Source organism: Levilactobacillus koreensis JCM 16448 (assembly GCF_001435525.1).
GTDB classification, from domain to species: domain Bacteria; phylum Bacillota; class Bacilli; order Lactobacillales; family Lactobacillaceae; genus Levilactobacillus; species Levilactobacillus koreensis.
Genome location: NZ_AZDP01000123.1, coordinates 74,322 through 131,842 on the forward strand (window position 1 = coordinate 74,322; position 57,521 = coordinate 131,842).

The window sequence follows — 57,521 nt, forward strand, 5'->3', positions numbered from 1 at the left end:
AGAATCCTTGCCGATACTGAGGCGAGACAGGTATTTCATCTTTCAACCTTTAGTTGCTGAAACGTGGGACAAAAGACAGCTGACTCCGCTTAAAACTGACAACCAAATACTCTCAAGTCGGGAGTGTTTGGTTATCAGCCTTAACGCTTGCCTTTTCTCCCACGCTCCAATTATTTGAGTGGCTAATCAGCTAAAGGATGGGGAATCAAATCGTAATCCACACTTTCCATGATCAACGTGGCGGTCTCTTCAATCGACTTGTTTGAAACATCGATGACTAAACAACCGATTTTTTTATAAAGTTTAGCAGCGTAATCGAGTTCTTCCGTAATTTTTTGGGTGTCGGAATAAGCGCTATCTGCGGGCAGCCCATAAGAGATCATCCGTTCCTGCCGAATTTTCCGTAAAATTTCTGGACGGTTGGTCAGGCCAAAGATGCGTTTGGGATCGACCTGCCACAATTCTTGTGGCAATTGGGTCTGGGGGGACAGCGGTAGGTTGGCAACGCGGAGATTCCGGTTGGCCAAGAACAAGGACAGGGGTGTTTTGGAGGTCCGTGAGACGCCCAAAATGACGATGTCAGCCTTTAGAAGGCCGGCGGGGTCCTTGCCATCATCGTAGGTCACAGCGAACTCCATGGCGGCGATGCGGTCGAAATACGTGTCGTTTAAATTGTGGACTAACCCGGGCACACCTTCGGGGTCTAATCCCGTAGCCGTGTGGAGGACAGCCATGGCCGGCTGGATGCAGTCGAACTGTTGTAATTGATTGGCAACCGAAAATTCGCGAACGTGTTGACTTAATTTTGCATTAACTAAAGTATGAAAAATCATGGCTCGTTGTTTCTTAGCCAGGTTTAGGATCCCTTCCAGGATGGAATCAGTTTGGATGAAGGGGAACCGTTGGTAGCTCGCCTTAACGCTAGGAAACTGGGAAACAGCAGTCTGGGCAACGGTTAACGCGGTCTCACCAGATGAATCAGATATGACGAAAATATTGATTTGCGGCATGTGGGCAACTCCTCTGACGTTTTCTTCTAGTTTAACCCGTAGACGAAAACGGTTCAAATTTTATTTGCTGGCATTATTGACGTACTTTGGGTGTTTATGTATAATAGTTAAGAACCGTTACGCCGGTGGACAAATTCCAACCGACGTTATTACTTGTGCTCGGAGGGAGGGAATTTTATATGGCAAAGACAGTCGTTCGCAAAAACGAGTCTTTTGACGACGCTCTTCGGCGCTTCAAACGTACGGTTTCCCGTAGCGGTACTTTACAAGAATACCGTAAACGTGAATTTTACGAAAAACCAAGTGTGAAGAAAAAGTTAAAATCAGAAGCTGCGCGTAAGCGTAAAGCTAAGAAGAAGCGTTTCTAAGCTCTTTTTGCAATTTAACTAAAGAAACTCAGGACATTTACGTGTCCTGAGTTTTTTTATACGTTTATTTTTCGTTGGTTAAGACGACTTTACCGATCATCCGGTTGGTCTCGACTAGAGCGTGGGCCGCCCGTAGATTGGCAGGATTGATGGGCGTGAAGGTCTTGGTCAACGTCGACTTCAGTTTGCCGGTATCCAGTAGCCCACGAACGCGTTCGAGAATATCGTGCTGGGTGATCATGTCCGGGGTTTCGAAGAAGGACTTGGTGTACATCCATTCCCAGGCGAAGGTCGCCCGCTTTTGTTTCAACGCGCGTAGGTCAATGGGGGTATCACTGCCGGTGACGGAAACAACGGTCCCACTTGGTGCGATTAACGAGACGATTTCGGCCCAATGTTGATTGAGATTGCTGAGCTCTAAAATGTAATCGACCGTGGGATAGCCAAGCGCTTGAACCTGGGGAACCAGGTCTTGGCGATGATTGACGACGGCATCCGCACCGTGGTCCTTTGTCCAAGCAATAGTCTCGGGTCGCGAAGCCGTGGCAATGACCGTCAAGCCGGCGAGGTGGGCCAGCTGAGTCGCCATGGAGCCGACACCACCAGCACCGTTGATGACAAGCAGGATCTTGCCAGCGTTAGCAGCGGGGGCATCAAATGACAGATGCATTTGCTCAAATAAGGCTTCCCAAGCCGTCAGTGAGGTTAGCGGGACCGCAGCGATTTCCGCGGCCGTTAATCTAGTCGGTGCGTGGCCGACGAGTCGCTCGTCGACTAGGTGATACTCGCTGTCCGTTCCCGGGCGTTTAAAGGAACCCGCGTAAAAGACCCGGTCGCCGGGGTGAAATAGCGTCACGGCTTCCCCAACGGTGTCCACGACGCCATAGGCATCCCAGCCAATTACCTTGGGTGTCGAGAGTGTCTGCACCGTACCCCGTCGTACACCGGTATCGACCGGATTGACTGAGGTCGCAATCACCTTGACGAGAATGTCGTGGCCGGTTGGCGTAGGCTTGGGTTCGAAAAATTCAATGAAGCTCTTTTCGTCTGCAATTGGTAAATTTTGAGTAAAGCCGATGGCCCGCATGTCGGTCATGGTAAGACTTCCTTTCTTGATTAGAGCGTAACCGATTCGGTCGAAAAAGACAATCATGGACTATTTGCTAGTCGCTAACCAGCTTGTTAGTCTGAGTTAAGAAGCGGATGGCTCGGAGATGAGGAGACACTGTTGACGAATCTTAGTACATGATGAACTTATAATTGAAGGGTGAGAGGGAGAATGTCTGTGATACGACAAATTTACGACTGTGCAGGAGGGATGTCTGGTTGAGAACCATGGCAGGCAGACTTTCTGACAACCGCAGTGCGGCCAATTTAGCCTAATCACAACCAACTTTACCTGACGACTGCGGAGATTAGGTGTAAACTAAATAGTAACCATGATTTTTTAGGAGGAAATGAAATGAGTTTAGAAACCCAACTCAACACTGATTTAAAGACGGCCATGAAGGCCCACGACAAGTTGTCATTGAACGTTATCCGGATGATGAAGGCGGCTTTGACCAACGAAAAGGTCAAGCAAGGCCATGATTTGACTCCTGACGAAGAATTGACGATCGTTTCTCGTGAATTGAAGCAACGTAAGGAATCCATGGAAGAATTTGCTAAGGGTAACCGTGATGACCTGGTTGAAGGCGTTAAGGCCGAAATCGCCATCGTTGAAAAGTATGCGCCTAAGCAAATGAGCGAAGACGACGTGGCTAAGATCGTCGCTGACAGCATTGCTAAGGTCTCCGCTAGCGGCATGGGGGACTTCGGTAAGGTCATGGGCGTTGTGATGCCTCAGGTTAAGGGCAAGGCCGATGGTGCCGTTGTCAACAAGACCGTTAAGGCTCAGTTGAGCAAATAAGCTGTCCTTTAGCGCACGCTTCGACAATATAAAATGAGAGACGCGAAAAGCCTGGGGGTGTCCCAGGCTTTTTTTGACCAGACAAGGAGAATACTAATGGCATTAACCTATCAAAAAGTGGCGACCCCGACGACCGAACAGCAACAGCTTCTGTTATTAGCAGACCCCAGTCAACGGCTGATTGCATCGTATTTACCGCACAGTGCGACTTATGTGGCCAGTGACCACAGCGGGTTGGCTGGTATCGTGGTGTTGTGTCCGCGGTCCAAACGAGTCGTCGAAATTATGAACATCGCCGTCGCCCCAGCAAAGCAACGGCACGGTTATGGCCGCCAACTCCTCGAGTTTTCCCGGCAGTGGGCGATCGAGCACGGTTACCGGACCGTACGCATCGCCACGGGGACGACCAGTCTGACCCAACTCTACTTGTACCAGCAAGCCGGCTTTCGTGTGGTGGCGGTCGACCCCGACTATTTCACGACCAACTATTCGCAGGTTATCATTGAAAATGGCCTGACGTTACGTGACCGACTCGTTTTGGAGTTGCCGATCACATTACCCGATTTACCTGCTGATTAAGCCGCAATTGTCAACTATCGGCAGAAAAAGGCGTCACTCACTGGCTTTTCGCGTCGAATCCTTTTACAATCCGCGGCAGTATGCTAAAATTTGACTATCAGTATACCTAAATAAAAATAAAGGAGCCACCGTATTTGACTGAAAACACAACGATTGAAAAAGAATATATCTTGGAACGACCAGAAGATGAAGTTGGTCTGCTGGGCGCGCAAGATCAATTTGTGACCATCCTCGAAGAGGGACAACAGGTGACCATCAAGCCTTTCGGCAATTCAATCAAAGTCTCTGGGGCCGCGGATGCGGTTGACCACACGTTGGCCATTTTACGGAACATGAGCGACTTACTTGCTAAGGGGATCAAACTGAACAGCGCCGACGTGATCAGTGCCATGAAGATGGCTGATAAGGGGACGTTGACGTACTTTAAGGACTTTTACACGGAGACCTTGATCAAGGACGCCAAGGGCCGCGCTGTGCGGGTCAAGAACTTTGGGCAACGCCAATACATTGATGCCATCAAGCACAACGACATTACCTTTGGTATCGGCCCGGCCGGTACGGGGAAAACGTACTTGGCCGTTGTCATGGCGGTTGCGGCGTTGAAACACGGGGATGTTGAAAAGTTGATCATTACCCGACCAGCCGTTGAAGCTGGGGAAAGTCTGGGGTTCTTGCCCGGGGACTTGAAGGAAAAGGTCGATCCTTACTTGCGACCGATCTATGACGCGTTGTACGCCATTCTAGGGGCGGAACACACGACCCGGTTGATGGACCGCGGCGTGATTGAAATTGCCCCGCTGGCCTACATGCGTGGCCGGACGTTGGAATCTGCCTTTGTCATTTTGGATGAAGCGCAAAACACAACGAACATGCAGATGAAGATGTTCCTGACGCGGCTGGGCTTTGGCTCAAAGATGATCGTTAACGGGGATATCTCGCAGATCGACTTGCCACACAACGCGAAGTCCGGGTTGATTCAGGCCCAACACATTTTGCAAAACGTTCAGCACATCAGCTTTGTGACCTTCAATTCTGATGACGTGGTCCGGCACCCAGTCGTGGCCAGCATCATCAATGCTTACGAAGCCAACGATACTACACCAAATGGAGCTAAAAAATAATGGATTTAGAGATTTACGATAAGACTAAAGATGGCGTGCCAGCGAAGCACGTTGACATGATCAAAGACGTTTTAGAATATGCCGGCAAGTACCTAAAGTTGGCCGAGAACACGGAAATGTCCGTCACCTTAATGAACAACGAAGATATTCACCAGATCAACAAGCAATATCGCGGAGTCGACCGGGCGACCGACGTCATCAGTTTTGCCATCGAAGACGATGAAGACGCTGACGATGACTTCCCATTGGTTATGGATGAAGAAATGGCGGCCGAGATTCCCGAAAACATCGGTGATATCTTCGTTTCCATGGATAAGGTTGAAGAACAAGCGGAATACTTGGGCCATTCCTACGAACGGGAATTAGGTTTTCTCGTGGTCCACGGCTTCCTGCATCTCAACGGCTATGACCACATGAAGCCTGAGGATGAAAAAGTCATGTTCAAACTTCAGGCCGACATTTTGGATGCCTATGGCCTTAAGCGATAAAGCAAAACAAACGGGGAAAAATCGCGCCTTTCGTCAGTCATTAGGTCACGCGTGGGATGGCCTGCGGGCGCTGTTTCGTTATGAACGTAATTTCCGTAAGCACTTGGTCGTAGGGACTTTGGCAGTCATTGCCGGGGCAATCCTGCGATTAACGTTAAATGAGTGGCTGTGGCTGGTGCTGGCCATATTCTTGGTGTTGATCGCCGAAACGTTGAATACCATCGTGGAAGCGGTCGTTGACCTTATCGTGGGCGAAACTTATCACGATTTAGCGAAGCGTGCCAAGGATATTGCGGCCGGTGGTGTCTTAATGGCGGCGATTTTTGCCGTAATCGTCGGGGCGTTGGTGATGTTGCCAGCCCTCGGCCGTTGGTTCTAGGAGGAAAAAATGGATAATCCAAATTATAAATCAGGGTTCGTGGCCATCGTTGGTCGTCCTAACGTGGGGAAATCAACGTTTTTAAACCGCGTGATCGGTCAAAAGATTGCCATCATGTCGGATACGGCACAGACGACCCGGAACAAGATTCAAGGCATTTACACGACGGATGAAGCACAGATCGTGTTCATTGACACCCCAGGGGTTCATAAGCCCAAGAGTAAGCTGGGCGACTACATGGTGCAGTCAGCGATGTCCGCACTAAACGAGGTCGACGCGGTCTTATTCATGATCAACGCGGCCGAAAAGCGCGGGGCCGGTGATAACTTTATCATTGACCGCTTGAAGGGGATCAAGGCACCGGTGTACCTGCTGATCAACAAGATCGACCAGGTCAAGCCAGATGACATGCTGCCAATCATGGAACAGTACAAGACGGCATTGCCATGGAAGGCCGTTTACCCAATTTCTGCGTTGGAGGGTAATAACGTCGACGAACTCCTTTCCGGGCTGATCGATGCGATGCCACATGGGCCACAGTACTATCCCGAAGACCAAGTGACCGATCATCCAGAACGATTCGTGGTCAGCGAGTTGATTCGGGAAAAAATCTTCATGTTGACGCGTGAGGAAGTGCCACATTCCGTTGCCGTCGAGATTGAAAGTATGAAGCAAAAGGACGAAGACCACGTCCACATCGAAGCGACAATCATTGTGGAACGGCCAACGCAAAAGGGAATCATGATCGGTAAGGGCGGTAGTATGCTCAAGAAGATCGGGACGATGGCTCGCCACGATATTGAACATTTGCTGGGGAGCAAGGTCTACCTGCAGTTGTGGGTCAAGGTCCAACCCAACTGGCGGGACAAGGCGACCTTGTTGAAGTCCTACGGGTATCGAAAAGACGATTTATAAACAACGGAAGGTGGGGATGAGCCGTGGCACGTAATGTGACTGATTTTCACGGCATCCTCCTTTTTCGGCGGGACTATGCCGAACGCGACTTTTTGATTAAATTTTTAACGGCGGAGTTCGGAAAAAAGATGTTTCTGGTGCGGGGTGCCAAGAAGCGCGGTTTTAAAATGGTGGCGGATATCTTGCCGTTTACCGTGGGAAGCTACGTGGGTGACATTGCGGATGATGGGTTGTCCTATATTCGTACGGCCAGAGAGACGACCCAATTTAAAAACATCAGCACCGATATTTTTAAAAATGCCTACGCGACGTACATCATGAGCCTGGTCGATCAGGCGTTTCCGGATAGTCAGCCGTTGCCAGATTGGTATCACCGGGTGCAGCGAGCGCTGACGTTGATCGATGATGGGGTCAATCCCGCCATCGTGACGAATATCATGGAGATTCAGCTGATGCCGGCTTTCGGGGTGGCCCCTCAGTTACAGGGGTGTGCTGTGTGCGGTCGAACGGATTTACCGTTTGATTATTCCGAGAGTTATGGGGGCCTGTTGTGCCAGCAGCATTGGCAGCTCGATCCCCGGCGGTTACATTTGAACCAACGGACGATTTATTATTTGCGGCAGTTCTCCGTGCTGGACTTGGACCGGTTACACACAATCAACGTCAAACCGCAGACGGAGCACGCGTTGCGCCAGCTGATGGATGAAATTTATACCAGCCAGATCGGTGTGCACCCGAAGAGCAAACGGTTCTTAGATCAGATGCAGTCTTGGTCGGCGCGACTGATGACACCACCAACGGGTGATTCGCCAGAAAAATAGGATTAACTGCTCACACGGCGACTGCCAGGGAGTTTTTGGTACTTTTGCGGGACGGACAGGCCACATAGTTTCGATTTCTAATCTTAGTAATTAAAGAAGCAGTTCAGATCTACTCGTTGAGAGTGGTCGGAACTGCTTTTTTTAGGGATGGCATAAATTGACTGTACAGCGACTCGGGGTGTTTTTACGGTAATTGTTGAAAATGCTATCATTTATGAGCAGTGTAAGCCGAGAGGTCGCCAGATATGGGCTCGGGCGCGTCGTTCTGCTTAGTTGGTGGCGGTTTCCCGCCGGCTTAGCAGAAGACCAACCTTGTAGACTCGTGTTTTTCGAGGCTTCAAGTTGTGTCCGCACCGTTCCAGCCCATATCTGGCGGCCGGTAAGGCGAAGAAACAATCAGTTTTGTTTTTTGATGTCGCCCCACCAATCAGGAAGGAGTGACCCAAGTGTGACCGTTTGTCTGGTAGCGTAGTCCGCCATGATTTGGGTGTTACGGTTGTTGGTTGAGAATTGGAGGAGCGTTTCGCGACAGACGCCGCAGGGCATGCCGGTGATACCGGTTGGCGGCGCGTCCCGAAAGGCAATGAGGCGCTTGACCTCAGTTTCACCGCTGGTCGTGTACATGTTAAGTAACGCGACCCGTTCGGCACAGAGATTGATGGTGCCGGAGAGGCCTTCGATGCAAAATCCCGTGTAGATTTCTCCAGACTTGCTTTGTAACGCGCAAACAACATTGTGGGCGTAGATGAAATCGTTGACTGCTTCCGGATGATAGAGCGGTTTTGCCGCTTGGTAGAGCTGTTCCCAAATATCCAAAAAGGTCACCTCCAAATAAAATTAAGGTTAAGTTTAGCACAAACCAATCGGTGTCGTAGAATAATTGGAGGATAAATGTTCAATTCATAAAATCAATACGAGAAGCAGTCCCTTGGTGGGTAGTTATGATTAAGGTAGGTTATTATCTTTCGGCGTGCTATTCTGGAGATACGATTTTCAGAAAATGACCGGCAAGAGTTTGCGGTCACTGGGGGAGAAAAATTTGGGGATTATTTGGCATCGTTTGAATCGCCGCAGTTTAGGCTAAAGTGAAGTTTGAAAGGAAAACAAAGAAACCTATGATACTGATTTGACCGAATAATTAGTCCACCCGTACTAGCTGTGGTAAACTAGTTTCATATCATTTTCTAATTGAAATCTTATTATTCTACAATGAATAGGAGCGACTACATATGAAATATCGGCAGCTAGGTCAATCGGGGGTAAAGGTTAGTGAATTAGCATTAGGCAGCTGGTTAACGGATGTCAGTGATGCCGCTAAACAGGAGTTGGCAGCACAGAGTGTCCAACTCGCCTATGAGAATGGCATCAATTATTTCGACTGTGCGGACGTTTATAGTGGGGGTGGTGCCGAACGGTTCCTGGGTAACGCCCTTCAGCAATTTCCGCGTAAGGAGTTGGTGGTCTCAAGCAAGGTCTACTTTCCGTCTGGCAAAGGGGTTAACGACCGCGGGCTTTCACGGAAGCATATCACCGAGTCCATCGATCAGTCGTTGACCAATCTCCAGACGGACTACTTGGACCTGTACTTCTGTCACCGGTTCGATACCCAGACACCCTTGGCGGAAACGCTAACGACTCTGAGTGGGCTGGTCGATCAGGGAAAGATTCTGTACTATGGGGTCAGTGAATGGACGCCGGTGCAGATTTTAAAGGCAGAGCTGATTATTCAGGAACGCGGTCTACACCCAATCACGGTAGTCCAACCGGAGTACAACATGTTCGACCGCTACATTGAACATGAACTGTTGGACTTGTGTGGCGAACTTGGTTTGGGTGTCGTGCCATTTTCACCGTTGGCCCAGGGCCTATTGACTGGGAAATACCGTCAGGGTCAGCCCGCACCGGCCGGGTCACGGGGAACCTTCCAACCGGACCTGCAGGCCCAATTGGTTCCAGAGAATCTCGCCAAGGTTGCAGAGTTAGCTAAGATGGCGGCAGAGTTGAATACGGACCTAGCGACCTTTGCATTGGCCTGGGATAAGCGTGATGTGCGTATTTCTAGCTTGATCATCGGGGCCAGCAAGCCGGAACAGTTGCAGAATAACTTAAAGGCCGTTGATTTAGAAATTCCGGCAGAATACGAAGCTCGAATTGATAAGCTGTTTGGATTTAAGAAGTTTTTCCGCGAAATTTAAAAAGTCAAAAAGAACGGGTCGGGGAGAAAAATCCCAGATCCGTTTTGTGCTCCGAACGTATGTGGTCGAAACGGGCGACAAAGGGCAGTTAGCTCCGCTTAACCCGCTGTCTCAATCTCGTTCTTTTTTAGGCGTTAGAAGGACCACTGAAGAACGGTCGTTGCAATCCACCAGGTGAGACCGCCACCGATAATTAAGCCGACGAGGGCACTCAACGTTAAAACTATGATCTGATGGGTCCGCGTTGGTTTGGCTTGGGGTGCGGGCTGGTGTTTGAGATAGGCGTTGATTTGGCGAAAAGTTTTGAGCTGAAGATGTTGGCTCAGGTAGATAAGATAACCGGCTAAGAACAAACCGGTCGTGGTCAACGCAGCAATTGCCATTACGGTCGGGATCATTGGTAGCCAACGGAGGCCAATGAACAGCCCATAAACTAAAATTAAACAAACAATAGTCGCAGTTACCAATAATTTTAAATGATATTTATTCGTCTGTGTTTGCATGGTCATCAAGTCCTCCTTAACGAGTTCATTAACAGTCACGTGGTAGAGATGGGCCAATAGAATCAGACTTTGAATGTCAGGATAAGTCCGACCATTTTCCCAATTTGAGATGGTCTGGCGCGAAAGAAATAAGCGTTCGGCCAAGTCAGCTTGGGTCCAATGTTGCTGCTTTCGGTGTGCAATGAGGGATGCCTGTAATTCTAAACGCTTCATGAAAAGATCTCACCTCCGATTGACTTTAGTATGTCATAAGTCGCGATGCTTGTCTGTCAAAAGTCTTTGACATTGCCGGTAAATCAGTATTTGTTAGCGGCTTTGACGAGAATTCAAGCGCCAACTACTCATGAAATCCAGCGCACCGTTTCCCCTAAATCCATTGACAACCCCACCCCAGACGACTATCATAAAACTCAGTTAAATAAGTCGATTATGATGAATGAAAAACGCAGTGGTTGTTCTCAGCGAGTCCGGGGTAGTGTTAGCCGGATAGCAAGTGCTGTGGGTTGGCACATTCGGAGTCGTTTCCAAGTAAGCTGCTAGTCAGTCCGTGACTAGAAGTAGGGTGGAACCGCGAAATTAAAACTTCGTCCCTACGTGAATTTGCCTCGGTGAATTCTCGTGGGGATTTTTTTGCGCTTATTTGTTTGAAATTTAAGGAGGAAACAGCACCCATGACAGAAAAACTGTCCATGCAAGCAATCATTTTAAAGTTACAACAGTACTGGTCCGCACAGGGCTGCATGCTGATGCAAGCTTACGATACTGAAAAAGGGGCCGGGACCATGAGTCCTTACACCTTTTTGCGGGCGATCGGGCCAGAACCTTGGAACGCCGCTTACGTTGAACCTTCTCGCCGACCAGCCGATGGTCGTTACGGGGAAAACCCTAACCGGTTATACCAACATCACCAGTTCCAAGTGGTCATGAAGCCTTCACCCGATAACATTCAGGAACTCTATCTGAACAGTTTGAAGGAACTCGGCATCAACCCACTCGAACACGATATTCGGTTCGTTGAAGACAACTGGGAAAACCCATCCATGGGTTGTGCCGGTGTTGGTTGGGAAGTTTGGCTGGACGGGATGGAAATCACCCAGTTCACCTACTTCCAAGTCGTTGGGGGGATGGAAGTTGATCCCGTCACTTCCGAAGTGACCTATGGGTTGGAACGGTTGGTGTCCTACGTTCAAGACGTCAACTCGGTCTTTGATCTGGAATGGGCCGATGGGGTCAAGTACGGTGACATCTTCAAGGAACCCGAATACGAACACTCCAAGTACAGTTTTGAAGAAAGTAACCAAGACATGTTACTGCGACACTTCGACGAATACGAAGCTGAAGCCAAGAAGCAGATCGCCAATGGTCTGGTTCACCCAGCCTACGACTACATCTTGAAGTGTAGCCATACCTTTAATCTGCTCGATGCGCGGGGCGCCGTTTCCGTGACTGAACGGGCCGGCTACCTGTCTCGCATCCGGAACATGGCACGGGCCGTGGCGCGGGCTTTCGTTGCTGAACGGAAGAAGCGTGGGTTCCCATTGATCAAGGATGACACCTTACGTGCAAAATTATTAGCAGACGATGAGGAGGCCAAAAAATAATGGCACACACATTTTTACTTGAAATTGGACTAGAAGAAATGCCAGCCCACGTGGTGACGCCAGCTATCAAGCAACTGGTCAAGCGCACGGCTGACTATTTAAAAGAACAACGGGTCGACTATGATGACATCAAGCCATTCTCAACGCCCCGGCGCTTAGCCATCCAAATCAGTGGCTTAGCCGACAAACAAGAGAACATTAGCGAGTCCGTCAAGGGTCCCGCTAAGAAGATCGCCCAAGATGCCGACGGTAACTGGACCAAGGCCGCTATTGGGTTTACCCGGGGCCAAGGCCTGACACCAGATGACATTACCTTTAAGGAGATTAAGGGGACCGAATACGTTTACGTCGATAAGTTTATTGCCGGCGAACCCGTTGCCGCCGTCCTGGCTGGCTTAAAGGACGTTATCACGGCGATGACCTTCCCAACCATGATGAAATGGAGCACGCATCACTTCGAATACATCCGGCCAATTCGTTGGATCGTGGCGTTGTTAGATGCCGACGTGATTCCATTTAGCATCCTGGACGTCACGACTGGCCGCAACACGCGTGGTCACCGTTTCTTAGGCTCCGACATCGATATTGCCACGGCGGCCGACTATGAAGCCGACTTGACCGCTCAATTCGTGATTGCCGATGCCGACAAGCGCAAGGCCTTGATTAAACAACAGATTGAAAAAATTGCTGCCGACCACAGCTGGACGGTCAACATCGACGCCGGCTTGCTGGAAGAAGTCAATAACCTGGTTGAATGGCCAACTGCCTTTGAGGGTAGCTTTGACGAGAAATACCTGACCATCCCCGAAGAGGTTCTGATCACCTCCATGCGGGACCACCAACGGTTCTTCTACGCACGGGATGCTAGCGGTAAGCTCTTGCCTAACTTCATCTCCGTTCGTAACGGAAACGACCATGACCTCCAAAACGTGGTTGCCGGGAACGAGAAAGTCCTGACGGCGCGGTTGGAAGACGCCATGTTCTTCTACACGGAAGACCAAAAGAAGACCATCGCCGACTACGTGGAACGGCTCAAGTCCGTTAGTTTCCACGATAAGATCAGTACGATGGCCGAAAAGATGGACCGCGTTAAGGCCATCGTGAGCGTCTTGGCTAAGCATTTTGACTTGAACGATGCCCAAACCAAGGCTGCTTTACGGGCCAGCGAAATCTACAAGTTTGACCTGGTTACCGGGATGGTCGGTGAATTCGCCGAACTTCAAGGGGTCATGGGTGAAAAGTACGCCTTGCTTCAGGGTGAAGACCCAGCCGTTGCCCAAGCCGTTCGCGAACACTACGAACCAATCTCGGCCGATGGTGCCTTACCAGAATCCGTCCCGGGTGCGGTCTTGGCCTTGGCTGACAAATTTGATAGCATCTTGACGTTCTTCGCTGCTGGGATGATTCCTAGTGGGTCCAATGACCCTTACGCTTTGCGGCGCCAGGCAACCGGGATCGTGCGGATCGCGCGTGATCAGAAATGGTCCTTGCCAGTCGCTGAATTAGCCAGTGACTTTATCGCCGCTGAAGGGGCTGCTAGCGTGGCACCAGACCTTGACCAAACTAGCCAGATCGACGCGATGGTGACCTTCATCAAGGATCGGATCCGGAAAATCTTGCGTTCTGCTAAGCAACGGCATGACATCATCGATGCCGTGACCGCTGGTTCAAGCAGTGACGTCTTGCAGATCTTCACGGCCGCAGATATCTTGGCGAACCATGCTGCTGACGACAACTTCAAGGCTGTCATTGAATCCTTGACCCGGGTGATCCGCTTAGCCCAGAAGGCCCCAGCCAAATTGGCAACGGCCACGGTGGATGCTAAGCTGTTTGAAAATGACAGTGAAGGCGAATTGGACAAGGGTGTTGCGACAGTCGTTGCCGCCGCTGACAAGGGCTTAGACGCACTGTACGCTAGCCTGGCTGACATTCAACCAACGATTGCGGCTTACTTTGAAGCCACGATGGTCATGGACAAGAATGATGCCGTTCGGAATAACCGGTTAACTGAATTGAGTCACTTGGCCACCTTAGCGTTGACGTTGGGTGACTTGGACCAATTGATCGTTAAATAGGTCGGTTGTAACTAGTAATGATATGAAGGAATCGCTCTGCGGAGTGGTTCCTTTTTTGATGAGCGGGGATGCTTTGGTCGAAGAGCATTAGGGTGATCGCTGTCATTTTGGCTAGCGGGAATTAGGCAGCTTAACTGCTCAGGGGGCTTTAGTTGTTGCGCTGGCTGGATACTGATACCATAGGAAGAAAATTCTGAGGAGGCGATGGTCGGCATGCTACTCATGACGTTTACACCGCAACGGCTTCGATTTCTTCAAGCATTAGGCTGGTTTTTACTCGTATTAGCATGGGTCGCGCAAATCTTAGGACTCTCGTGGCGTGCGCTGCAACCGGTGCGATCATTGCGGCTACTGATTATTTTTACGGGACTTGCTTTATTATTGCTCGTCATAACGATATTATTGAAACAGAAGAGTTGGCGGCAACGACAGGCATTTTTGCTGGACTTAAATCTCATGTTTAATTTGCTCACTGGCATTCTGTTAGTCTTCCCCCAGGCATTGGGAGCAACCGCGCTGGTTGGTCCAGTTGGTCGGGGTGGGCTGATCTGCTTTGGGTTGACCTTGCCAGTTGCCTATTGGCCACCGGACGGGGTGCATGTGCCACCAGTCTTAAGGGAAAACTATCCGCTCATTCAGCGGGGGTTAGTCGCGGGTGCCAGAATTTTACTGATTACCAGTCTCGTGCTCCTCTTGTTAGGCGGCGCTTACTAGCGAGGTATAAAAGTTGACACCGGCCGTAATAGGAGTAATATGTATAGTGTATTTTTGCGCACGAATTCCAATTAAAGAGTCGCACTTTTCGGGTTTCCGGGGTGCGACTTTTCAAGGCTACGGGCGCGCAGGTGAGGGAGTGATGGCTTGGCAAAGATACCCGAAGAAGTGATTGAAACTGTTCGGACGGCAACTAACATTGCGGATGTGGTTGGTCAGTACGTACAACTCAAGAAATCCGGGAAAAACCTGTTTGGCCTATGTCCATTCCATGAGGAAAAGACCCCGTCATTTTCCGTGACGGAAGACAAGCAGATTTTCCATTGCTTCAGTTGTGGTCGTGGGGGGAACGTGTTCAAATTCCTAATGGAACTCGAACACATCAGCTTTCCCGAGGCCGTGGTGAAGGTGGCTGACTTTAGCCACGTCGATCTGGCCAGTGAATACCGACAGGATGCTGCGGCACCGGCCGTGGACTCCAAGACGGGGCAGCTGATTGCCTTACACGAACAAGCAGCGAAGCTTTATCATCACATTTTAGTCAACACCGAGGTGGGGCAGCCCGCTTTGGATTACCTGCATGACCGGGGACTCACTGACGACACGATTGAGACTTACCAGTTGGGGTTCGCACCGAGTCAGCGGCTGTTGAAGCCATTTTTCGACCAGCGCCAGAGCGATTACCAACTGTTACGCCAGTCGGGATTGTTCATTGAAAATGCGGACGGGGAGCTACGTGATCGGTTTACCGAACGGGTCATGTTTCCCCTACGCAATGCCAGTGGACACGTGGCGGCGTTCTCTGGGCGACTGTTGAAGAAAGCAGACGACCAACCGAAGTACCTGAATAGTCCGGAAACGGCGCTATTCACCAAGAGTCGGTTGTTGTTTAACTTCGATCTCGCTCGGCCCGCGATTCGACAAGCCGGTGAGGTGACGTTGTTTGAAGGGTACATGGACGTGATTTCGGCCACCCAAGCAGGGGTGTTGAACGGCATCGCTTCCATGGGGACCAGCCTGACGACCGAGCAAATTTATGCGATCGAACGCACGACGGATAAGCTCAACGTGTGTTACGATGGTGATGAGCCCGGTCAACGCGCTATCGAGCGGGCCTTGTCATTATTGGGTCAACATAGCCACCTGCAACTCAGTGTCATTCAGTTGCCGGAGGGGCAAGATCCCGATGAATACCGCAAGGCCCATGGCAACGACGCCTTCAAGCAAATGCTGACGACGGCGAAGGAAACCCCGATTCGGTTCCAACTGCGGTATTTGCGGCGTAACCGGGCGTTGGATACGGATAGTGAGCGGCTGGACTACTTAAATCAAGCCATGCCACTACTCGCCCAGGTCCAGGAACCCGTGGAACTCGACATGTATCTCAATCAGTTGGCCACGGAGTTTCAGCTCGATAAGGACGCGTTGACGGCACAGTTGAAACAGGTGCAGCGTGATACGGCGGCGCAACAGGAACGGCAACGACCGCGTCAACAGCAGGCCGCACCAATTCCCGCCGCTCACCCAGCGGTCACCGTGCATCAACAACAGCGACCCCTTACCCGTTTGGAACGGGCAGAACAGGGCCTGCTTTATCGGTTGTTGCACGACCGCAACGTCTGGGCACAAGTCACGGCCATGCCGGACTTTAGTTTTGTTCACGACGATTATCAAATTATTTATACCTTGGCCCAGGGTTATTTCCAAACGCATCAAACGTATGTGACGGCCCAGTTCACGGACTTTATTCAAGAAGACCGGTTACAGCAGCTCGTCATTACGTTAGAGACCAAGTCTTACGCGGCGGTTACCCCGCGGGAGATCGATGACTATTTAGCAGTCATTATGGATGAAGCCCCAATCGAGGAACAACTCCGGTTAAAGAAAAATCAATTAACGGAAGCTTCCCGGTTGGGGGACGCCGAGCAGCAGCGGCAACTCGTCGTTGAGATCGTTCAACTAGAACGTCAGCGACAAGCGAACAAGCAAGTTTAATAGGGGGTATTTTAATGGCAAAAAAGACCACAGATCAACCAATGTTTGACCAAAAAGCATACAACAAGACGGTGCGTGCCTTAATCAAGGATAACAAAAAGGCCGGCAGCATCACCTATGATGACCTGTCTGATAAGGTTGCGACCCCTTACACGTTGGATGCCAAGCAAATGGATAAGTTACTCGAAACGATTTCCGATGCCGGAATCAGCGTGGTTGATGCTAAGGGTGAGCCAGACCCACGGGCCGTTAAAGCCCAAAAGGCCGTTTCGAAGAAGGAATTAAAGGACGCTTCGACCACGACTGGTGTGAAGATCAATGACCCGGTCCGGATGTACTTGAAGGAAATTGGGCGGGTCAACCTGTTAACGGCGGACGAAGAAGTTGCCTTAGCCTTACGAATCGAAAACGGTGAAGAAGAAGCTAAGCAAGAATTAGCCGAAGCCAACTTACGGTTGGTTGTTTCCATTGCTAAGCGTTACGTGGGTCGGGGGATGCAATTCCTGGACCTGATCCAAGAAGGGAACATGGGGCTGATGAAAGCCGTCGAAAAGTTCGACTACCGGAAAGGGTTCAAGTTCTCCACGTACGCTACTTGGTGGATTCGGCAAGCCATCACACGGGCAATCGCTGACCAAGCACGGACGATTCGAATTCCGGTGCACATGGTTGAAACCATTAACAAATTGATCCGGATTCAACGGCAACTCCTCCAAGACTTAGGGCGGGAACCAACGCCTGAAGAAATTGGGGCCGAAATGGACATGCCAACGGAAAAGGTTCGTGAGATCTTGAAGATCGCGCAAGAACCAGTTTCTTTGGAAACGCCAATTGGTGAAGAGGACGACTCGCACTTGGGTGACTTCATTGAAGACCAAGACGCTACGAGCCCTGCCGATCACGCTGCTTACGAATTACTGAAGGAACAGTTGGAAAGTGTCTTGGACACCCTGACTGATCGTGAAGAAAACGTTCTGCGGTTACGGTTTGGTTTGGATGATGGCCGGACGCGGACTTTGGAAGAAGTCGGCAAGGTCTTCGGTGTGACCCGTGAACGGATTCGGCAAATCGAAGCCAAGGCGCTGCGCAAGTTACGCCACCCATCACGGAGCAAGCAATTAAAAGACTTCTTGGAATAGAACTTAAAAAATTTGGTCTGGGACTTTTGTCTCAGGCCAATTTTTTGTTATCAGTGGGGAACGCAGAAGGAGCGGTGTCTTTGCCAATTGTTATGAACAATCGGTCACGCTGGAAGTCGTGCAAACTATGCCAACGGTTACCGATTCTATATATGGCGTAACCGTTTACATAGAAAAACAGTCGATGCGGCTCTGATTTATTGGGTTAAAAGTCTTGAAATGCTAGGTAAAGGGGATATAATGTATCACGTTTAATAATTAGGGCTTTTCAATACTTTTAGCTTAAAGGAGATGTCGCATGAAAACAAAACCTAGCCTAGAACAGGCGCTGTGTATCGTTGCTTTACTTGGTATTCAAGACCGGGATGTTCCTCTGCATGGCCGCTTAGTTGCGGAGCATTTGGGAATTTCAACGAGTTACCTGAAAAAGATCGTCCAAAAATTAGCTAGTGCTAAGATCGTTAAGACCGTTTCCGGTCGCGATGGGGGGATCGTCTTGACAAAGGACCCCAATCAAATCACGTTACTCGATGTCTTCGATGCCATCGAAGGGACCGTACCGTTCGTCAAGAATACAGGGCTTGTCAAAAAGATCTTCGGCTTCGACCAAAAGCCAAAATTCATGAAGATGTATGATCTGCCTGACCTGAAGGATCAACAGCCGATTGCCAACGCGCTGGCCGTCTTCGGCGATGCGGAACAACGCTATCGTCAGGAATTAGCCACCCTCTCGATCGGTCAGATTTCACCAATTTCAGCGGGCCAACCACTCCAACTCGATTGGACCGAATGGATCAAGCAACACTCAGCAGAATAGAAAATTCAAGAAATAAACGAAGATAGTGTGAATTGGCCGCACTGCCGCGTTCAGCGATGCTGTCGCTGCAGATTGAAAGTGCGCCGGTTTTCAAGTAAGCAAAGTAACCGAGGGAGGTTTCACCGTGCGTTGGATGAATAAGCATTATATTTGGAACGTTTTAGGATGGTTAGTGATCGTCATGCTAGCCGTCCTAACGATTCCTAACATGAGTAAATTGGTGGCTGATAAGGGGCAGATCACCGTGCCTAGCAGCTATCAAAGTACGCGAGCAACCAACATGCAGAAACAGTGGGGTCGTTCGCAACGGGGCACGACCGCGGTCGTCGTTGTTTTTAACAACGGCGATTCGGCGTTGACCGCGAGTCAAAATACACAGATCGACAAAACCATTAACCGAATCAAAAATCATGAGGATCAATATGAAATTCGGTCAATGACGGCGGCCAGCGATAGTTCCACGGCCGCTTCCCAACTGATTTCAAAGGACAAGAGCACCCAGCTACTCCAGTTGAACGTGCATAAGAGTTCCAGTCATTCCGTCTCGTCGATTCGCTCGCAGATTACGACGCTAGCGAAGACCAGCGGCGTGAAGACCTACGTGACCGGGGCCGATGTCTTGAACCAAGACTTCTCGGACGCCACCCAAGCTGGGGTCCAGAAGACCGAGATCATTGCGGCCATCTTCATTTTCTTAGTGCTCTGGTTGGTCTTCCGGTCGCCAGTGACCCCACTCTTCTCACTGTTGACCGTTGGGGTTTCCGTCATCACTTCGATTTCCGTGGTGGCCAACCTGGTTGATCGCTTCAACTTTCCATTTTCCAACTTTACTCAAGTCTTCATCGTGATCGTCCTATTTGGGATTGGGACCGACTATAACATTTTGCTCTATAACGAGTTTCGTGAGCGCCTTGCTCGGGGAAAAGATCGGTACACGGCGACTAAAGAAGCCATTAAAATTGGGGGGGGCGGACGGTCCTTTACTCCGGCCTATCCGTTTTAATCGGGATGAGTGTGCTGGGATTTGCCAACTTCTCCCTGTACCGGTCTGCCGTTGGTATCGCCGTGGGGGTCGTGGTCTTGTTGGCCGTGCTCCTGACGTTAAACCCATTCTTCATGACCATCTGCGGCCCGCACATGTTCTGGCCCATCAAGAAGTTTCAGGGTGAAGGTGACAGTCGACTCTGGCACGGGATGGCCAAGCACGCCATGATTCGACCAATTATCACCTTGATTGTGACCGGAATCGTGTTTGTGCCATTGGCCCTTTCGTCACACGGCACCTTGGACTACGATAACTTAGTTGAAATTGGGGACAATGTGCCCGCTAAGCAAGGGTTCAAGATCGTTCAGAATCACTTCTCCAAAGGGACCGCCGAACCAACGACCATTTATATTCAGAGTGACCACAAGTTAGACAATGAAAAGTCACTGTTACTGATCGACCGGTTAACCAAGCAATTGCAAGGATCGACTGGTGTCAAGACGGTGGCTTCCGCGACCCAACCCGGGGGCAAGGCCATTAAGGCACTCTACGTCCGTAATCAAATGAGTGCGGTCACGAGTGGTTTGGTTAAGGCCCAAAAGGGTGTCAACAAGGTCAATAAGGGGCTGAAATCGGCCAATAGCCAATTGAGTAAGCAAAACGTTGCTAGTTCCGTGAAGTCCGCGAAAACGCTGGCTTCCGGGGCACAACAGGTCAGCACGGGGACAAGTCAATTACAATCCGCGATTGCCCAAGTGTCGACGGGGGTCAACTCGTTGAATAGTCAGGTTTCCTCGGCTTCCGGTGGCAAGCAAGCTGCACAATTAGCTGAGCTGGAAGCCGCGTTGCCACAGTTGAATGCGGCCATTCAGCAGTTAAACACCCAAGTCTCTACTAGCTCCACGAGTACCAGTGGCGTCACGAGTTCGTTGACGACTATTGGGACGCAGACCAAGGATATTGCCACGCAACTGCAGAACATCAAGAGTAGCGTTGGCAATTTACCAAGCGTCAGTGCTAGCACCGTGGCGGCGGCCTTTAGTGCCAAAGGCGTGCCGTTGTCTGCTGCACAAAAGCAGGTCTTAGCGGGCGTGCTGGAACAACAGACGGCTGCTCAGAATCAACTGAAAGCGTCATTGACCAGTTCACTGACTAAGATCGGCAGCGATGCCAGTGCCATTGGTGCCGCCGATCAAAGCGTCGCCAGTCAATTACAATCATTACAAAGTTCGACAGCCACGCTGCAAAGCGCCGTGGCCACGTTGGCACAAAAGTCAAACATGGTCTTGCCGGGGGCAGCAACTGCCCTGCAATCGGCTAGTTCGCAGAGTAGCCAATTGGCCAGCGCCACGAGTCAGTTGTCGAGTGCCATGTTTACCATCAACGGCAAGATGCCAAGCCTAGTCTCTGGGGCGAGTCAAGTCGCTGCTGGGAACCAGACCATGGCTGAAAAATTAGCCGCGATGAGTAAACAACTGACGGCATTACGGAAGGGCTTGACGTCGGCATCGAGTGGCTTAACGCAAGTCTCCAGTGGGGTCGGCACCGCCAACTCTTATCTGAAGGGCCTGCAGAAGTCTGCAGCCGCTGAGACCTTCTACATCCCCAGCAAGCAATTGCACGGGAGTACGTTTAAGGAATCCCTGAACACGTACATGTCACCAAGTCGTAAGATCACCAAGCTGACGGTCGTCTTAAAGGATGACCCGAGTTCAGCCGCCGCGATGGCCCGGTTACCAAAACTGGAAAAGGTCGTCACGGGGTCACTAAAGGGAACGAGTCTCAGCGGTGCCAAGGTCGCCTTTGGTGGCAACACCTCGCAGACCAATGACATCAATGAAATGGCTTCCGGTGACTTTACGCGGACCGTCATTATCATGTTGGCCGGAATCTTTATCGCCTTAATGGTGGTGACCCGTTCGCTGGTTCAACCGATCGTAATCGAGGGAATCTTAATCGTCGCTTACTCCGGGGCATTGACCATTGTACACTGGCTGGTCAAACCCGTCTTAGGCGCGGACATGCTGACGTGGAACACACCGTTCTTCACGTTTGTCATGCTGATTTCCCTAGGGGTCGACTACTCGATCTTCCTGATGCGGAAGTACCGTGAGTTCTTACACGAACCGGGAGCAACGAGCGATAAGATGCTCCGTGCCGCGACCGTGATTGGGACCGTCGTCATCTCTGCCGGAATCATTTTGAGTGGGACCTTTGCCGCCCTGATTCCGTCCGGGGTCATGACGCTGATTCAAATCGCGCTAGCCGTCATCATTGGGATCGTCCTGCTGGTCATCTTGTTACCAATTGTGATGCCAGCCGTCATGAAGATCACGTATCCATACCCGTATTCTAAAATGGGTGACGCACCGGTCAATGACGAGGATGCCGAACGACCGCAAATGCGGCGGAACCGGAAAGACTAACATCTAGGTAACTTAGAAAAAAATGGGGCTGACCGCACTGCGGCTGTCAGAGGCTGGCGGGTCCCATTTAACAATCATCACTTGTTATTAAAAGTAGGTGTCAGGAACGCTCACATTGGAGTGGATGTTCCTGACGCCTATTTGTTTAGAGAAAATTTGTTGCTATTCAATTCTGCTGTGGTAGCTTATACTTGAAGTTGGTGAGCGCAGTTAGTATAGCGTCAACTGAGCCAGTCACCCGGTCGTTTTGAGTGGAAATAAGTCATTGCTTCACTGCAGAGGGTGGTTGGCTGACGAGCTAACTTCTGATTCAGTTGAATGTTCAATTGCATAACATATCAGATCTCATGGGGTTCTGTGGATTTTTCGACAGATACTATCAGGTAGATCTGACAAAGCACGGATTGAAACTTCGATGAAATTCACTGTTCTAGCGGGTGTAATTGAAAATATCAATCGAAGCTGGAGGAGGCCAGGGATGCAGCCAGCCGTGGAAATAGTGGTCGCTTTCAGTGTTCCCACAGCAGGCGGAATTCCTGGCAGCCGCAGTGCGACCAGCTCAAGCAAGTACCAGTCACTAAACAAATCTAAAAACTAAAAACCAGTTTCAGAAAGGAAGATTTATTCATGGATGCAGACCATCTTTCACAACGCCTGGCCATTGTCGCCAGCTACGTTCCACAGGGGGCCCGGTTGGCCGATATTGGGACCGATCACGCTTACTTACCCGTGAATTTAGCGAAGAATGGCGTCATCGTCGGTGGTGTTGCCGGTGAAGTCGTTCCCGGACCATTTAAAAATGCCGAACACGAGATCAATCGTGAGGGCCTGAGCGATCTGATCACGGCGCGTCTAGCCAACGGGCTTCAGGCCATCGAGCCCGCTGACCACATTGATACGGTCGCCATTGCTGGGATGGGGGGTGCCCTCATCACCCAGATCTTGACGCAGGATTTCGACCGCTTAGCCGGCGTGTCACGGTTAGTTCTTCAGCCTAATGTGGGCGAAATGACCGTGCGGCGGTTTCTTATGACCCACGGCTTCCAGCTGGTGGCCGAACAGATTGTGGCAGAAGATGGCCACACCTACGAAATCTTAGTGGCTGACCGCAAAGCCGTCCCCGAACAGTACGACGAAGAGACGTTGCGCTTTGGGCCATACCTGTTAGCCGAACACAACGACATCTTCATTGCCAAATGGCAACGGGAATTGGCCCGAACCAGTGAGGTTCTCCGGCAGGTCGAGTCGGCTCACGAGGTTCCAGCGGCTAAAGTGACAGAGTTACAGACAAAGATTCAGCAGATCAAGGAGGTCTTGCAACGTGTTGGTGCGTGAGTTAGTTGATCGATTTGAACAGTTTGCCCCGAAGACTTGGGCAGAACCCGGTGATCCAGTTGGGTTGCAGTTGGGCAGTCTGGATGCCGAGGTCCACAAGGTCTTGGTCACACTAGACGTTCGCCCAGAGGTGGTCGCAGAAGCCATCAAGGTGGGGGCAGACTTTATCTTTGCCCATCACCCGATGATGTTTCATCCGGCGAAGAACCTCGACTTGGCGGTGCCGCAGAATCAAATGTACGCAACGCTGTTGAAGCATGACATCACCGTTTATGGGGCGCATACGAATTTGGACAGCGCCCCGGGTGGGATGAACGACTGGTTAGCTGCCGCCCTGGGCTTACATGACGTGACCGGCCTGGTTCCTAGCAACGGCATCACAGCGACCCCGGAGATCACGATGGGTCGCATTGGCACGCTGGCCCAACCGACGACCGTCAAGGCGTTTGCCGAGCAGTGTAAGATTATTTTCAATGTGCAGGGCCTTCGTCTGATCAGTCACACCCCAGACGCCCCAGTCAGTCGCGTTGCCGTCTTGGGCGGTTCCGGCGGGCCATTTTACCAAACAGCCCTGGCGAAGGGTGCCGATGTTTACGTCACAGGGGATATTTCCTATCATCCGGGCCACGACATGATTGCGGCTGGCCTCAATGTGATTGATCCCGGCCACCACATCGAAAGCATCTGCAAGCTCCACTTAACGCAACTCTTCCAGCAGTGGGTCCAGGAAAATGACTGGCCGATTACCGTGGTACCGTCCGCGCTAAACACCGACCCGTTTACTTTTCTTTAATTACGAAAACGCGTACACTAAATTTGTAAGTTAATTTAATTGAGGAGTGATTCATTTTGGCAAAGTATGAAAATTTGATTCCCCGGTTTTTAAAATACGTGAAGGTCAATACCCGCTCGACCCCGAATTCCACGACTGTTCCCTCTAACGAACGGTTGACGAAGTTCGCTGAGGGCTTGGTCGAGGACTTGAAGGCCATTGGTCTGGACAACGTCCACATCAACGCGCAATCCAGCTACGTTTACGCGACCCTGCCCGCGAATACCACGAAGCAGGTCAAGAAGATCGGGTTTATTTCCCACTTTGACACAGCCGATTTTAACAGTGAAAACATAACCCCTAAGTTCGTTGAAAACTACGATGGCCAATCCGTCATCAAGCTCGACGATGCCGGTAAGTACACGTTGGACCCGGCCGTTTTCCCTAATTTGAAAAACTACAAGGGTGACACCTTGATCACCACGGATGGTAGCACGTTATTAGGTGCCGACGACAAGTCCGGAGTCGCTGAAATCATGGCGGCCGCCGAATACCTGTTGGCGCATCCAGAAATCAAGCACGGTGAGATCGAAATTGGTCTGGGCCCTGACGAAGAAATCGGGACTGGTGCCGATCACTTCGATGTCAAGGATTTCGGTGCCGACATTGCCTACACGGTCGATGGCGGTCCATTAGGCCAATTGGAATATGAAACCTTTAACGCCGCTGACGCGCAGGTCGAAGTTACTGGGACCAACGTTCACCCGGCCGAAGCTAAGGGCGTCATGGTCAATGCGTCGCAAGTTGCTATGGACTTCCACGCGGCATTGCCTGAACATGACCGTCCGGAAAACACCGAAGGACGGGAAGGCTTCTTCCACCTGTACAGCATGACGGGGACGGTTGACTCGGCGCACCTGAGCTACATCATCCGTGACCACGATCGCCAGGTCTTCGAAGACCGTAAGAAGTTGTTCCAAGGTGTTGCCGACCAATTGAACAAGCAATACGGTTCAGAACGGGTTCAGGTTACCATCAAGGACCAGTACTACAACATGCGTGAAGTCATCGAGAAGGACATGACGGTCGTTGATTTGGCTAAGCAAGCCTTAGAAGAACTCGACATCAAGCCACTGATTTTCCCCGTTCGTGGGGGGACTGATGGGTCCAAGATCTCCTTCATGGGCTTACCAACGCCGAACCTATTTGCCGGTGGGGAAAACATGCACGGTCGTTTCGAATACGTTTCCGAACAGACCATGGAAAAGGCCACCGATGTCGTCATCAAGATTGCCCAACTCGCCGAACAACAGGCATAAATTAATTGGTCAAAATAGGTCAAATTATTTTGACTTTGGTCTAAAATCAGTTAGAATATGAGTGAAAAATGGAGGTTGACCTAAGGGTTGCCTCTTTTTTTGAAGCGTGTGACCGATGGTGGATCAGGGTTAAGTGAAACCAACTGGCCTTGGTCCGACGGTGCAGCAAGCTAGTTGTGGAGACGACGAGCCGGGCTGTTAAGCCAAGGTCTAACATGGGCACAAATAACCAATTAATTTTAAGGGGGACACAACATGAATCCAGAAAAAATGACGCAGGCGTTGACCGACGCTCTGACCGAAGCGCAGCACATTGCGATGACCAGAAAGCACCAGGCCGTGACGGTCGCCCATCTCTTTAAGTTCTTAATTCAACCCGGTGAATTGGGCAGAGAGATTCTGGCCGATGCCGGGGCAAACATCGCTGACCTCGACAGCGAGCTCGATCGAGAACTGGACGCCATCAGCACCGTTTCCGGCAGTGGCATTCAGTACGGCCAGGAATTTTCCCGTAACCTGACGGAATTGCTGCAAAAGGCGGATGCCGTTAAGGATGGTTATCATGACGAGTTTATGGCCGTGGACACGGTTCTGATCGCTGTCATGCAGCTTAACGGGGAGAATCTGACCGATTACTTGAAGAGTCAGGGGATGACGGAACAACTGGTCCGCAATGCCGTTGACAAGGTGCGGGGCGGCGAACGCGTGACCTCGAAGAATCAAGAGGACCAGTACAAGGCCCTGGAAAAATACGGCATCGACCTCGTTAAGGCCATGCGTAGTGGGAAGATCGACCCCATCATTGGCCGGGACGACGAAATCCTGTCGGTGATTCGGATCCTGTCGCGAAAGACCAAGAACAATCCGGTCCTGATCGGGGAAGCCGGGGTCGGGAAGACCGCCATCGTCGAAGGATTGGCCCAACGAATCGTGCGTGGGGATGTCCCGGACAACTTGAAGGACAAGACCATCTTCTCACTGGACATGGGCTCCTTGATCGCCGGCGCCAAATACCGGGGTGAATTCGAGGAACGACTGAAGGCCGTCTTGAAGGAAGTTACCAAGAGTGACGGGCAGATCATCATGTTCATCGACGAAATTCATAACATCGTCGGGGCAGGAAAAGCGGAAGGCAGTATGGACGCCGGTAACCTGCTCAAGCCAATGCTAGCGCGGGGTGAACTCCACTTGATCGGTGCCACCACGCTCGACGAATACCGAGAATATTTGGAGAAAGATAAGGCTTTGGCCCGGCGGTTCCAACGGGTGCTGGTCAACGAACCCAGCATCGACGATACCGTCACCATCTTACGGGGCTTGCGCGAACGCTTTGAAATTCACCATGGCGTCAAGATCCACGACAATGCGTTGATTGCGGCGGCGAAACTGTCCGATCGCTATTTGACCGACCGCTTCTTACCCGACAAGGCCATTGACCTCGTCGACGAGGCGTCGGCTTCCATCCGGGTCGAAATGAACTCGGCACCGACCGAACTGGATCAGGCGCGGCGGCAAATGATGCGGATGCAGGTTGAGCAAACGGCCCTCAAGCAAGAGACCGATGAAGCCTCACAGAAACGGCTGACGGAATTGAACAAGGAACTTGCCGACATCAAGGAAAAGGTCGACAAGTTGAGTGCTCAGTGGAATCAAGAAAAGACGGCCATCAAGAGCGTGGGGGACAAGAAGACCGAACTCGACACGGCTAAGCGTGATTTGGAGAATGCCGAATCGGCGTATGATTTGAACAAGGCAGCCGAACTGCAACACGGGACGATTCCACGCCTGCAAAAGGAATTGGCCGAATTGGAAAAGCAGGATCAAAATCAAAACTGGTTGGTCTCCGAGTCCGTTACCGAAAACGAAATTGCGGCGGTCGTCAGTCGAATGACCGGCATTCCCGTGACCAAGTTGGTTCAGGGCGAACGCGAGAAACTGTTGAAGCTTGCCGATCGGTTGCATGACCGTGTCGTGGGCCAAGACCAAGCCGTGTCAGCCGTGGCCGATGCCGTATTGCGATCGCGCGCAGGGCTCCAGGATCCCACTAAACCCCTAGGTTCATTTCTCTTCTTAGGACCAACTGGGGTCGGGAAGACGGAATTAGCCAAGGCGTTGGCCGAGAACCTTTTTGATAGCGAAGACCACATGGTGCGTATCGACATGTCCGAGTACATGGAGAAGGAATCCGTATCCCGGCTAGTTGGGGCGGCACCGGGGTACGTTGGTTACGAAGAGGGTGGCCAGCTGACCGAGGCCGTGCGGCGTAATCCGTACACCATCGTTTTATTTGATGAAGTTGAAAAGGCCCACCCGGACGTCTTTAACCTGTTATTACAAGTCTTAGATGACGGGCGGTTAACGGATAGTCAGGGCCGGACGGTCGATTTCAAGAACACCATTTTGATCATGACGTCGAACCTGGGGTCGGAGCTCCTGCTACGGGGAACGGACGACCAGGGACGGATCAGTCCGGATGCGCAAAAGCAGGTCGCCCAGTTGCTGCAGACCCACTTCCGGCCAGAATTCTTGAACCGAATCGACGAAACGATCATGTTCACACCGCTCTCCTTAGCCGACGTCCAACAGATTGTGGTCAAACTAGTGGCGCACTTGGCGGTTCGACTGCACGAACAGCAGTTAGACCTGACGATTACGCCAGTAGCCCAGGCCTGGATCGCGAAGTCCGGCTACCTGCCAGCCTATGGGGCGCGGCCATTGCAGCGATTCATCACGACGCACGTGGAAACGCCGTTAGCCAAGCAGTTGATTGCGGGTAAGATCCCAGTCAATAGCCTGATTACGATCGACGTAGCCGATGACCAGCTACAATTTACACACACACCAATGGCAGTAAAAGAGTAAAACAAGTGACGTGAGGAGGCTTTCGGTTGTGATGACCGGGGGCTTTCTTTTTGGGGTGAAATTGAAGGTCGTGCTTGGGGCAGTCTTTGCCTCGAATCGGCGAACCGATTCTCAGTCGGGAGGTCTCCCCAGCAGGCGGAATCCCTGGCAGCTGTAGTGCAAAATTTAGCGTTCCAGAACGCTTGTTCGTAATCCGAGTCGTGCGGCCTGTTTTCTGGTATAATAATGTCAAACTAACTGCGAGAAAGGAGTGCTGACCATGTTTGTCCCGTTACAGGTCACGAGTACGTACAGCTTGTTACAGAGCAATAGCCGAATCGATGACCTCGTACAAACCGCCAAGGACCGGGGCTATCAGACCCTAGCCCTAACGGATAAGAATGTGATGTATGGGATCGTGGCGTTTTACAACGCCTGTCAAAAAGCCGGTATCAAGCCACTACTGGGCCTGACCCTGTCCACTCAAGGCCTGATCGATGCGACCCGGGAGCAAGAATGGCTCTTCATCGCGAGTGACTTTACGGGCTATCAGCAGCTCATGCAGCTGTCGACAGCCTATCAGGTTGCGGCAGCCCCCGTCAGCTTACAAGAACAGGCGCAGCACCTGAGTCACTTAAAGGTGATTGCCCCGTTAAATAGTGAGGTTCACCAGGCGCTGGCCGCGGGGGATGCACCGGCCGCAACGCACGTGTTGACCCAGGTGCGGTCGCTGCTTGCCGCCGATAGTCTATTTGTCGGGACCAGTCCAGAACTGACGCCGACAACCCAGCAACAACTACAAACTGTGGCGGACCAGTCTCAGGCAACGGTGGTGGCATTGGCACCGGTCGACTACCTTAATCGCGAGGACCATTTTGCCGTGACGGTCCTGCGGGCGATTGGTACGGGAGCGACCTTGACGGATACGGACGCCGCGCAACAGACCTTGGGGATACACTGGTTACGTCCCGCAGCCGAACAGGCGGAACTGTTCAATGCGGCGGGGTTGTCGGCGGCGGTGACTGCCGGGGAGCAACTCGCTGCCGGCACAGCGGTCACCTTGAAATTTCAACAACCACAACTGCCCCAATTTCCGACACCCGACCAGCAAGACTCACAGAGTTACTTAAAAGAGCTGTGTCAACGCGGGTTACAAGTACGTTTGCGGCAGAATCGGGTAACTGACGACGCGCCCTATCAGCAGCGCTTGGAGCGCGAGTTGGGGGTCATTCACCGGATGGGGTTTGACGATTATTTCTTGATCGTCTGGGATGTGATGAACTATGCTCACCGCGCCCATATTCAGACGGGACCAGGTCGGGGATCGGCCGCCGGGTCACTGGTCGCCTATGTGTTGGCGATTACGGAAGTGGACCCGCTGGCCTATGATCTGTTGTTTGAACGGTTCTTGAACGAAGAACGGGCGCAGATGCCCGATATTGACCTGGATATCCCGGATGATAAGCGTGAGCAAGTCCTGCAGTACGTTCACGATAAATACGGGCATTCTCGAGTCGCTCAGATCATTACGTTTGGAACGCTGGCGGCTAAGGCGGCCTTGCGTGACGTGGGTCGGGTCCTGGGGATGGCCCCTTATGAAATGAGCGAGTGGAGTGCGGCAATCCCAAGTCAGTTGCACATCACGCTGCAAGCGGCCTACGACCAATCGCAAAAATTACGAAATCTAGTGGCCGATAGCGACCAAAATAAACTGCTATTTGATACAGCCAAGCGTCTGGAAGGCCTGCCACGTAACTACTCCACCCATGCGGCCGGAATCGTGTTGAGCCAGGGCTCTTTGCTCGACCTCGTTCCCTTGCAACCTGGGGGCACGGACCTGCTGATGACCCAGTACCCTAAGGATACCGTCGAAGCGGTCGGCCTGTTAAAGATGGACTTTCTGGGACTCCGGAACCTGAGCATCCTGGCCAATGCCCTGGCGTTAGTTAAGAAGCAGACCGGACAAGCGCTCGACCTAAATCAGATCGACCTTAACGATGCGGCGACGCTGAAATTATTTGCTCAAGGGGAAACGAACGGGGTCTTTCAGTTCGAATCCACCGGGATCAAACGAGTCTTGCGGCAACTCCAACCGGACAGTTTTGAGTTGGTCGCCGCCGTCAACGCCCTGTACCGGCCGGGGCCGATGGAAAATATCGACACCTTCATTCGGCGAAAGCACGGCCAAGAACAGGTCGACTACGCGGCACCAGCCCTGAAACCAATCTTAGGGCCGACGTACGGTGTGTTGGTCTACCAGGAACAAGTCATGCAAGTGGCCTCCGTCATGGGGGGCTTCACGTTAGGCCAAGCCGACTTGCTGCGGCGGGCCATGAGTAAGAAAAAGAAGCAGACCATGGATGCCATGCAGAAGCAATTCGTGAGTGGGGCCCAAAAGTTAGGGTACGCGCCAACGGTGGCCGAGCAGGTCTTTGCCTACATGGACCGGTTCGCCAATTACGGGTTCAACCGGTCACATGCGGTTGCCTACAGTAAGTTAGCCTTTCAGCTGGCTTATTTGAAGGCCCACTACCCCGGTCCGTTCTATGCGGCACTGCTCAACTCGGTGATCAATGTGCCGGTCAAGACCAAGATGTATTTGACGGAGGCTAAACGCCACGGGGTCAACATCTTGCCCCCAGACATTAACCAGTCGAGTGCCTATTTTAATTTACGCGATAAGGCGATCATCTTTGGCCTGAGTTCCATCAAGGGGGTCCGGCGAGACTTTCTCAGAGAGCTCTTGGCCGACCGGCGAGCCAATGGACCGTATCGTGACCTCCACCAATTTCTGCAACGAATCGATGCTAAGTACCGCAAGGCCGACCTCCTAAATGCGTTGGTCTATGCCGGGGCGTTTGATCACTTTGGCTATAACCGAGCGGAGTTGATTGCGGCGTTGCCTGAGTTTCTAAGCACCGTCGAGCTTTCCGGGGACAACGTGGAACTTTTTGCGGCGTTAGCACCTAAGGTCACGCCGAAGCCCGACCTGGACTTGATGACGAAGTTAACTCAGGAAGAAGCCGTGCTGGGGGCCTACTTATCGGGCCACCCGGTCGAACAGTACCGACCACTCGTGAAGAAACTTCACGCCCAACCGGTCAGCGACCTCGCCGTCGATGCGCGGGTCAGTGTCATTGTCTACGTGACCAAGATCCGGACGATTCGGACGAAGCGCGGTGAACCGATGGCGTTTGTGACCGGGAGTGATGAGACGGCCGAAATCAGTCTGACGATTTTCCCCAATCTGTATCGGCAGGCTAGCACGTGGTTGGCAACGGATCAAGTCATCGTGGTGCAGGGTAAGGTCGAACAACAGCGGGGCCTGCAGATCGTGGTCGACCGCATAACACCGGCGGCCCAGCTGCAACCTAGTGCCCCAGCGGCGTTACCCGAGGGGGCTCGCTGGTTCGTCCGGGTTGACGCGACCCACGATGAACGAACGATTGCGGCCAAACTCGGGCAATTTCTAACGGCTCACAGTGGTCCGGTACCAGTGATCGTGTATCAACCCCAGACCGATCAGAAGCGGGTCCTGCCAAGGTCACAGTGGCTACGGGGGGATGCGCAGTTACAATCGGCTCTGGAAGAGCTAATGGGGAGCGGCAACATCGTTTTTCAAAATGGATAGACCAATTTAGTCAAAAATACTTCTAGACTATTCATACTGGCGTTGGTATGATTATACCAATGATTCAATATAATGACTTTGGAGGTATTTTTTTAATGCAATTAACTGTGAAGATTTATTCCGATGGTGCGGAATTGTCCGCCATGAAAGATGTTGCTGCGAAGGGCTTGGTCGAGGGATTCACCACCAACCCAAGTTTGATGAAGGCGGCTGGGATCACCGACTACTTGGCTTTTGCTAAGGAAGCCGTTGCCACGTTCCCGGACCGGTCGATCAGTTTTGAGGTCTTTGGCAATACACCTGCGCGAATGCTGGCCGAAGCCAAGGTCTTAGCTGCCCTGGGCCCCAACGTTGCCGTTAAGGTTCCCGTGATCCGGGCCAACGGCGAAGACAACGCCGAAGTGATTCACCAACTGTCGACGGCGGGGGTCAAGGTCAACGTCACGGCCATCACCACGTTGACGCAGGTCAAGCTTGCCGTGGATGCCTTGAATCCTGAGGTGGGCGGCATTGTGTCCGTCTTTGCGGGTCGCATCGCAGATACCGGGGTTAACCCGTTGCCAGTAATGACGCAGGCAGCGACCCTGTGTCACACTAAGCCTAACGTCGAATTGCTCTGGGCAAGTACCCGGGAGGTCTTCAACATCGTGCAGGCCGATCAGACGGGCTGTGATATTATTACCGTGCCACCCAAGATCTTAGGCAAACTGAGCAAATTCGATACACCAGCCCTTCAAGTTTCGGTGGACACGGTCAAGACGTTTGATCACGATATTGCCGAACTCGGATTTACGATTCCAGTCGATTCAGTGTCGGCCGAGTAGTATATTTTTATTCTTAGCATAATCTGTTAGTTATCGAACTAGCAGGTTTTAACTTTCCGGGAGACCCCGCGAGCGTAAGAAAACGCTTACTTTGATAATTTGTCCACAAAGTAGCGAAAAAGAGGGAAACATAGCAGACATAAATTTTTAAAAGTGATAGAATAATTTTGGAATCAAATTTGCGCCGAAACTTTTCGCTTGTCGATTTTTAGTTGAATCGATGAACAGTTTTGTGCCAATTCTAAAGGAGAGATTTTTCTAATGAAGAAAACCAAGATCGTAAGTACCCTTGGTCCTGCAAGTACTGACGTTGATACGATTGTTAAGTTGATCGAATCTGGCGCCAACATCTTCCGGTTCAACTTTTCACATGGTGACCATGAAGAACACTTAGGCCGGTTGGAAAATGTCCACAAGGCTGAAAAGATTACTGGTAAGACCGTTGGTATCATGTTAGATACTAAGGGTGCCGAAATTCGGACCACTGTTGAAAAGGGCGGTAAGCTCAATTTCAAGACTGGTGACGTTTTCCGGATTTCCATGGACGATTCACTCGAAGGAACCAAGGAAAAGATTGCTGTTACTTACCCTGGCTTGTTCGATGACGTTCACGAAGGCGGCCACGTCTTATTCGATGATGGTTTATTAGATACTGTTGTTGATAAGAAGGATGACGCAACTAAGGAATTAGTTGTTACTGTTCAAAACGACGGTGTATTGGGTTCTCGTAAGGGTGTTAACGCACCTGGTGTTTCCATCAACTTACCTGGGATCACTGAAAAAGACTCCGATGACATTCGCTTTGGTTTGGACCACGAAATCAACTTCATCGCTGCTTCATTCGTTCGGAAGCCACAAGATGTCATGGACATCCGTGAACTCCTCGAAGAAAAGCACATGGAACACGTTCAAATCTTCCCTAAGATCGAATCTCAAGAAGGTATCAACAACTTTGATGACATCATCAAGGTTTCCGATGGTTTAATGGTTGCTCGTGGTGACATGGGTGTTGAAATTCCAACGGAAAACGTGCCTTTGGTACAAAAGGCTTTGATCAAGAAGTGCAACCACTTAGGCAAGCCAGTTATCACGGCTACTCAAATGTTGGACTCCATGCAAGAAAACCCACGTCCTACTCGTGCCGAAGCATCTGACGTTGCTAACGCCGTCTTTGATGGTACTGACGCAACCATGCTCTCTGGTGAAAGTGCTAACGGTGAATACCCAGTAGAATCCGTTGCAACTATGAACCGGATCGACATCAAGGCTGAAAATGCTTTGAAGGACTTTGGTCGTGACAACTTGAACTTCGATAACGGTGACGTTACTGAATCTATCGGTGCTTCCGTTGCTCGTGTTGCTAACGAATTGGGCGTTAAGACCATCGTTGCCGCAACTGAAAGTGGCTACACCGCTAAGATGATTTCTAAGTACCGGCCAGATGCTGATATCTTAGCTGTTACCTTTGACGACCGGACCCGTCGTGGTTTGATGGTCAACTGGGGTGTTTACCCAATCGTTACCGAAAAGCCTTCAAACACTGATGAAATGTTTGATTTAGCAGCTGCTAAGGCTGTTGAAACTGGTTTGGCCAAGGAAGGCGACCTGATCTTGATCACCGCTGGTGTACCAGTTGGCGAACGTGGGACGACTAACTTGATGAAGATCCAGTTAATCGGCTCAAAGTTAGTTCAAGGCCAAGGCGTCGGTGACGACACCGTTATCGGTAAGGCAATCATTGCCAACACCGCTGCCGAAGCTAACGCTAAAGTCGTTGAAGGTGGTATCTTGATTGCTAAGAACACCGACAAAGACTACTTGCCAGCTATCGAAAAGTCTAGCGCCGTTATCGTTGAAAACGGTGGGTTGACTTCTCATGCTGCTGTTGTTGGGATTTCCATGGGGATTCCTGTTATCGTTGGTGCCGTTGGCGCTAGCGACAAGATCTCCGATGGCGAATTGATTACTGTTGACTCACGTCGCGGTATCGTTTACCACGGTGCTTCCAACGCGCTTTAATAAGAGATAAACCTGTTATGAAAAACGGACCCTCTGTCGGGGGTCCGTTTTTTGCTGTCTTTTAAGATGGTGTGGCGTGGTTTTGGCAAACTTGAATTGCAATCACGGTGTAGTCTGTGCCATATTAATGATTGATCAGTCTAAAGAATACTGGACTGATTATCACGAGCTGTCTCCAATAATTTCTGGGCTAAGGGTGATGAGTGACCCGGAAACTATTTCTATGGTCTACCCTCAACGACGATACTAGAATTTTTCTACGGCCTATAATTGGAGCAGGTCGTAAACTGATTTGCGACGGCACATACTATTAGCAGGCGAATATACTGAGTTACTCCTGATGGGTGTCTGGAAGGCTGCAAAATGTTATCCCTAAAGTTATTATGGATGCATACCTTGAAGTTCGAAACACTTTGGGGCTTAACGTTTAATTGTTGCAGAGCACAATGTGAGCCGGAGGACACCAGGCGGAATCCCTGGTAGCCGGAGTGCGGCCATTTACACGGATATAACCATTCTGATTCTTAAAGGTTTTGAATTAAGCAATTTTGTCGGATTTAAGCTCGCTAGTTGGACCGTTTCCGTGTAAAATATAAACTAGACACTTTTGGACGGTAAACTGGGAAACCAGTAGAATTGAGGAGATTATGGAAGAACTATTAGGCCGCATCATCGCGGGAAAAGTTACCGATGAAAATGAACAGGATTATTTTGTACAAGTTGACGGGACGACCTTTCGGCTTGACAAGGCTGAAATTGAAAAACCACTGAAGCTAGGCGCCACGTTTAAGGGATTTGCGTACGAAAATGAGGGTCATGATCTACAGATTACGCGAAACGCCCCTCAAGTACAGGTCGACCACTACGGTTTTGGGACCGTTGTTCGGACCCAACGGACGCTGGGTGTCTTTGTCAATATCGGTTTGCCCAACAAGGACGTTGTGGTGTCATTGGATGACCTTCCAGATATGATGGAACTCTGGCCACAGCAAGGCGACCGCTTGCTGATTGCCCTGCGTGAAGACGCCAAGCAACGGTTGTGGGGGGTCTTAGCTGATGGTGAAGTCTACCAGGCTATCGCGCAGCCCGCTAAGAAGCACATGCAAAACGCTAACGTCATTGCGACGGCCTATCAATTGAAATTGGTTGGGACGCGGGTCATGACGGATCATTACGAATTAGGCTTCATTCACCCGTCCGAACGGGAAACGGAACCCCGGTTAGGTGAGGAGCTACATGCTCGGGTCATCGGTGTTAGAGATGATGGCACGCTGAACCTATCGTTGCGGCCGCGGACCTATGAGGCCATCGATGACGATGCAGCCATGCTCTATGCAGCATTACAACATTCCGAAGATGGTCATTTGGACTTTAGCGATAAATCCGATCCAGCGGCCATCAAGGCTTACTTTGGGATCAGCAAGGGGCAATTCAAGCGGGCGATTGGTCATTTACTAAAAGATCGTCAGATTACGCAGCATGATGGTCAACTCTGGTTGGTCAGTGCTGAAGCGCAGCCCGAGACGGATTCAACGTCGACCGAAGAGTAGGAGGCCTGACCATGACCGTATTAGAGGATCAAACGGCGGACTTTGCCCACTACCTGACCGTGGAGCAGGGATTAGCTGTTAATTCGGTCACGAGTTATACCCAGGAGTTACACAACTTCAACCAGTATCTGACGGGTAAGGGCATTACGGATTTTAAACTGGTGGACCGGCTGCAACTGATGGCTTATCTGAGTGACCTGACCGCGGCGGGAAAGTCGCGTAATTCGGTGATCCATGCCGTTTCTGCGCTCCGAAAATTCTATCGCTACTTGGTGCAAACGCATCAATTGACGGTCAATCCCATGGCAAACATTGCGGCGCCTAAGCACGCGGAACACCTGCCCGCCGTTTTGACGGTGGCGGAAGTGGATCGTTTGTTGGCGACACCGGATACGACCACGAAGTATGGCCTTAGAGATCGGGCCATCCTAGAGGTGATGTACGCCACTGGCTTACGGGTCAGTGAACTGGTCCACCTCAAACTGGCCGACCTGCACTTAGAGATGGGCCTGATCCAGACGCTGGGTAAGGGCGATAAGGAACGTATCATTCCCATTGGCGACGTGGCCACCGACTGGATCAATCAGTATCTGCAGACGAGTCGGCCGGCCCTACTGAAGCAGCGGACGAGTCCGTATCTCTTTCTAAACGGTCACGGTGGTGGGTTGAGCCGCCAAGCAATTTGGCAAAAAATCAAGAAGTACGTGGCGTTGACGGGAATTCAAAAGGACGTGACGCCCCACACCCTGCGCCACTCGTTTGCGACCCACATTTTAGAAAATGGGGCCGACTTGCGGGTGGTGCAGGAACTGTTGGGGCACGCGGACATTACCACAACGCAAATCTACACGCACATTTCAAAGAAACGCTTAAAAAATGTTTATGATCAGTATCACCCTCGCGCCTAAGTGGGCCAGAGGGACGGTGAACGGAGGCAGACGCATGTTATTGAAATACCGATCAGATTATCAAAAAATCGCGATGGGCCTGTTGAGCCTACTTCCGAGCTTTAAGGACTGGGACCGACTCCAACGTGAGCTGGCTTGGTATCAAGGTGGGGACGATCGGACCCTGTACCTGTGGAAAGATGAACACGATGACTTTGCCGGTGCCGTGGGGACCGAAACGCAGGGCGATTACTTAATTGTTCGACTGATCACACTGATGCCAGACAAACAGTCGCCACTGAACAATCGGCGAATGCTGGATCAGTTGGCCACAGCAACGTCTAAGAAACGTTTAATGGGGACCTTAACTACGGCAAAAACGGTTGCGGACTGGGAGTATCAGCATGGACAAAAACAAAACAACGACTGACGGCCAGCCACTGATTCAGGTCAGCGACTTCGAGGGGCCCTTGGACCTTCTGCTCCACCTGATCAAGACAAATGAGATGGATATTTATGATATTCGGATCACAACGATCACCAGTCAGTATCTGACGTACCTGCATCAAATGCAGACATTGCGGTTAGACATTGCGGGGGAATACTTCGTGATGGCGGCGACCCTGATGGCCATCAAGGCTAAGCTGTTGTTGCCCAAGCCACAGACGGTCGAGCCACAAGACGATGCGGAGATGGGTGATCCCCGCGAGGAGCTGGTCAATCAGCTTTTGGAATATCAACGCTATAAGCAGGCGGCTCAGGCCTTAAAGAAACTAGCGGTAGCGCGACAGCATCACTTTACGCGACCGGCCATGGCAGTCCCAGAAGAGACAACCATGACCGTGGCACCGGGGATTCAGACCAGTGATCTGCAGGCAGCGCTGGTCCGGTTGATGCAACAGACGACCCGGGCTAAACCGGTGACGCAGAGCATTCAGGAAGAACACTTTACGATCAAAGACCAGATGGCAACGGTGCTGACGCGGTTGGAACGCGCCCATGGGCCGGTAGCCTTCGATCACTTGCTGGGACATGTCCCGGCCATGGAGGAGGTCGTGACGACCTTTCTCGCCGTCTTAGAACTCGCTCGTCAACGGCAGGTAGCCTTGACCCAAGTGAGTCGCTTACTGCCGTTACAGGTCAATTTTTTAAAGTTGAAAGGAAGGTATGCCACCGATGGCACCTCTGGCACAGATTGAAAGTCTATTGTTCGTGAGTGGTGATGAGGGCATCACCGTGGCGAATCTGGCTGCGGCAACGGGACTCTTACGACCAGCCATCCTGGCAACGTTGGAACGGCTAGCGCAGAAGTATGCAGCCGATACCGATTCGGCCCTCGAACTGATGGTCAACGATACGACTTACCGGTTAGTCACTAAGGCGGCCGCGGGGGACGTGATCAAGCATTACTTTGAGAACCCCCTGAGCACTAGTCTGTCACCGGCATCCTTAGAGGTCCTGGCCATCATTGCTTATCGGCAACCCATTACCCGGATCGAAGTTGACGAGATTCGGGGCGTGCAGAGCTCATCGACCGTGCAAAAATTAGTTTTGCGGCGGTTGATCGAAGCCACGGGGCGGTTAGACGAGCCCGGCCGACCTAAAGTTTATCGGACCAGCGATTACTTTTTAGATTACTTTGGCTTAAAGCAGCTCAGTGACTTACCCCCCTTGCCCGCTGCTGCGACGACTAGTGAGTCGACCGGCGATGGGGGCGACCTGTTCTTACAGGCCTTTAATCAGCAACTTAACCAATCAGAATCAGGAGATGAATCGTAGAATGGAACGCTTACAAAAAGTTTTAGCTCATGACGGCGTCGCTTCACGGCGGCAGTCAGAAAAGTTGATCATGAGCGGTCGGGTGAAGGTCAACGGGACCGTCGTTACCGAATTAGGGACCAAGGTCGGCGTCCACGACCAGATCATGGTCGATGGCGTGCAAGTGACCAGTGAAACCCCCACCTACGTCTTACTGTACAAGCCTCGCGGGGTCATTTCGACGGCTAACGATGAGAAGGGCCGCAAGACGGTGGTCGACCTGGTCGCCGACGTGAGCCAACGGATCTATCCGGTCGGTCGGCTGGATTACGATACGTCGGGCCTGCTCCTGCTGACCAACGACGGGGAACTCGCTAATCGCCTGACCCATCCTAAGTATGAGGTGGAAAAGACGTATGTGGCCCGGGTCAAGGGAATTCCTAGCAACGATGCCATGCGGAAATTACGACAAGGCATCACGGTTGATGGTGAGACTTATGCGCCGGCCAAGTCCAAGGTGTTGAGCCACGATGATAAGCGCAAGACAGCCATCATCGAGGTCATCATTCACGAAGGCAAAAACCACCAGGTCAAGAAAATGCTGGAAGCTGTGGGCTACCCGGTTGAAAAGTTGAAGCGTGAGCAGTACGGCTTCTTGACGTTAAAGGGATTGAACGCTGGCGAAGCGCGGAATCTAAAGCCCGAAGAAGTTAAGGAGCTCAAACGCCTGACCGGATTGTTAAGCTAAGCGGTTGACACACTTCCAGAAAGTTAGTATATTTAACATGTAATAAAATTTAGGTCCATCTTCAAGGCAGGGTGTAATTCCCGACCGGCGGTAAAGTCCGCAACCCGTGAGAGCGGTTGATTCGGTGCAACTCCGAAACCGACAGTATAGTCTGGTATGCAGAAGATGAGATGTTGCTTTTTGCGTAGGCGTCATTTTAAAGTACGTAAATTCCAAGGTCTTGCCCTTCTGTGGCGAGGCCTTTTTTCATGGGGTCGCGCTACGTGAGATGGCCGCAAGGAGGAACAGTGTGATGGAAAATAGTCGACGAGGGTTAAGTGTTCGGGCGATGGTCGAGATGGCATTATTTGCGGGGGTGGCTTACGTCTTAATGTTTGTCTCGCTCCCAATCATCCCGATCGTGCCCTATATGAAGTTAGACCTGAGTGATTTGGTGGTCTTATTGGGGATGAGTTTGTTTGGTCCGGCGGGGGCGGTCTTGATTGCTGCCGTCAAGGAGTTGCTTTACTTCGTGACGACCGGATTAGACATCGTTAACTTTATCGGGGTCTTGACCGCATTTATCGCGGATCTCGCGCTGGTCTTGCCGATCAGTGCCGTCCTCAAGCATCACCACCAGCCAACACTGAAACGGCAAATCGTCGCCGTTATCGTGGGGACGTTGACGCTGACCTTGGTCTTGTCCCTAGCAAACTGGTGGGTCATTACACCCCTGTACTTAAAGGTGTGGGGGATGTCACTAGGCTTACCCGTTAACAAGTTGATCTTATTAGGGGTCATTCCATTTAATCTGATCAAGGGGATCGTGCTGGGGGTTCTATTTATCTTGCTGAGTCGGCGGATGACACCGTGGTTGGCTAAGCATACGCTGTCATAAGGCAGACAATTTTTAAATGTTAAAAGGTGGGGCTGACCAGTCGTTGGCCCCTTTTGTGTATGGTAAACTAGGAACAGACTTTACGAGGAGGGGTGCAGATGGAAGCGGCGGATCTTTTACAGGTGTTAGACCGAAAACAGCCTCGGCGGTTGCGGGTGATCGAAAACCTCTTGCGAGGGCGGCGCACCGTATCGACCCTGTATTGGGGTCAGCGTTACCACTTGTTACCCCTGTTGGACGCGAACAAACACCTGGACCACGGCGCATTGACGGCTCCGGCGCAGCAATTGGCCGCTAGCGGTCTTGTGACCTTGGACAGTGAGGCAGATCAACTGTTACTGACACCGACCGGTCAACAGCGACAGGCCGGTGCCTATTATCAACCACAGACAAGTGCCGACTGGCTGAATCTTGACCTGGGAGCGGCCCGGCAACGACTCCTGTTAGCCGTGCAGGTGACGTCGCAATATGCCCATTCGACTAGTCGCTATTACCCGTTGGCAACGGATCTTGTAACGCGGCGGGTCGTTCGCCAATGGTTTCATTTGGAAAAGGGCCCGCAATTAGCGGCTGCGCTGTTAACGGCGATGGTTCAAAGCTTACAACAGTTACCGGTACAGACGGCGGAGGTCATGACGGACCTGTTGACGGGATACCAGCACCCCGGCTTAACGGTTAGTCAGGTAGCGAGTGAGCAACAGCAGACGGCGTGGGAAATTCAATTGCGACAGCGTGATGGGATTACCCAGATCGCGCGGGATGCACGGCAGGCTGATCATCCCCTACATGGTTTGTTGCACCCCCTGTGGCGCTCTCCGGTAACGCGCAGTGCTCAGGCCACGCTGTATGCCGTGGAACAGGGAGGCAGTCTGGAACAGGTTGCAGCGCAAAGGCACGTGAAGGCCAACACCGTGAAGGAACATCTCTTGGAGGCAGCAATTTTGTCGCCAGTGGCAACGTTTCCCTATGACCGGTTATTGCCGCAGCGTGTACGAGCGGACTTCGCGGCGGCATTGAATGCGGACATCGACTCCTGGCAGTTTGCCCAACTTCCGGAGGACTTACGCACGCGCTATGATTTCTTTTATTTTCGACTTTACGCAATTTGGCGGGGACGGGGGATGATGGATGATGGAGCCACTCACAGCTAGCTTACAACGCGTTTTTGGATTCGATACGTTTCGAACCGGCCAGGAGGCAGCACTGACGGCGTTGGAACAAGGGCAAGATACCCTCGCCGTTTTACCGACTGGTGCGGGGAAGACGCTGATCTACCAATTGTACGGGTACCGACATCCAGGCTGTGTGCTGGTGATCTCACCACTGCTGTCACTGATGAACGATCAGGTCGACCGGATGCGAGTCACTGGGTTTCGTCGGTCGGCAGCCATTAACTCCCTGACGAGTTACGTGGAGCGTCAAGAGATCTTGCGTCACCTGAGAGATTATCAATTTCTATTCCTGTCACCAGAGATGTTGGCCCAACCGCAGATGCTCGCTCAGGTACAGCAATTGCAACTCAGCTTACTGGTTGTCGATGAGGCCCACTGTATCGTGCAGTGGGGACCGGATTTTCGACCAGAGTATCTGTTATTAGGGGCAATTCGGACGAAATTGCGGCAGCCATTGACATTGATGTTGACGGCAACTGCCGGGAAGACGACGCGTCATGAGATTGCTAAGCAGCTACGAACGACGCCAGAGATTGTTTCTGAGTCGGTGAATCGGCCCAATATCTTCTTGGACGTGGAAAATGTGGCCGATGAGCCGGAGAAGCAAGCGCGTCTGCGAAGTCTGGTCAGTCAGTTACAGCAACCGGGTGTCGTGTACTTTTCCAGTAAGCAACAGGCGACGGATACGGCACTGTGGTTGCATCAAGAGACGGGTGTGCGGGCAGCGGCCTACCATGCCGGATTGGACAGCGAGGATCGTTTTAAGATCCAACAGCAGTTTATGGCGGGCCAGTTGGACGTCATCTGCGCGACTAGTGCATTTGGGATGGGTATCGATAAAAACAATGTCAGGTACGTGATCCATTACCATTTGCCGGCCGACCTAGAGAGTTATGCGCAGGAAATCGGACGGGCCGGTCGAGATGGCAAGCCCAGTGTGGCGATACTCCTCTATGCGCCGGGGGATGAACAATTACCGTTGGCGCTGGGACAGGCTAATCGCCCGGATGAAGAGACGATTCAGCGGTATTATGCACACCCGCAGCAATTTTCTGGGGATGACGCGGTGATTCAGCTACTGGCCTTTTATCGGCAGCACGGGATCAGTCAGGCGGCGGTGACCCAAATGTTTATGCGGCGTGAGCGCGAGCGTAACCGAGCCTTGGCCCAGATGATGGCGTATGCACGTGAGACCCACTGTCTGCGTGAACGCTGGTTAGCGGCTTTCGATGAACAGAGCCCCGAGCATACGGTGGCGTGTTGTTCACCCGGAAATACCCCTTTGGATTTAGACGCGGTGGGACTGATGCGGCAGCAATCGCCAACCGGGGAGGTTAAGTCCGAGCGTGAGGACTGGGTCACACGGTTACGGCGGTTATTTTGAGCAGGCGACGAGTTTGTCCGTTAACTTGGCCACTTGGCAATGCAAAAAAGCCTTTCATAGCGATATCTTAAAGAAATATGGGTATCGCAAAATCTGTAATAATGATACAATTACAGTCGAAGATTTTTCAGGGAGGTTAGATGATGAGTCAAAAGCGTGACGATCAAACGTCGAAGGAGCAAGAGTCCCATCCTTGGGATCAATCGTTTGCTGATGATCGAGACGATCAGGGAAACCTGTCACGAACAAAAATGCGGCGACAAAATCATAGCAATACTATGGTGACGGTTATTTTAGTTGCCATTATCGTTGTGATTGCGGCGGCCTCGTTGGTCTACGGTCTGGCACGCCAGAGCGCAGTTAACCGGCCCCAAAACACAGAAAATGTGGCTGCGGGGTCGTCGAGTTCTTCACACAAGGACAAGGCAGCCAAGAGCTCTAAAGGGAGCAAGGCGGCCAAGACGACTAAATCCAGTAGCAAAAAGAAAGCAACAACCTCAACCACAACTGCTAGTTCGGCTTCACGCGCTAGCAGTTCTTCTGCTACCACCGATGAGTCATCGACTTCTGCGTCGAGTAGCTCAGACAAGAGTAGCAGCAGTTCCGTATCAGGGGCCAAATACGCAACGGTCGAATCTGGCCAGGGGGTCTACCGAGTCGCAACTAATGCGGGGATTTCTGTGCAGAAATTATTGGAATTAAACGGACTCTCTTCCGGGGCATCATTACAACCAGGACAGAGATTACGGGTTCGTTAAACTTTATTTGATAGGGAGTTTGGTTTTATGGAGAAACAAGGGTTACAAGTCGCAATTGACGGTCCCGCTTCGGCCGGTAAGAGTACGGTCGCTAAGATCGTTGCGCAACGGTTCCACTACATTTACTGTGACACCGGCGCCATGTACCGGGCAATTACCTGGAAAGTCTTACAAGCCGGTGTGGCTTTGGATGACGAACCAGCCGTTAAGCAATTGCTGGATCAGATCACGATTCGCTTTGAACCGGGGACACCCGTGCAAAAGGTGTTCGTAGATGATACGGAAGTGACGTTAGCCATTCGGCAGCCAGATGTCACAAACTCAGTTTCGGCCGTTTCGGCATTGCCAGCCATTCGGCAAGAACTGACTGAACGGCAACGGCAAATTGCGGAAGCCGGCGGAATCGTGATGGATGGTCGAGATATCGGGTCAACCGTCTTACCACACGCCCAGGTTAAGATCTTCTTGGTTGCTAGTGTCGATGAACGGGCACAACGGCGCTTGAAGGACAACGCTGCTAAGGGAATCGATACGCCATTGGCAACGTTGAAGCACGAAATCGAAGAACGGGACCGCAAAGATTCGACCCGCAAGGTTTCTCCACTGACCCAAGCAGCCGACGCAATTCGCTTAGACACAACGTCTATGAGCATCGAACAAGTGGCTGATAAAATCGCTGAAACCATTAAAGAAAAAGAATCCCTATAGAAATGGGCTTTTTACTAGCTTTTACGGACACAATCGGCTAGAATAGTATATAGAGTTGTCGCAAGGAGGAAAAATTCGCATGAGTGAAAATGGCACGAGTCAAAACAATGAAAATAACGATCTGTTAGATGCTTTAAACAGCATCGACACCGTTAAAGTTGGTGACGTTGTTAAGGGTGAAGTCTTAGCAATCGATGATGACCAACAAGCAATCGTTGGTATTGCTGATACTGGCGTTGAAGGGGTTGTTCCTAAGAAGGAACTTTCCACGAAACCAGTAGATGATATTAATTCTGTAATTAAAGTCGGGGACGTTATGGACCTCGTCGTAATTTCTCGCATTGGTACCGATAAGGAAGGCGGCAGTTACTTACTGTCACAACGTCGTTTGGAAGCCCGTAAGGTTTGGGACGACATCCAAAAGGAATTCGAAGCAGGTCATACGTTAACTGCACCCGTTACCCAAGTGGTTAAGGGTGGGTTAGTTGTTGATGCTGGTGTGCGTGGATTCGTTCCTGCATCCATGGTATCCGATCACTTCGTTGAAGATCTTTCTCAATTCAAGGGTCAAACTCTTGAATTCAAGATCGTTGAAATCGAACCAAGCGAAAACCGTCTGATTTTGTCTCACCGTGCCCTCGTTGAAAAAGAACGTGCTGCACAAAAGGCTGAAATCATGGCTAAGTTGACCGCCGGTGACATCGTCGAAGGTAAAGTTGCTCGTTTGACCAACTTTGGTGCCTTCGTTGACCTTGGTGGCGTTGATGGTTTGGTCCACGTTTCAGAAATCGCCTTCGAACGGGTTGAAAAGCCTAGCGATGTCTTGAAGGTGGGTCAAGAAGTTAAGGTTAAGGTCTTATCTGTAGACCCAGACCGCGACCGGATCTCTCTTTCCATCAAGCAAACCTTACCAGAACCTTGGGATGGGATTGAAGACAAAGCCCCTCAAGGTAGCGTCTTAGACGGAACAGTTAAGCGTCTGACTAGCTTCGGTGCCTTTGTGGAAGTCTTCCCTGGCGTTGAAGGTTTAGTTCACATTTCCCAAATTTCTCACCAACACATCGCTACGCCTGCTGACGTTTTGAAGGTTGGCCAAGAAATCAAGGTTAAGGTCTTGGACGTTCGTCCTGATGACCACCGCTTGGCATTGTCCATCAAGGCCTTGGAAGAAAAGCCACAATCAGGTGACGAAGCTTCCGAAAGCCACAGTAACAACAACCGGAGCCGGAACAACAATGGCGGTAACAACAACCGTCGTCGTAACAACCGGAACTCTGCTGAAACTTCAACGGCTAACGCCCCAGAAGAAAGCACCGGCTTCTCTTTAGGTGACCTCATTGGGGACAGCTTGAAGAAAGATATGGAAGATAACGAAAACAACTAATACGTTTGGTTGAAGAGGGTTTAGAGCGGAACTTTGTTGGTTTCGTTCTGAACCCTTTTCATGTCAACAGACGTTTTGCTTAAAAGTTAAAGGAGGGATTTGTAGTGGCATTTCCAGTAGTTGCCATTGTCGGCCGACCTAACGTTGGAAAATCGACCCTGTTCAACCGGATCGCCGGCGAACGGATCTCCATCGTGGAAGATACACCGGGGGTTACCCGGGACCGAATTTACACCCGGGCCGAATGGCTAGGGACTGAATTTCGGATGATCGATACCGGGGGGATTGACCTCGGTGATGAACCATTTTTGACACAGATTACGCAACAAGCCGAAATCGCGATTGAAGAAGCCGATGTCATTGTCTTCATTGTTAGCGCCCCCGAGGGTGTTACCGATGCTGACGAAAAGGTTGCCAAGATCTTATACCGTGCTGACAAGCCAGTCTTACTGGCCGTGAACAAGGCCGACAACCCGGACGTCAGAGAATCCATTTATGACTTCTATTCACTCGGTTTTGGCGATCCATACCCCGTTTCTGGGGTCCATGGTTTAGGCTTAGGGGATTTGTTAGACGCTGTCGTCAAGGAATTTCCTGACGATGACGGTGCCCCTAAGGACGACACGATCCGCTTTAGTCTGATTGGTCGGCCTAACGTGGGGAAGTCCTCGTTGGTTAACGCCATTCTTGGTGAAGACCGCGTGATTGTTTCCAACATTGCCGGGACTACCCGTGACGCTGTCGATACCAAGTTTACCGCGGACGATACGAAGTTTACGATGGTCGATACGGCCGGGATTCGTAAACGGGGTAAGGTCTACGAAAACACAGAACGTTACAGTGTGATGCGAGCAATGCGGGCCATTGATGATTCAGACGTTGTGTTGGTCGTTTTAAACGCTGAAGAAGGTATTCGGGAACAGGATAAGCGAGTCGCTGGCTATGCCCATGAGGCTGGTCGAGGAATCATTATCTTAGTCAACAAGTGGGATACCCTGAAGAAGGACAATCACACGTTGACGGACTTCCAGAACCTGATTCGTTTGGAGTTCCAATACCTGAGTTACGCCCCAATTATCTTCGTGTCAGCGAAGACGGGGCAACGGTTGGAACAACTGCCCGAAATGATCAAGCGTGTGTCTGAGAACCATAACAAGCGGGTTCAATCCGCAACGTTAAACGACGTGATCATGGACGCTATCGCACTGAACCCAACACCATCCGACAACGGAAAACGGTTGCGGGTTTACTATGCGACCCAAGTGGCCGTGGCACCGCCAACCTTCGTGGTCTTCGTTAACGATCCGAAGATGATGCACTTCTCTTACGAACGTTTCTTGGAAAATCAGATTCGGGAACACTTCGATTTCGAGGGAACCCCAATTCATCTGATCGAACGGGCGCGGAAGTAATTTAGGTGCGTGAAACCAGCTTTGGGACCGTTTTTAGGTGATTTTTCGCCAAAATTGACGATTCTTTCAGGATAATTGCTAAAAAACACCGTTATCCCTTGTCATATAAGGCTTCCTGTGCTATCTTTGATAAAGAAATGATGCGGTTGACCGTATTTGTTTCATCATTTTTGGACCACTCAAAAATGATCACTAGATGGCATTCATCTAATCTTCTGTTCAGGAGGTGAATTCAAACATGGCAAACAAAGCACAATTGGTTAGCGACGTTGCAACTGCAACTGGTTTAACTAAAAAGGACGCAACGGCTGCAGTTGATGCAGTCTTCGATTCTGTCCAAGCAACGTTAGCTAAAGGCGAAAAGGTTCAACTGATCGGCTTTGGTAACTTTGAAGTACGTGAACGTGCAGCTCGTAAGGGCCGTAACCCACAAACTGGACAAGAAATCCAAATCCCTGCAAGCAAAGTACCTGCATTCAAGCCAGGTAAAGCTTTAAAGGATGCTGTTAAATAAGCAATTATTTAACGCGTAAAAAAGCCAGTACGGTGTATGCCGGACTGGCTTTTTGTTACGCTCTAAACGATGTTGAACAATAGGGCAAACTGGTCGTACTACGGCTGCCAGGAATTCCGCCTGCTGTGAGGAAAGGCTTCACCTGAGAAGTGGGCTTCAGACTCGCCTAAAAGCCGCGAAAATCACGCGTCTCTTAGGTCGTCCCACGATGTAAGCTGAGAGGTCAGCAGATATGGGGCCGGCCGGGTAAGGCGATGCGTCGACTATGTTGCCATGCTAGGCAATTCGTGATGAGTGGTTAAAAATAAGTCAAAATAGCAGTATTTAAGTTAAAAATCTTGTAAACTAGAATAGTTGCGCAATAAGTCGTAACCAGCAACTAAGTCCAAGCATCGTTTAGCGGCTAGTTGCCATCGGAAAATGATAATTGGAGGCGGGTTATGAGTTACGCAGAAAAGGCATTGGACCTATTAGAAAAGGGTCAACTTGAAGAATTTAAGAAGCAGTACGCCTTGTCCCTACGGCACGACGACGACGATACGCTATTCAGTCTGGCCGAAGAGCTGTACTCGTTAGGTTTCTTGAATCAATCCCGGCGAATTTACGAAAAATTACTGAAAAAATATCCAACTGAAGACGAATTAAGAACGAACTTGGCTGATATTGCCATTGACGAAGATAAAAACGATGAGGCCCTGGAGTATTTAAACGAGGTCAGTCCTGAGTCATCGGCCTACGTTCAGGCGCTGATGGTGGCGGCAGACCTTTACCAGACCCAGGAGCTCTTTGAAGTCAGTGAACAAAAATTGCTGACGGCAAAGAAATTGGCCCCTGACGAGCCGGTCATCACGTTTGCCCTGGCTGAGCTCTACTTCACCATGCGTGAGTTCAGAAAGGCCATTCCGCTGTACTTAGACCTGATCACGGCCGGTACCACGGAGCTCTCACGGGTCAACCTGGTTGAACGGTTGGGTGTGGCCTATGCCAACGCCGGTCGCTTCGAACAGGCCATTGGCTACCTGAAGCAGATCCATACCGGTGACATGACGCCGGATGTGAAGTTTGAAACGGCCTTCACTTATCTTCAATTGAAGGATCGGACGACGGCCATTCGTTTGTTTGGTGAATTAAAGGACAGCGATGCGCATTATACGTCCCTGTATCCTTATCTGGGACAGGCTTTAGAAGAAGAGAATCGGTTAGCCGAAGCCCTGACGACCTTGCAAGAAGGTTTAGGTGTCGACCAGTATAACGAAAAGCTCTGGCTACAGGCGGCTCACGTGGCCACTAAGCTCGATGATGAGGCATTGGCTGAGAAGTACCTGAAGAAGGGCCATGAGCTCGACAGCGACGATTTAAGTGCCGTTATTCAGCTCAGCAATCTGTACGTCAAGCAGGAGCGTTGGGACGAGAACGAAGCCTTAGCGAAGCCATACGTGAAGGCCGAAGATGCGGACCCACAGCTTTACTGGAACTTGGCGGTCACCGCTGAGCATAAGGAAGAGTATGATCTGGCCCGCAAGTATTACGACGCTGCTCAGCCATTCTTCATGGATCAAGCTGACTTCTTGAAGCCAGCGGTCTACTTTTACCGTGAAGAAGGGGTCAGCGAGACGGTCGTTAAGTTATTGCAGGCTTATTTAAAGGTGGTTCCTGACGATGCCGAAATGGCACTGATGTTGGAAGGCTACCAAGACTAAATATGAGGAGAAAGGGCGACTCGTTGGAGTGGCTCTTTTTATATAGTTAACACACAAAAATTACTTTAACCTATGTCACACCAAAAAAGCAACCGCAAAAACCGCGGTTGCAAACCCAGTCATTAACGCTTCAATTTGCCGATCCAGCCCTTTTTAGGGACGGCAAACGTAAATCCTTCACCGAGAGCCTCATTGACGTTGATCACCGAAACGAATGCTCGGGGATCATTCCGCTGGATAATCTGGCGTAACTGGTGCAGCTCGCTCGGCGCCACGACCACGTAGATCATTTTACGTGGGTGATGGGAGTAGCCGCCTTCGCCATCGATCAGACTAACGCCGCGGCCCAGTTCGTCCATAATATTATCGGTAATCGCCTGATGATGGTCCGACACCACAATGATACCCCGCGCAGCGTAGGCACCTTCCTGGGTGAAATTGACGATGCGCGCAAAAATATAGGAGTAGATCAGCGTATAGGCCATGTGTTGAATATCGATGTAGACCAATGAGAACAGGAGCACGATCACATCTAAATAGAGCAGGGTGCGCCCCATGGGAACACCCCGAAACCGCTCGAAGATCCGGGCGATAATATCGGTGCCACCCGTCGTTCCGCCATAACGGTAGAGCAACCCGGAACCAAATCCGCCAATTACACCAGCCCCCAACGCCGAGAGTAACAGGTCTCCGTGTAACTGAATGACGATGGGGACTCGTTGCCAGATCCACAGGAAGAGGGACAACATGATTGTTCCGTAAATCGTATAGATCAATGACTGGCGACCCAGGAAACGCCACCCAATTAAAATTAGGGGCACGTTGATTAAGATCGTCGAGTAAGCGGGGTCAATGCCAAACAATGCTCGTAAAATCAACGTTACCCCGGAAATACCCCCATCCGCTAGGTGATTGGCAATGTTAAAAAATACCAACCCAAAAGCAAACATGGCACACCCAATCCCAATCATCACTAAATCCAGCACATGAATTGACTCATCCTTTTGTGTCATCTACATCTCTCCCAACAAAAAAATCCTCATTTTATGATAGCACAGCCAATGTAGAAACTGCTGAGAAACTGATTAGCGAATCGTGGTTTGAATTCAATTCTTGCGGGGAATCTGTTAGACTGGCATATAGAACCTTGTGTCCACTCGTTAACCGCGTGGGCCACGAGCACTGACAGAATTTAGCTGGCAGAAGGGTGAAAGATAATGAAGTTAGAACACTTACCAAATGAATTTGAGGCCGCCCGACCGGTACTTCAGACCATCGAGGCCGCTGGGTACGAAGCCTACTTTGTGGGTGGCAGCGTCCGCGACACCATCCTAGGGAAGGCGATTCACGATGTCGATATTGCGACTAGTGCCTATCCCAATGAAATCAAGGGCTTGTTCAAACGAACGGTCGACACCGGGATTGACCACGGCACCGTGATGATTTTGGACCACGGGACCGGCTATGAGACTACGACCTTCCGTTCCGAATCGACCTATACCGATTTTCGGCGTCCCGACCAGGTCACCTTTGTCCGATCCTTACAGGAGGACCTAAAACGTCGTGACTTCACCATCAATGCGCTAGCCATGCGCGAAGACGGGGAAGTGATCGACTTGTTTGATGGCTTGACCGATTTAGAGAACCACCACATTCGGGCCGTGGGTGATCCACAAGAACGGTTCCACGAAGATGCTTTGCGGATGATGCGGGCCGTGCGGTTTGCCAGTCAGCTTGACTTTGACATTATCCCAGAGACCGAAGCGGCCATCACCGACCACGCCCAACTATTGGCTAAGATTGCCGTAGAGCGGACCCAAGTAGAATTACAAAAGATGTTCACGGGTAAGGCCCCCCAACGCGGTCTAGCCGTCTTTATGCGAACAGGGCTGTGGCAATATTGCCCGGACTTTGCGGCCCACGAGAACGACCTGCAGGCATTGAGTACGCAGCTACAGCGAGGAACCTCTAGTGACACCGCAACCTGGACACTACTGGCAACAAAATTTGGTCTAACCGCTACCGCCATCACGCCATTTCTCAAACACTGGAAGGCCGCTAACCAAATGATTACGGCGGTCCAGACCGCTAGTCGCCTGGCCCAAACGCTACTGACCACGGCGCCCAACGCGTGGCAACTGTACCAGTGTGGCGCTGACCTGACTCCCGTAGCCAATGAAGTGGCCAGCATCTTAGGCGCACCCGACCGCGCCACCGAACTGACGCAGCAACTACAAGCGTTACCCATCCAGCACAAGAAGGAGCTTGCCGCCACGGGGAAAGACCTGATGCAAGCGGGTGTACAACCCGGGCCGCAACTGGGCGCCTTACTGGGTGATCTGGAGTACCAGGTCGTCACGGGACAACTGCCAAATGAACAGGCGGCATTAGTTGCCTATGCGACGGCCTAACCGAATTTGAAATAAGAGAGTGAGACATTATGCAAACCTTACGCGCAGAAAACTTACACCGAACTTATGGTGAAAAAACACTTTTCGATAACCTGAATTTTATCATCAATGAACACGACCGGATTGGCTTGATCGGGGTCAACGGGAGTGGGAAAACCTCACTACTCAACACCTTGGCCGGTATCAGTACCGAACAGTCCGGAGAGATCAATACCCCTAAGGATTACACCATCGGCTACTTGACGCAAAAACCCGAGTTAGATGAAAATCTGACCGTCATGGATGCCGTCTTTTCCGGTGATCAGAAGGTCTTTGTGACGATTCGCCGATATGAAGCCGCTCTGGCGACCTACGGGGAACATCCGGAAGACCCCAAGGCTCAGCAGCGCTACCTGGACGCCGAGGCCCAGATGAACGAAGAGGACGCCTGGACCGCCGAGAGCGATGTTAAAACGATCCTGACGCAGCTGAAGATCACTGATCTATCACAATCCATTAAGACCATGTCCGGGGGGCAGATCAAGCGGGTCGGTCTGGCCCAGGTCCTGATTCAATCGCCAGATCTACTCCTGTTGGACGAACCAACCAACCACTTGGACTTCGATTCCATTGCTTGGCTGCAACAGTACCTCAGCTCGTATAAAGGAGCTTTACTGGTTGTCACTCATGACCGGTACTTCCTGGACCAGATTGCCAATCAGATTTGGGAACTGGACTTTGGAAAACTTTATCAGTACCCTGGCAATTATCAAGCCTATGTTCAAGAAAAGGCCGAACGGGTCACTCAGGAGGCCGAAGCCGACCAAAAGCAACAACAACTCTACAAGAAGGAATTGGCTTGGATGAAGGCGGGGGCTAAAGCCCGATCGACCAAGCAACAGGCCCGAATCAACCGATTCAACGACATTGCCAGTAACGTGGGCACTCGCCAGGTCCAAAGCAACGTGTCAATTTCCCTTGGTCAACAACGACTGGGGAAGAAGGTCATTGAACTAAAGGATGCGAGTCTGAAGCTTGGCGACCACGTCATTTTGGACCACTTCAGTGACCTGATTCAAGGCAACGAGCGCATTGGGATCAGCGGGGAGAACGGGGCCGGTAAATCAAGCCTGCTCAATGTGATTGCCCAACGCCTGCCGCTGGACTCCGGCATTGTCACGATTGGGGAAACGGTTAAGATGGCGTACTATACGCAACAGATCGAACCCATCCCAGAAGACAAACGGATGATCAGCTACCTATCCGAAGTCGGTCAAAACGTGACTAACAACCAGGGTGACTCCGTTAGTGTTGCCGAACTGCTGGAACAGTTCCTATTTCCGCGATTCATGCATGGAACCTTGATTCGTAAGCTTTCTGGTGGTGAAAAACGGCGGCTGTACCTGTTAAAATTACTGATGGAACAGCCCAACGTCTTACTCCTCGACGAACCAACCAACGATTTAGATATCGGCACGCTGACCGTTCTTGAAGACTACATTAGCCAATTTGCCGGGACCGTCATCACGGTCTCCCATGACCGATACTTCCTGGATAAGGTGGCTGACCGGCTCCTCATCTTCACGGGGGACGGCAACATCGAGCGTTATTCCGGGCAATTTAGCACGTACCTCGACATGGCCCAACAACAGAGCCACGCAGCAAAGGCCAAGCCTAAGGCCCCAGAAAAGCCAACCCAACCCGCCGACGATGCACCCAAGAAGAAGGTCAAGCTGACCTACGCTGAACAAAAGGAATGGGAAGGCATTGAAGGCGTCATCGACGATCTTGAAAGCCAAAAATCCCAAGTTCAAACGGAGATGAACGCCAACGGGGACAACTATGATAAGTTAGCTGACTTACAAGCCAAACTAGACGACCTCGACCATCAGTTAGATGATAAGATGGCCCGGTGGGAATACCTGAGTGAATACGCCGAATAGGAGATGACGGGTGTGTTAGAAGATGCTTACCTTAATTTAGCCAAGACCGTTCTAACGACGGGGCACCAAAAGACCGACCGAACTGGTACTGGAACCATTAGTTTATTTGGGTATCAGATGCGATTTAACCTGCAAGAGGGGTTTCCGCTACTGACGACCAAAAAAGTTCCATTTGGTCTTATCAAGTCCGAACTACTGTGGTTCTTACGGGGTGACACGAATATTCGTTTCCTGCTCCAGCACCACAATCACATTTGGGACGAATGGGCCTTTCAACGCTACATCGATAGTCCCGACTATCATGGACCAGACATGACGGACTTTGGTCGCCGTTCCTTAGTTGATGCCGACTTCAATGCAGCCTATCAAACTGAAAAAAAGGCTTTCTGCGACCGCATCGTGAATGACCAAGCCTTCGGTGACCACTATGGCGACCTGGGCCTGGTTTATGGCAGTCAATGGCGCGCTTGGCAGGGTCACAATGGCGAAACCATCGACCAACTCCAAAACGTGATCGATACGCTGCGGACCCACCCTGATTCTCGGCGCATGATTGTGTCTGCCTGGAACCCGGCCGATGTGCCATCAATGGCCTTACCGCCTTGTCACACGCTCTTTCAGTTCTACGTCAACGACGGTAAATTGAGTTGTCAGCTCTACCAACGGAGCGCCGATATCTTCCTTGGGGTGCCATTCAACATCGCAAGTTACGCGTTGCTAACGTCACTCATTGCCAAGGAAGTTGGCTTAGAGGTCGGCGACTTCGTCCACACGCTAGGCGACGCCCACATTTACCTAAATCACGTTGACCAAATCAAGACGCAACTGGCACGGACGCCACACGAGGCACCCCAGCTCTGGCTCAACCCAGATAAGTCCAGCATCTTTGACTATGATATGCACGACATCAAGGTCACGGGGTATGACCCGGAACCGGCAATCAAGGCCCCCGTGGCTGTTTAGGAGGGAACACCGATGTTGATTTTTCTATGGGCCGAGAGTCAGGGCCACGTGATTGGCTTTAAGGGCCAGCTCCCATGGCATCTGCCAGCCGACATGCACTTCTTTAAGACCGTCACGACGGGCAATACGATCATTGCCGGGTCCAAGACGTTCGCGTCATTTCCACACGCGTTGCCGAACCGGAAGAACGTGGTCTTGACCCATCAATCGGCGGCAAATTTTCCGGCGAGCGTGACGGTGCTCGATTCATTCGACGCTGTTCGTCAATATGCTGCGCAACGGCCAACCGAGAAGCTGTTTGTTGTGGGTGGTGCCCAGCTCTTCAACGGTCTACAAGCCGACGTCGATTTTCTTTACCGAACCACGATCGACGCCGGGTTTGACGGTGATACTTGGATGCCCGCTCTCGATTACAGCAAATTTCAGCGCATTAACCGCCAACCTGGCGTGCGCAATGAAAAGAATCCGTATGACTATGTGTTTGAACAGTTTCAGCGGATAGTTGATTAAATAGGCCACACTGCAACTATGCTTGATGTAATTTAGTCGCCACTAGCTCATCCAGGTTGACCAGCAACTAACTGTTCAAAAAAAGGCTTTGACATCATCTGGAAATCAGATAACGTCAAAGCCTTTCATGGTCAAATTAGTGACGTAGGACCACTTTACATTAAGCATACAGTAAAATCGAGAAGTACATCAGCCCAGTCCCCAGCATCACAAATAGGTGCCAGATAACGTGACCAAACGGAATTCCTTTGAAACTATAAATAACAGCACCCAGGGTGAAGGCGAGTCCACCACAGAACAGCAGTGCAAAGCCAACCGGGCCCAAACCGTTGTACAGCGGCTTGATTCCCATCAGGCACATCCAGCCCATGACCACGTAGATCACGGTTGATAATTTCTGATACTTGCCTAGCCAAATGGCCTTGTACACGATACCGAGAACGGCCATTGCCCAGATAATGCCGAACATGGTCCAGCCCAAGGCGCCACCAACCACTAATAAACTAAATGGCGTATAAGTTCCGGCAATCAATAAGTAGATCGCACAATGGTCGAATATTTGAAAAACGTGGCGACCACGGGTAAAGTACAAACTATGAAAGAGTGTGGATGCAAGGTAAAACAGGACCAGGATAGCCCCATAGATAGCAAACGTGGTCATCCGTAAGGCCCCACCCTTACCGTGCGCCTGCAACAGTAAGATGACAAGACCCGCGATGCTTAGGGCGGCGCCGATTCCGTGCGTTGCCGCGTTCAAGACCTCATTGACAACTTGATAGGTGTGACTACGTTCCTTTTCCAAACAAATTCCTCCTTATTCTCGTAACTATTTTTTGTGAAAACCACTGGGGGAGTTCCGAACAACTACTGAAAAAAATTGGCAACTCTGCTATACTATTACCGTATGTTTCATTACGCATATTGTAGCATAAACCAAAATCTCTGGTCAGAAAGAGTGGAATAGCATGGCTAAAATAAAAATTGTTACGGACTCGTCTGCCGGTATCTCCGAGCAAGACATCCAAGACTACAACATTACCATTATTCCGTTGACGGTTATGATCGACGATACGATTTACGTTGAACGGGAATCCATTACGAATAAAGAGTTCATTGAAAAAATGAAGACGGCAAAGACGTTGCCCAAGACCAGTCAGCCACCGTTAGGGTCATTTGTTGAGACCTTTGATAAATTAGGTGCCGATGGCAGTAGCGTCATCTGCTTCAACATGCTGGCGGCTATCAGTGGGACGGTCCACACCGCTGAACAGGCTGCGAAGTTGTCCAAGACGGACGTCACGGTCGTAGACAGTCAAACGACCGACCAGGCCTTGGGTTTCCAAGTCGTTGAAGCTGCTAAATTAGCCGCTACTGGCGCCACTAAAGATGAAATCATTGCCCGGGCCGCTGCCGTTCGCGATCATACCAAGCTGTTCATGGGCATCGTGACCCTCGAAAATATTTTGAAGGGTGGTCGTCTCAGTCGTGCTGCGGGCATGCTGACGTCACTCCTAAACATCAAAATCGTCTTGCAAGTTACTGGTGGCGAGCTGAAGATTCGGGCCAAGGGCCGGGGAATGAAGACCATTGACCGGTATTTTGATAAAGTTTACGAACAGATCAAGCAAACACCTGACATTGTTGCCATTGGGATTTCTCACGTGGAAGCCTTTGAATCCGTTGATAAGATTCAGGAACATCTGCACGAGATCTTACCAGACAAAGAAGTCTTAGTTAGAGAAACGGTGCCCATCATCGCTACCCACGGGGGACCCGGTGCTTTTGCTTTGATGTACTACACGGACCCAACTAAATAATCAACTTAGGAAAAGGGGTGGCCACGTCACCGCTTTTTCTTTATCCCGAGGGGGGATTCAGATGAAATTTAAAAATATCAGTAAGATCATTGGGGTGACCTTGCTACTCGTCGCGGTCGTCGTGGCCGTGCTGACGTACTGGCATCCCGGTGCACGGACGACCCAAGATACATCGTCCACGACCAATCACCGCAAGACCGTTCGTATCGTCGCGTTAGGGGACTCCCTGACCCAAGGGGTGGGTGACCAGCAAAATGACGGCGGG

General features: G+C 51.1%; 50 protein-coding genes, 1 pseudogene and 1 riboswitch. Of the genes and pseudogenes, 45 read left to right on the forward strand and 6 right to left on the reverse strand.

All coding sequences use genetic code 11. From position 1 onward, the window contains the following. Positions 1-182: 182 nt before the first annotated feature. Entirely contained in the window at positions 183-1,010 is an 828-nt protein-coding gene (locus tag FC99_RS13045) for a pyruvate, water dikinase regulatory protein (RefSeq protein WP_048735964.1), read from the reverse strand. Positions 1,011-1,189: 179 nt separating this feature from the next. Here FC99_RS13045 and rpsU point away from each other — a divergent pair, with 179 nt between their 5' ends. Further along, entirely contained in the window at positions 1,190-1,378 is a 189-nt protein-coding gene (gene rpsU / locus FC99_RS13050) for a 30S ribosomal protein S21 (protein ID WP_011667518.1), read from the forward strand. 64 nt (positions 1,379-1,442) lie between these two features. Here the strand turns inward: rpsU and FC99_RS13055 are convergent, their stop codons facing one another. Beyond that, the gene (locus FC99_RS13055; RefSeq protein ID WP_048736431.1) at positions 1,443-2,465 is read right to left on the reverse strand and encodes a zinc-binding alcohol dehydrogenase family protein; all 1,023 of its coding nucleotides are present in this window, start codon (positions 2,463-2,465) and stop codon (positions 1,443-1,445) included. Between the two features lie 375 nt (positions 2,466-2,840). Between FC99_RS13055 and FC99_RS13060 the strand changes: the two genes are divergently transcribed. From FC99_RS13060 to recO, 7 genes are all read left to right on the forward strand, one after another. Continuing rightward, positions 2,841-3,287, forward strand: coding sequence for a GatB/YqeY domain-containing protein (locus FC99_RS13060; protein ID WP_048735965.1), 447 nt, complete (start codon positions 2,841-2,843; stop codon positions 3,285-3,287). A gap of 96 nt (positions 3,288-3,383) precedes the next feature. Further along, positions 3,384-3,866, forward strand: coding sequence for a GNAT family N-acetyltransferase (locus FC99_RS13065; protein WP_048735966.1), 483 nt, complete (start codon positions 3,384-3,386; stop codon positions 3,864-3,866). Between the two features lie 134 nt (positions 3,867-4,000). After that, positions 4,001-4,987, forward strand: coding sequence for a PhoH family protein (locus FC99_RS13070; RefSeq protein ID WP_048735967.1), 987 nt, complete (start codon positions 4,001-4,003; stop codon positions 4,985-4,987). Beyond that, complete coding sequence (gene ybeY / locus FC99_RS13075; RefSeq protein WP_048735968.1) at positions 4,987-5,475, forward strand: rRNA maturation RNase YbeY; 489 nt, start codon at positions 4,987-4,989, stop codon at positions 5,473-5,475. Before FC99_RS13070 ends, ybeY begins: the two co-directional genes overlap by 1 nt. Beyond that, entirely contained in the window at positions 5,453-5,854 is a 402-nt protein-coding gene (locus FC99_RS13080; RefSeq protein ID WP_048735969.1) for a diacylglycerol kinase family protein, read from the forward strand. Before ybeY ends, FC99_RS13080 begins: the two co-directional genes overlap by 23 nt. A gap of 9 nt (positions 5,855-5,863) precedes the next feature. Then, positions 5,864-6,769 (forward strand): GTPase Era, encoded by a 906-nt coding sequence (era, locus tag FC99_RS13085; protein WP_048735970.1) that lies wholly within the window; start codon positions 5,864-5,866, stop codon positions 6,767-6,769. Positions 6,770-6,792: 23 nt separating this feature from the next. Then, positions 6,793-7,590, forward strand: a complete 798-nt coding sequence (gene recO / locus FC99_RS13090) for a DNA repair protein RecO (RefSeq protein WP_048735971.1) — start codon at positions 6,793-6,795, stop codon at positions 7,588-7,590. 396 nt (positions 7,591-7,986) lie between these two features. Here the strand turns inward: recO and FC99_RS13095 are convergent, their stop codons facing one another. Next, positions 7,987-8,406: a cytidine deaminase family protein gene (locus FC99_RS13095; RefSeq protein ID WP_048735972.1), complete on the reverse strand. Its 420-nt coding sequence runs from the start codon at positions 8,404-8,406 to the stop codon at positions 7,987-7,989. 413 nt (positions 8,407-8,819) lie between these two features. Here FC99_RS13095 and FC99_RS13100 point away from each other — a divergent pair, with 413 nt between their 5' ends. After that, entirely contained in the window at positions 8,820-9,785 is a 966-nt protein-coding gene (locus FC99_RS13100; protein ID WP_048735973.1) for an aldo/keto reductase family protein, read from the forward strand. Positions 9,786-9,919: 134 nt separating this feature from the next. Here the strand turns inward: FC99_RS13100 and FC99_RS13105 are convergent, their stop codons facing one another. Beyond that, on the reverse strand, positions 9,920-10,501 hold the full coding sequence (locus FC99_RS13105; protein WP_048735974.1) for a helix-turn-helix transcriptional regulator: 582 nt from the start codon (positions 10,499-10,501) through the stop codon (positions 9,920-9,922). A 458-nt stretch (positions 10,502-10,959) separates the two neighbouring features. Between FC99_RS13105 and glyQ the strand changes: the two genes are divergently transcribed. From glyQ to FC99_RS13250, 30 genes are all read left to right on the forward strand, one after another. Then, positions 10,960-11,889 carry a glycine--tRNA ligase subunit alpha gene (gene glyQ / locus FC99_RS13110; RefSeq protein ID WP_048735975.1) on the forward strand — a complete coding sequence of 310 codons (930 nt, stop codon included), beginning with the start codon at positions 10,960-10,962 and terminating at the stop codon, positions 11,887-11,889. Further along, positions 11,889-13,964 (forward strand): glycine--tRNA ligase subunit beta, encoded by a 2,076-nt coding sequence (gene glyS, locus FC99_RS13115; RefSeq protein ID WP_048735976.1) that lies wholly within the window; start codon positions 11,889-11,891, stop codon positions 13,962-13,964. The genes glyQ and glyS overlap by 1 nt, the downstream gene beginning before the upstream one ends. Positions 13,965-14,177: 213 nt before the next feature. Next, the gene (locus FC99_RS13120) at positions 14,178-14,678 is read left to right on the forward strand and encodes a hypothetical protein (RefSeq protein WP_048735977.1); all 501 of its coding nucleotides are present in this window, start codon (positions 14,178-14,180) and stop codon (positions 14,676-14,678) included. Positions 14,679-14,825: 147 nt separating this feature from the next. Then, entirely contained in the window at positions 14,826-16,673 is a 1,848-nt protein-coding gene (gene dnaG, locus FC99_RS13125; RefSeq protein ID WP_048735978.1) for a DNA primase, read from the forward strand. A gap of 8 nt (positions 16,674-16,681) precedes the next feature. Beyond that, on the forward strand, positions 16,682-17,812 hold the full coding sequence (gene rpoD / locus FC99_RS13130) for an RNA polymerase sigma factor RpoD (RefSeq protein ID WP_404820141.1): 1,131 nt from the start codon (positions 16,682-16,684) through the stop codon (positions 17,810-17,812). 298 nt (positions 17,813-18,110) lie between these two features. After that, positions 18,111-18,629 carry an RrF2 family transcriptional regulator gene (locus FC99_RS13135; RefSeq protein WP_048735980.1) on the forward strand — a complete coding sequence of 173 codons (519 nt, stop codon included), beginning with the start codon at positions 18,111-18,113 and terminating at the stop codon, positions 18,627-18,629. A 133-nt stretch (positions 18,630-18,762) separates the two neighbouring features. Continuing rightward, positions 18,763-19,632, forward strand: a complete 870-nt coding sequence (locus tag FC99_RS14315) for an MMPL family transporter (protein ID WP_268872122.1) — start codon at positions 18,763-18,765, stop codon at positions 19,630-19,632. An 11-nt stretch (positions 19,633-19,643) separates the two neighbouring features. Beyond that, on the forward strand, positions 19,644-22,040 hold the full coding sequence (locus tag FC99_RS14385; protein ID WP_268872121.1) for an MMPL family transporter: 2,397 nt from the start codon (positions 19,644-19,646) through the stop codon (positions 22,038-22,040). A gap of 627 nt (positions 22,041-22,667) precedes the next feature. After that, a complete protein-coding gene (locus FC99_RS13145) occupies positions 22,668-23,375 on the forward strand; it encodes a tRNA (adenine(22)-N(1))-methyltransferase (RefSeq protein ID WP_048735981.1) in 708 nt (235 codons plus the stop codon). Next, entirely contained in the window at positions 23,362-24,168 is an 807-nt protein-coding gene (locus FC99_RS13150; RefSeq protein ID WP_048735982.1) for a Nif3-like dinuclear metal center hexameric protein, read from the forward strand. Before FC99_RS13145 ends, FC99_RS13150 begins: the two co-directional genes overlap by 14 nt. Before the next feature lie 56 nt (positions 24,169-24,224). Then, positions 24,225-25,466: a peptidase T gene (pepT, locus tag FC99_RS13155; protein WP_048735983.1), complete on the forward strand. Its 1,242-nt coding sequence runs from the start codon at positions 24,225-24,227 to the stop codon at positions 25,464-25,466. A gap of 255 nt (positions 25,467-25,721) precedes the next feature. Then, positions 25,722-28,328, forward strand: a complete 2,607-nt coding sequence (clpB, locus tag FC99_RS13160; RefSeq protein WP_048735984.1) for an ATP-dependent chaperone ClpB — start codon at positions 25,722-25,724, stop codon at positions 28,326-28,328. A gap of 259 nt (positions 28,329-28,587) precedes the next feature. Next, the gene (dnaE, locus tag FC99_RS13165) at positions 28,588-31,938 is read left to right on the forward strand and encodes a DNA polymerase III subunit alpha (protein WP_048735985.1); all 3,351 of its coding nucleotides are present in this window, start codon (positions 28,588-28,590) and stop codon (positions 31,936-31,938) included. Between the two features lie 95 nt (positions 31,939-32,033). Further along, entirely contained in the window at positions 32,034-32,762 is a 729-nt protein-coding gene (locus FC99_RS13170) for a transaldolase (RefSeq protein ID WP_048735986.1), read from the forward strand. Between the two features lie 261 nt (positions 32,763-33,023). Beyond that, the gene (gene pyk / locus FC99_RS13175) at positions 33,024-34,781 is read left to right on the forward strand and encodes a pyruvate kinase (RefSeq protein ID WP_048735987.1); all 1,758 of its coding nucleotides are present in this window, start codon (positions 33,024-33,026) and stop codon (positions 34,779-34,781) included. A gap of 647 nt (positions 34,782-35,428) precedes the next feature. Further along, on the forward strand, positions 35,429-36,331 hold the full coding sequence (locus FC99_RS13180) for a CvfB family protein (RefSeq protein WP_056986573.1): 903 nt from the start codon (positions 35,429-35,431) through the stop codon (positions 36,329-36,331). Positions 36,332-36,342: 11 nt separating this feature from the next. Continuing rightward, positions 36,343-37,239 carry a site-specific tyrosine recombinase XerD gene (gene xerD / locus FC99_RS13185; RefSeq protein ID WP_048735988.1) on the forward strand — a complete coding sequence of 299 codons (897 nt, stop codon included), beginning with the start codon at positions 36,343-36,345 and terminating at the stop codon, positions 37,237-37,239. Positions 37,240-37,273: 34 nt separating this feature from the next. Then, the gene (locus FC99_RS13190; protein WP_048735989.1) at positions 37,274-37,648 is read left to right on the forward strand and encodes a hypothetical protein; all 375 of its coding nucleotides are present in this window, start codon (positions 37,274-37,276) and stop codon (positions 37,646-37,648) included. Next, positions 37,623-38,417: a segregation and condensation protein A gene (locus FC99_RS13195; RefSeq protein ID WP_048735990.1), complete on the forward strand. Its 795-nt coding sequence runs from the start codon at positions 37,623-37,625 to the stop codon at positions 38,415-38,417. The genes FC99_RS13190 and FC99_RS13195 overlap by 26 nt, the downstream gene beginning before the upstream one ends. After that, positions 38,395-38,997, forward strand: coding sequence for an SMC-Scp complex subunit ScpB (gene scpB / locus FC99_RS13200; RefSeq protein ID WP_048735991.1), 603 nt, complete (start codon positions 38,395-38,397; stop codon positions 38,995-38,997). The genes FC99_RS13195 and scpB overlap by 23 nt, the downstream gene beginning before the upstream one ends. Before the next feature lies 1 nt (position 38,998). Then, a complete protein-coding gene (locus FC99_RS13205) occupies positions 38,999-39,724 on the forward strand; it encodes a pseudouridine synthase (protein ID WP_048735992.1) in 726 nt (241 codons plus the stop codon). A 53-nt stretch (positions 39,725-39,777) separates the two neighbouring features. Next, positions 39,778-39,895, forward strand: a riboswitch (FMN riboswitch). 121 nt (positions 39,896-40,016) lie between these two features. Continuing rightward, the gene (locus FC99_RS13210; protein ID WP_048735993.1) at positions 40,017-40,601 is read left to right on the forward strand and encodes an ECF transporter S component; all 585 of its coding nucleotides are present in this window, start codon (positions 40,017-40,019) and stop codon (positions 40,599-40,601) included. A gap of 98 nt (positions 40,602-40,699) precedes the next feature. Continuing rightward, positions 40,700-41,752, forward strand: a complete 1,053-nt coding sequence (locus FC99_RS13215) for a helix-turn-helix domain-containing protein (protein WP_048735994.1) — start codon at positions 40,700-40,702, stop codon at positions 41,750-41,752. Beyond that, complete coding sequence (locus tag FC99_RS13220) at positions 41,730-43,157, forward strand: RecQ family ATP-dependent DNA helicase (protein ID WP_048735995.1); 1,428 nt, start codon at positions 41,730-41,732, stop codon at positions 43,155-43,157. The genes FC99_RS13215 and FC99_RS13220 overlap by 23 nt, the downstream gene beginning before the upstream one ends. A gap of 143 nt (positions 43,158-43,300) precedes the next feature. Continuing rightward, positions 43,301-43,915, forward strand: coding sequence for a LysM peptidoglycan-binding domain-containing protein (locus FC99_RS13225; protein ID WP_048735996.1), 615 nt, complete (start codon positions 43,301-43,303; stop codon positions 43,913-43,915). A gap of 27 nt (positions 43,916-43,942) precedes the next feature. Further along, positions 43,943-44,623 (forward strand): (d)CMP kinase, encoded by a 681-nt coding sequence (gene cmk / locus FC99_RS13230; protein WP_048735997.1) that lies wholly within the window; start codon positions 43,943-43,945, stop codon positions 44,621-44,623. A 79-nt stretch (positions 44,624-44,702) separates the two neighbouring features. Continuing rightward, positions 44,703-46,007 carry a 30S ribosomal protein S1 gene (gene rpsA, locus FC99_RS13235; RefSeq protein ID WP_048735998.1) on the forward strand — a complete coding sequence of 435 codons (1,305 nt, stop codon included), beginning with the start codon at positions 44,703-44,705 and terminating at the stop codon, positions 46,005-46,007. 104 nt (positions 46,008-46,111) lie between these two features. Further along, positions 46,112-47,419 (forward strand): ribosome biogenesis GTPase Der, encoded by a 1,308-nt coding sequence (gene der, locus FC99_RS13240; protein ID WP_048735999.1) that lies wholly within the window; start codon positions 46,112-46,114, stop codon positions 47,417-47,419. Between the two features lie 226 nt (positions 47,420-47,645). Next, a complete protein-coding gene (locus FC99_RS13245) occupies positions 47,646-47,933 on the forward strand; it encodes an HU family DNA-binding protein (protein WP_225421803.1) in 288 nt (95 codons plus the stop codon). Positions 47,934-48,340: 407 nt separating this feature from the next. Then, entirely contained in the window at positions 48,341-49,633 is a 1,293-nt protein-coding gene (locus FC99_RS13250; RefSeq protein ID WP_476738441.1) for a tetratricopeptide repeat protein, read from the forward strand. A 122-nt stretch (positions 49,634-49,755) separates the two neighbouring features. Here the strand turns inward: FC99_RS13250 and FC99_RS13255 are convergent, their stop codons facing one another. After that, positions 49,756-50,646 (reverse strand): YitT family protein, encoded by an 891-nt coding sequence (locus tag FC99_RS13255; RefSeq protein WP_048736001.1) that lies wholly within the window; start codon positions 50,644-50,646, stop codon positions 49,756-49,758. A 204-nt stretch (positions 50,647-50,850) separates the two neighbouring features. Here FC99_RS13255 and FC99_RS13260 point away from each other — a divergent pair, with 204 nt between their 5' ends. The 4 genes from FC99_RS13260 to FC99_RS13275 are packed head-to-tail and all read left to right on the forward strand — an operon-like array spanning position 50,851 to position 55,439. Next, on the forward strand, positions 50,851-52,044 hold the full coding sequence (locus FC99_RS13260) for a CCA tRNA nucleotidyltransferase (protein WP_048736002.1): 1,194 nt from the start codon (positions 50,851-50,853) through the stop codon (positions 52,042-52,044). A gap of 29 nt (positions 52,045-52,073) precedes the next feature. Next, the gene (locus FC99_RS13265; protein ID WP_048736003.1) at positions 52,074-53,966 is read left to right on the forward strand and encodes an ABC-F family ATP-binding cassette domain-containing protein; all 1,893 of its coding nucleotides are present in this window, start codon (positions 52,074-52,076) and stop codon (positions 53,964-53,966) included. A 12-nt stretch (positions 53,967-53,978) separates the two neighbouring features. Continuing rightward, complete coding sequence (locus tag FC99_RS13270; RefSeq protein WP_048736004.1) at positions 53,979-54,929, forward strand: thymidylate synthase; 951 nt, start codon at positions 53,979-53,981, stop codon at positions 54,927-54,929. Between the two features lie 12 nt (positions 54,930-54,941). After that, positions 54,942-55,439, forward strand: a complete 498-nt coding sequence (locus FC99_RS13275; RefSeq protein WP_048736005.1) for a dihydrofolate reductase — start codon at positions 54,942-54,944, stop codon at positions 55,437-55,439. A 160-nt stretch (positions 55,440-55,599) separates the two neighbouring features. Here FC99_RS13275 and trhA read toward each other — a convergent pair whose 3' ends face one another. Beyond that, complete coding sequence (gene trhA / locus FC99_RS13280; RefSeq protein ID WP_048736006.1) at positions 55,600-56,241, reverse strand: PAQR family membrane homeostasis protein TrhA; 642 nt, start codon at positions 56,239-56,241, stop codon at positions 55,600-55,602. Positions 56,242-56,404: 163 nt separating this feature from the next. On the opposite strand from trhA, the gene FC99_RS13285 reads away from it, so the two are divergent. Further along, positions 56,405-57,256 (forward strand): DegV family protein, encoded by an 852-nt coding sequence (locus FC99_RS13285; protein ID WP_048736007.1) that lies wholly within the window; start codon positions 56,405-56,407, stop codon positions 57,254-57,256. A gap of 61 nt (positions 57,257-57,317) precedes the next feature. Further along, a pseudogene (locus FC99_RS14325) lies at positions 57,318-57,521 on the forward strand (GDSL-type esterase/lipase family protein); the annotation flags it as partial.

Excerpts from the sequence above, each read along its gene's own strand:
- FC99_RS13045 (WP_048735964.1), bottom strand. The coding sequence starts at position 1,010 with ATGCCGCAAATCAATATTTTCGTCATATCTGATTCATCTGGTGAGACC.
- rpsU (WP_011667518.1), top strand. The coding sequence starts at position 1,190 with ATGGCAAAGACAGTCGTTCGCAAAAACGAGTCTTTTGACGACGCTCTT.
- FC99_RS13055 (WP_048736431.1), bottom strand. The coding sequence starts at position 2,465 with ATGCGGGCCATCGGCTTTACTCAAAATTTACCAATTGCAGACGAAAAG.
- FC99_RS13060 (WP_048735965.1), top strand. The coding sequence starts at position 2,841 with ATGAGTTTAGAAACCCAACTCAACACTGATTTAAAGACGGCCATGAAG.
- FC99_RS13065 (WP_048735966.1), top strand. The coding sequence starts at position 3,384 with ATGGCATTAACCTATCAAAAAGTGGCGACCCCGACGACCGAACAGCAA.
- ybeY (WP_048735968.1), top strand. The coding sequence starts at position 4,987 with ATGGATTTAGAGATTTACGATAAGACTAAAGATGGCGTGCCAGCGAAG.
- FC99_RS13080 (WP_048735969.1), top strand. The coding sequence starts at position 5,453 with ATGCCTATGGCCTTAAGCGATAAAGCAAAACAAACGGGGAAAAATCGC.
- era (WP_048735970.1), top strand. The coding sequence starts at position 5,864 with ATGGATAATCCAAATTATAAATCAGGGTTCGTGGCCATCGTTGGTCGT.
- FC99_RS13100 (WP_048735973.1), top strand. The coding sequence starts at position 8,820 with ATGAAATATCGGCAGCTAGGTCAATCGGGGGTAAAGGTTAGTGAATTA.
- FC99_RS13105 (WP_048735974.1), bottom strand. The coding sequence starts at position 10,501 with ATGAAGCGTTTAGAATTACAGGCATCCCTCATTGCACACCGAAAGCAG.
- glyQ (WP_048735975.1), top strand. The coding sequence starts at position 10,960 with ATGACAGAAAAACTGTCCATGCAAGCAATCATTTTAAAGTTACAACAG.
- glyS (WP_048735976.1), top strand. The coding sequence starts at position 11,889 with ATGGCACACACATTTTTACTTGAAATTGGACTAGAAGAAATGCCAGCC.
- FC99_RS13120 (WP_048735977.1), top strand. The coding sequence starts at position 14,178 with ATGCTACTCATGACGTTTACACCGCAACGGCTTCGATTTCTTCAAGCA.
- FC99_RS13135 (WP_048735980.1), top strand. The coding sequence starts at position 18,111 with ATGAAAACAAAACCTAGCCTAGAACAGGCGCTGTGTATCGTTGCTTTA.
- FC99_RS14315 (WP_268872122.1), top strand. The coding sequence starts at position 18,763 with ATGAATAAGCATTATATTTGGAACGTTTTAGGATGGTTAGTGATCGTC.
- FC99_RS13145 (WP_048735981.1), top strand. The coding sequence starts at position 22,668 with ATGGATGCAGACCATCTTTCACAACGCCTGGCCATTGTCGCCAGCTAC.
- clpB (WP_048735984.1), top strand. The coding sequence starts at position 25,722 with ATGAATCCAGAAAAAATGACGCAGGCGTTGACCGACGCTCTGACCGAA.
- dnaE (WP_048735985.1), top strand. The coding sequence starts at position 28,588 with ATGTTTGTCCCGTTACAGGTCACGAGTACGTACAGCTTGTTACAGAGC.
- FC99_RS13170 (WP_048735986.1), top strand. The coding sequence starts at position 32,034 with ATGCAATTAACTGTGAAGATTTATTCCGATGGTGCGGAATTGTCCGCC.
- pyk (WP_048735987.1), top strand. The coding sequence starts at position 33,024 with ATGAAGAAAACCAAGATCGTAAGTACCCTTGGTCCTGCAAGTACTGAC.
- FC99_RS13180 (WP_056986573.1), top strand. The coding sequence starts at position 35,429 with ATGGAAGAACTATTAGGCCGCATCATCGCGGGAAAAGTTACCGATGAA.
- xerD (WP_048735988.1), top strand. The coding sequence starts at position 36,343 with ATGACCGTATTAGAGGATCAAACGGCGGACTTTGCCCACTACCTGACC.
- FC99_RS13190 (WP_048735989.1), top strand. The coding sequence starts at position 37,274 with ATGTTATTGAAATACCGATCAGATTATCAAAAAATCGCGATGGGCCTG.
- FC99_RS13195 (WP_048735990.1), top strand. The coding sequence starts at position 37,623 with ATGGACAAAAACAAAACAACGACTGACGGCCAGCCACTGATTCAGGTC.
- scpB (WP_048735991.1), top strand. The coding sequence starts at position 38,395 with ATGGCACCTCTGGCACAGATTGAAAGTCTATTGTTCGTGAGTGGTGAT.
- FC99_RS13205 (WP_048735992.1), top strand. The coding sequence starts at position 38,999 with ATGGAACGCTTACAAAAAGTTTTAGCTCATGACGGCGTCGCTTCACGG.
- FC99_RS13210 (WP_048735993.1), top strand. The coding sequence starts at position 40,017 with ATGGAAAATAGTCGACGAGGGTTAAGTGTTCGGGCGATGGTCGAGATG.
- FC99_RS13215 (WP_048735994.1), top strand. The coding sequence starts at position 40,700 with ATGGAAGCGGCGGATCTTTTACAGGTGTTAGACCGAAAACAGCCTCGG.
- FC99_RS13220 (WP_048735995.1), top strand. The coding sequence starts at position 41,730 with ATGATGGAGCCACTCACAGCTAGCTTACAACGCGTTTTTGGATTCGAT.
- FC99_RS13225 (WP_048735996.1), top strand. The coding sequence starts at position 43,301 with ATGAGTCAAAAGCGTGACGATCAAACGTCGAAGGAGCAAGAGTCCCAT.
- cmk (WP_048735997.1), top strand. The coding sequence starts at position 43,943 with ATGGAGAAACAAGGGTTACAAGTCGCAATTGACGGTCCCGCTTCGGCC.
- rpsA (WP_048735998.1), top strand. The coding sequence starts at position 44,703 with ATGAGTGAAAATGGCACGAGTCAAAACAATGAAAATAACGATCTGTTA.
- FC99_RS13255 (WP_048736001.1), bottom strand. The coding sequence starts at position 50,646 with ATGACACAAAAGGATGAGTCAATTCATGTGCTGGATTTAGTGATGATT.
- FC99_RS13260 (WP_048736002.1), top strand. The coding sequence starts at position 50,851 with ATGAAGTTAGAACACTTACCAAATGAATTTGAGGCCGCCCGACCGGTA.
- FC99_RS13265 (WP_048736003.1), top strand. The coding sequence starts at position 52,074 with ATGCAAACCTTACGCGCAGAAAACTTACACCGAACTTATGGTGAAAAA.
- FC99_RS13275 (WP_048736005.1), top strand. The coding sequence starts at position 54,942 with ATGTTGATTTTTCTATGGGCCGAGAGTCAGGGCCACGTGATTGGCTTT.
- FC99_RS13285 (WP_048736007.1), top strand. The coding sequence starts at position 56,405 with ATGGCTAAAATAAAAATTGTTACGGACTCGTCTGCCGGTATCTCCGAG.